Origin of the sequence: Ancrocorticia sp. (assembly GCF_052089425.1) — a bacterium.
Lineage (GTDB): Bacteria > Actinomycetota > Actinomycetes > Actinomycetales > Actinomycetaceae > Ancrocorticia.
Genome location: NZ_JBQCZW010000002.1, coordinates 44735 through 101370, shown reverse-complemented (window position 1 = coordinate 101370; position 56636 = coordinate 44735). Strand labels below are relative to the sequence as shown.

42 protein-coding genes are annotated in these 56636 nt (G+C 56.9%); 10 read left to right on the top strand and 32 right to left on the bottom strand.

Going from position 1 to position 56636, the window contains the following annotated elements:
• Positions 1 to 869, top strand: an 869-nt coding sequence (locus tag ACTHV6_RS01270) for an LCP family protein (protein WP_441385452.1), incomplete at its 5' end; no start/stop codon positions are given.
• Between the two features lies 1 nt (position 870).
• Here the strand turns inward: ACTHV6_RS01270 and purE are convergent.
• Positions 871 to 1359 carry a 5-(carboxyamino)imidazole ribonucleotide mutase gene (gene purE, locus ACTHV6_RS01265; RefSeq protein ID WP_441385451.1) on the bottom strand — a complete coding sequence of 163 codons (489 nt, stop codon included), beginning with the start codon at positions 1357 to 1359 and terminating at the stop codon, positions 871 to 873.
• On the bottom strand, positions 1356 to 2663 hold the full coding sequence (locus ACTHV6_RS01260) for a 5-(carboxyamino)imidazole ribonucleotide synthase (RefSeq protein ID WP_441385450.1): 1308 nt from the start codon (positions 2661 to 2663) through the stop codon (positions 1356 to 1358). Before ACTHV6_RS01260 ends, purE begins: the two co-directional genes overlap by 4 nt.
• Before the next feature lie 32 nt (positions 2664 to 2695).
• Here ACTHV6_RS01260 and ACTHV6_RS01255 point away from each other — a divergent pair, with 32 nt between their 5' ends.
• The gene (locus ACTHV6_RS01255; RefSeq protein ID WP_441385449.1) at positions 2696 to 3190 is read left to right on the top strand and encodes a GtrA family protein; all 495 of its coding nucleotides are present in this window, start codon (positions 2696 to 2698) and stop codon (positions 3188 to 3190) included.
• Between the two features lie 465 nt (positions 3191 to 3655).
• Positions 3656 to 3820, top strand: coding sequence for a hypothetical protein (locus ACTHV6_RS01250; RefSeq protein WP_441385448.1), 165 nt, complete (start codon positions 3656 to 3658; stop codon positions 3818 to 3820).
• Between the two features lie 7 nt (positions 3821 to 3827).
• Here ACTHV6_RS01250 and ACTHV6_RS01245 read toward each other — a convergent pair whose 3' ends face one another.
• From ACTHV6_RS01245 to ACTHV6_RS01225, 5 genes are all read right to left on the bottom strand, one after another.
• Complete coding sequence (locus tag ACTHV6_RS01245; protein WP_441385447.1) at positions 3828 to 4733, bottom strand: SDR family NAD(P)-dependent oxidoreductase; 906 nt, start codon at positions 4731 to 4733, stop codon at positions 3828 to 3830.
• Between the two features lie 92 nt (positions 4734 to 4825).
• Complete coding sequence (locus tag ACTHV6_RS01240) at positions 4826 to 5038, bottom strand: hypothetical protein (protein ID WP_441385446.1); 213 nt, start codon at positions 5036 to 5038, stop codon at positions 4826 to 4828.
• Positions 5039 to 5085: 47 nt separating this feature from the next.
• Positions 5086 to 6378, bottom strand: coding sequence for an ATP-binding protein (locus ACTHV6_RS01235; protein ID WP_441385445.1), 1293 nt, complete (start codon positions 6376 to 6378; stop codon positions 5086 to 5088).
• Positions 6379 to 6405: 27 nt separating this feature from the next.
• On the bottom strand, positions 6406 to 7083 hold the full coding sequence (locus ACTHV6_RS01230; protein WP_441385444.1) for a response regulator transcription factor: 678 nt from the start codon (positions 7081 to 7083) through the stop codon (positions 6406 to 6408).
• 76 nt (positions 7084 to 7159) lie between these two features.
• Positions 7160 to 8206 (bottom strand): adenylate/guanylate cyclase domain-containing protein, encoded by a 1047-nt coding sequence (locus ACTHV6_RS01225; protein WP_441385443.1) that lies wholly within the window; start codon positions 8204 to 8206, stop codon positions 7160 to 7162.
• 225 nt (positions 8207 to 8431) lie between these two features.
• Between ACTHV6_RS01225 and ACTHV6_RS01220 the strand changes: the two genes are divergently transcribed.
• The 3 genes from ACTHV6_RS01220 to dapD all read left to right on the top strand — a co-directional run bounded on the left by ACTHV6_RS01220 (position 8432) and on the right by dapD (position 12425).
• A complete protein-coding gene (locus tag ACTHV6_RS01220) occupies positions 8432 to 10099 on the top strand; it encodes a DUF885 domain-containing protein (protein ID WP_441385442.1) in 1668 nt (555 codons plus the stop codon).
• Positions 10096 to 11316: a Maf family nucleotide pyrophosphatase gene (locus ACTHV6_RS01215; RefSeq protein WP_441385441.1), complete on the top strand. Its 1221-nt coding sequence runs from the start codon at positions 10096 to 10098 to the stop codon at positions 11314 to 11316. Before ACTHV6_RS01220 ends, ACTHV6_RS01215 begins: the two co-directional genes overlap by 4 nt.
• Positions 11317 to 11411: 95 nt before the next feature.
• Positions 11412 to 12425: a 2,3,4,5-tetrahydropyridine-2,6-dicarboxylate N-succinyltransferase gene (gene dapD / locus ACTHV6_RS01210; protein WP_441385440.1), complete on the top strand. Its 1014-nt coding sequence runs from the start codon at positions 11412 to 11414 to the stop codon at positions 12423 to 12425.
• A 46-nt stretch (positions 12426 to 12471) separates the two neighbouring features.
• Here dapD and ACTHV6_RS01205 read toward each other — a convergent pair whose 3' ends face one another.
• The 14 genes from ACTHV6_RS01205 to ACTHV6_RS01140 all read right to left on the bottom strand — a co-directional run bounded on the left by ACTHV6_RS01205 (position 12472) and on the right by ACTHV6_RS01140 (position 36073).
• Positions 12472 to 12873 carry a putative toxin-antitoxin system toxin component, PIN family gene (locus ACTHV6_RS01205; RefSeq protein ID WP_441385439.1) on the bottom strand — a complete coding sequence of 134 codons (402 nt, stop codon included), beginning with the start codon at positions 12871 to 12873 and terminating at the stop codon, positions 12472 to 12474.
• Complete coding sequence (locus tag ACTHV6_RS01200) at positions 12870 to 13130, bottom strand: AbrB/MazE/SpoVT family DNA-binding domain-containing protein (RefSeq protein WP_441385438.1); 261 nt, start codon at positions 13128 to 13130, stop codon at positions 12870 to 12872. The genes ACTHV6_RS01205 and ACTHV6_RS01200 overlap by 4 nt, the downstream gene beginning before the upstream one ends.
• 243 nt (positions 13131 to 13373) lie before the next feature.
• The gene (locus ACTHV6_RS01195; protein ID WP_441385437.1) at positions 13374 to 15272 is read right to left on the bottom strand and encodes a glycosyltransferase family 2 protein; all 1899 of its coding nucleotides are present in this window, start codon (positions 15270 to 15272) and stop codon (positions 13374 to 13376) included.
• Positions 15273 to 15672: 400 nt separating this feature from the next.
• Positions 15673 to 18396: a CDP-glycerol glycerophosphotransferase family protein gene (locus ACTHV6_RS01190; RefSeq protein WP_441385436.1), complete on the bottom strand. Its 2724-nt coding sequence runs from the start codon at positions 18394 to 18396 to the stop codon at positions 15673 to 15675.
• 386 nt (positions 18397 to 18782) lie between these two features.
• Complete coding sequence (locus ACTHV6_RS01185; protein WP_441385435.1) at positions 18783 to 20438, bottom strand: Stealth CR1 domain-containing protein; 1656 nt, start codon at positions 20436 to 20438, stop codon at positions 18783 to 18785.
• 447 nt (positions 20439 to 20885) lie between these two features.
• Positions 20886 to 22223 carry a Gfo/Idh/MocA family oxidoreductase gene (locus tag ACTHV6_RS01180; RefSeq protein ID WP_441385434.1) on the bottom strand — a complete coding sequence of 446 codons (1338 nt, stop codon included), beginning with the start codon at positions 22221 to 22223 and terminating at the stop codon, positions 20886 to 20888.
• 137 nt (positions 22224 to 22360) lie between these two features.
• Positions 22361 to 23092, bottom strand: coding sequence for an SDR family NAD(P)-dependent oxidoreductase (locus ACTHV6_RS01175; RefSeq protein ID WP_441385433.1), 732 nt, complete (start codon positions 23090 to 23092; stop codon positions 22361 to 22363).
• 97 nt (positions 23093 to 23189) lie between these two features.
• Positions 23190 to 26168: a leucine-rich repeat protein gene (locus ACTHV6_RS01170; RefSeq protein ID WP_441385432.1), complete on the bottom strand. Its 2979-nt coding sequence runs from the start codon at positions 26166 to 26168 to the stop codon at positions 23190 to 23192.
• A gap of 55 nt (positions 26169 to 26223) precedes the next feature.
• Positions 26224 to 28044, bottom strand: coding sequence for a hypothetical protein (locus tag ACTHV6_RS01165; protein WP_441385431.1), 1821 nt, complete (start codon positions 28042 to 28044; stop codon positions 26224 to 26226).
• 60 nt (positions 28045 to 28104) lie between these two features.
• Entirely contained in the window at positions 28105 to 29580 is a 1476-nt protein-coding gene (locus tag ACTHV6_RS01160; protein WP_441385430.1) for an APC family permease, read from the bottom strand.
• Positions 29570 to 30256 (bottom strand): NTP transferase domain-containing protein, encoded by a 687-nt coding sequence (locus ACTHV6_RS01155; RefSeq protein WP_441385429.1) that lies wholly within the window; start codon positions 30254 to 30256, stop codon positions 29570 to 29572. The genes ACTHV6_RS01160 and ACTHV6_RS01155 overlap by 11 nt, the downstream gene beginning before the upstream one ends.
• Complete coding sequence (locus ACTHV6_RS01150; RefSeq protein ID WP_441385428.1) at positions 30256 to 31308, bottom strand: sugar-transfer associated ATP-grasp domain-containing protein; 1053 nt, start codon at positions 31306 to 31308, stop codon at positions 30256 to 30258. The genes ACTHV6_RS01155 and ACTHV6_RS01150 overlap by 1 nt, the downstream gene beginning before the upstream one ends.
• Positions 31299 to 32435 carry a CDP-glycerol glycerophosphotransferase family protein gene (locus ACTHV6_RS01145; protein ID WP_441385427.1) on the bottom strand — a complete coding sequence of 379 codons (1137 nt, stop codon included), beginning with the start codon at positions 32433 to 32435 and terminating at the stop codon, positions 31299 to 31301. Before ACTHV6_RS01145 ends, ACTHV6_RS01150 begins: the two co-directional genes overlap by 10 nt.
• Positions 32435 to 36073: a sugar-transfer associated ATP-grasp domain-containing protein gene (locus tag ACTHV6_RS01140; protein WP_441385426.1), complete on the bottom strand. Its 3639-nt coding sequence runs from the start codon at positions 36071 to 36073 to the stop codon at positions 32435 to 32437. The genes ACTHV6_RS01145 and ACTHV6_RS01140 overlap by 1 nt, the downstream gene beginning before the upstream one ends.
• Before the next feature lie 287 nt (positions 36074 to 36360).
• On the opposite strand from ACTHV6_RS01140, the gene ACTHV6_RS01135 reads away from it, so the two are divergent.
• The 4 genes from ACTHV6_RS01135 (at position 36361) to ACTHV6_RS01120 (ending at position 43304) form a co-directional block, all read left to right on the top strand.
• Complete coding sequence (locus tag ACTHV6_RS01135) at positions 36361 to 38805, top strand: polysaccharide pyruvyl transferase family protein (RefSeq protein ID WP_441385425.1); 2445 nt, start codon at positions 36361 to 36363, stop codon at positions 38803 to 38805.
• Positions 38806 to 39085: 280 nt separating this feature from the next.
• Positions 39086 to 40474 carry a polysaccharide pyruvyl transferase family protein gene (locus ACTHV6_RS01130; protein WP_441385424.1) on the top strand — a complete coding sequence of 463 codons (1389 nt, stop codon included), beginning with the start codon at positions 39086 to 39088 and terminating at the stop codon, positions 40472 to 40474.
• Positions 40475 to 40554: 80 nt separating this feature from the next.
• The gene (locus ACTHV6_RS01125) at positions 40555 to 41334 is read left to right on the top strand and encodes an acyltransferase (RefSeq protein WP_441385423.1); all 780 of its coding nucleotides are present in this window, start codon (positions 40555 to 40557) and stop codon (positions 41332 to 41334) included.
• 35 nt (positions 41335 to 41369) lie between these two features.
• On the top strand, positions 41370 to 43304 hold the full coding sequence (locus ACTHV6_RS01120; protein WP_441385422.1) for a CDP-glycerol glycerophosphotransferase family protein: 1935 nt from the start codon (positions 41370 to 41372) through the stop codon (positions 43302 to 43304).
• 105 nt (positions 43305 to 43409) lie between these two features.
• On the opposite strand, the gene ACTHV6_RS01115 is transcribed toward ACTHV6_RS01120, so the two are convergent.
• The 11 genes from ACTHV6_RS01115 to ACTHV6_RS01065 all read right to left on the bottom strand — a co-directional run.
• On the bottom strand, positions 43410 to 44465 hold the full coding sequence (locus ACTHV6_RS01115; protein WP_441385421.1) for an NAD-dependent epimerase/dehydratase family protein: 1056 nt from the start codon (positions 44463 to 44465) through the stop codon (positions 43410 to 43412).
• A 1-nt stretch (position 44466) separates the two neighbouring features.
• The gene (locus ACTHV6_RS01110; RefSeq protein ID WP_441385420.1) at positions 44467 to 45195 is read right to left on the bottom strand and encodes an IspD/TarI family cytidylyltransferase; all 729 of its coding nucleotides are present in this window, start codon (positions 45193 to 45195) and stop codon (positions 44467 to 44469) included.
• 3 nt (positions 45196 to 45198) lie between these two features.
• Complete coding sequence (locus tag ACTHV6_RS01105; RefSeq protein ID WP_441385419.1) at positions 45199 to 47073, bottom strand: CDP-glycerol glycerophosphotransferase family protein; 1875 nt, start codon at positions 47071 to 47073, stop codon at positions 45199 to 45201.
• A gap of 95 nt (positions 47074 to 47168) precedes the next feature.
• Positions 47169 to 47939 (bottom strand): ABC transporter ATP-binding protein, encoded by a 771-nt coding sequence (locus ACTHV6_RS01100; RefSeq protein WP_441385418.1) that lies wholly within the window; start codon positions 47937 to 47939, stop codon positions 47169 to 47171.
• Complete coding sequence (locus ACTHV6_RS01095; protein WP_441385417.1) at positions 47923 to 48798, bottom strand: ABC transporter permease; 876 nt, start codon at positions 48796 to 48798, stop codon at positions 47923 to 47925. Before ACTHV6_RS01095 ends, ACTHV6_RS01100 begins: the two co-directional genes overlap by 17 nt.
• A gap of 151 nt (positions 48799 to 48949) precedes the next feature.
• Complete coding sequence (locus tag ACTHV6_RS01090) at positions 48950 to 50212, bottom strand: CDP-glycerol glycerophosphotransferase family protein (RefSeq protein ID WP_441385416.1); 1263 nt, start codon at positions 50210 to 50212, stop codon at positions 48950 to 48952.
• Positions 50199 to 51359 carry a CDP-glycerol glycerophosphotransferase family protein gene (locus ACTHV6_RS01085; RefSeq protein ID WP_441385415.1) on the bottom strand — a complete coding sequence of 387 codons (1161 nt, stop codon included), beginning with the start codon at positions 51357 to 51359 and terminating at the stop codon, positions 50199 to 50201. Before ACTHV6_RS01085 ends, ACTHV6_RS01090 begins: the two co-directional genes overlap by 14 nt.
• A gap of 368 nt (positions 51360 to 51727) precedes the next feature.
• Entirely contained in the window at positions 51728 to 53065 is a 1338-nt protein-coding gene (locus ACTHV6_RS01080; RefSeq protein WP_441385541.1) for a citrate synthase, read from the bottom strand.
• Positions 53066 to 53252: 187 nt separating this feature from the next.
• On the bottom strand, positions 53253 to 54530 hold the full coding sequence (dapC, locus tag ACTHV6_RS01075; protein ID WP_441385414.1) for a succinyldiaminopimelate transaminase: 1278 nt from the start codon (positions 54528 to 54530) through the stop codon (positions 53253 to 53255).
• Between the two features lie 37 nt (positions 54531 to 54567).
• On the bottom strand, positions 54568 to 54894 hold the full coding sequence (gene fdxA, locus ACTHV6_RS01070) for a ferredoxin (RefSeq protein WP_441385413.1): 327 nt from the start codon (positions 54892 to 54894) through the stop codon (positions 54568 to 54570).
• A gap of 130 nt (positions 54895 to 55024) precedes the next feature.
• The coding region (locus tag ACTHV6_RS01065; protein WP_441385412.1) for a VanW family protein at positions 55025 to 56636 on the bottom strand (1612 nt) is incomplete at its 5' end.

Here is a 56636-nt window from a genome sequence, read left to right as displayed (position 1 = left end):
GTTTCCTGATTGTTCACGGAAACAACAAGATGGAACACATGGATGCGCTGTCCGGCGCTGCGGATACGCCGGGCACCACCTACCTCATCGTGGGCTCAGACAAGCGTGAAGAAGGTGGTATTGACGATGGCAACGAAGGCCAACGTGCAGACACCATCATGCTCATGCAGGTGCCCGAATCGGGCGATACCTCACTGGTGTCCATCCCGCGCGATGCCTACGTCGAGATATCGGAGTACGGCGCCAACAAGATCAACGCTGCCTATTCACTCGGCGGCCCTGAACTGCTGGTATCCACAGTCGAAAACCTGTCAGGGATGACGGTGGATCACTACGTTGAGGTCTCCATGTCAGGAGTTTCCTCACTGGTGGATGCCGTTGGCGGAGTCAACCTGTGCTTGGATTACGACGTCAGCGATAAGAAATCGAAACTCGAATGGACTGCCGGTTGCCACGATGTTGACGGGGAAACGGCACTCGCCTTCTCACGTATGCGTTACAGCGATCCCAAGGGAGACCTTGGCCGTGGCGAACGCCAACGCCAAGTAGTGTCCAAGGTGATCCAAGAAGCGGCCACGCCGGTCACGCTGATCAACCCGGTTCGCCAGTACAAGCTGGTTGACGCGGCAGCCACCACGCTGGCGATGGATAACGATAGCGGCATCACGAATCTGGCAGGCGCAGCCCTAGGGCTGCGCGGTGTGATGGGCGACGACGGGTTGATGGGTGCTCCACCTATCGAGTCCCTCAACTACCGGACGCCCTCCGGAGCTTCGGCCGTTCTATTGGATACCGAGACGATCGATTCCTTCTTCGAGAAGATGAAGAACGGCCAGCTTACTCTGGACGATTTCGCCCAGATCGGGTAACTCACAGCTCCTTGAGCCGCTCCCCCTTGGCCTTTGCCTGAGCTTTCAGATCCGCTTGGAATCCCTGCATCGCCTCAAGCACGGCAGGTTCCGCGCTCCCGATGATCCGCGCAGCCAGCAACCCAGCGTTGCGCGCGCCGCCAATGGACACGGTGGCCACCGGAACTCCAGCGGGCATCTGCACGATCGATAGCAGAGAATCCATGCCGTCGAGGTACTTGAGTGGAACCGGCACCCCGATCACTGGAAGCGGAGTCACGGCGGCCAACATCCCGGGCAGATGCGCGGCACCCCCGGCCCCGGCAATGATCACCCGGATGCCACGCCCCGCGGCCTCGCGCCCATAGGCGATCATTTCATCGGGCATGCGGTGGGCGGACACAACATCGGCCTCATAGCTGATCCCGAATTCATCCAGAGCGTCACCGGCGGCCTTCATGACCGGCCAGTCCGAATCCGAGCCCATAACGATTCCAACAGTTGCCATCATGCTTCTCCTCGTTCGTCGCTTCGTTCCTCGTCCAACACTTCTACACGCACCTCGCCCGATAGTCCCCCGGGTGCTTCCCCGCGCAGCATCGCCGCAGCCCCGTGCGCCTGCTGCAACGCCTCGTCCAGATCATCGCCCACCACGGTCACGTGACCGATCTTCCTGCGGGGCTTAACCTCTTTGCCGTACATGTGGATCTTCGCGCGTGGGTAGCGGGCCATCACGGTGGGATAGGCCTCGCGCGGGTCATCGAGTGCGCTCCCCAGAACGTTCACCATCACACTCCACGGCCGCACCGGCGCAGGGCTCCCCAGCGGCAGATCGAGCACGGCCCGCAGGTGCTGTTCAAACTGGCTGGTATCGGCGCCTTCGATCGTCCAGTGCCCTGAATTGTGCGGGCGCATCGCGAGCTCGTTGACGTACGGTACTAGCGGCCTGGGCACGCTGTGAGGGAGGTCACCGTCGTCGTCCCTCATCCCGGCTTCTCCCCCACTCCGTGCAACAAACAGCTCAACGGCCAGAATCCCCACAACGTCCAATTCCCCGGCAATCCGCTCGGCGATCTCTTGGATACGTGCCTGAAGATCGGCATCGATCCCGGGGGCGGGCGCCACAACCTCGAAGCACGCGCCCTCCTGCTGGACGGTGCGTACAACGGGCCAGCAGGCCACATCCCCCGAGGGGCGGCGCGCCAGCACAGCGGCCACCTCGAATTCGAAATCGACGGCCTCTTCCAACAGAAGTGGACCCCCGCCCTCAAGCCAATCGCGCCCCTGGCTCCCGGCGCTCACCACGCGAACACCCTTGCCGTCATAGCCATCGCGCGGGGTCTTCAGGATGGCGCGCCCACCAAGCTCATCAAGTGCGGCATCGATCTCCTGCTCGGAGCGAACCCGCCACCAGCGCGGAACCGGGATGCCCAGCTCCTCCATCTTCTCGCGCATGAGGAGCTTGTCCTGCGCGTAGACCAAAGCGTGGGCGCCGGGCCGAACGGGCGCGAACTCCCCCGCAGCCTCCAAGATCGCATCGGGCACGTGTTCGTGCTCCACGGTGAGGACGTCCGCATTGTCGGCCACGGCGCACACGGCGGCCTGATCATCAGCATCCCCGACCTGCGAGTGCGGAATTACTTGGCCGGACGCCCCGTCGGCCGCCTCAACCAGCGCGTGCAGCTGGATCCCCAACGGGATCGCAGCCTCCTGCAACATTCGTGCAAGCTGGCCGCCTCCTACCACGCCTACTCTGGGTGCGGCCGATTCCGCCCCGGTACCAACGACACGCTGAACATGAGCCTTAGCAGTCATATTCTCAGCCTACCCACCGTTAGACTAATCGGGTGCCAACGTCTCGCAATCTCATCCAGCGCCTCTTGAAAGGCCAGTCCTTCCGCGAATGGTTCGTGGAGTTTCTGCGGTTTTGTACCGTGGGGCTGGGTTCGTACATTGTGGATGTTGGTCTGTTCAACATTTTGGCCCACTCCGGCGTGATTCATCTGCCCGGGGATGCCTCGATGGTGGCGAAGGTGATCTCCGTGTCCGTGTCCGTCGTGTTTTCGTGGACGGTGAACCGCGCATGGACGTTCCGCAACATGGGGACGTATGGGCGCGGGCGCGAATTCGTCATGTTCGTTCTGGTGAACATCGGCGGGATGCTCATCGCCTTGGCCTGCCTGGCCGTGTCCCGCTACGGCCTGAGCCTGCGCAGCCAGTTCGCCGATAACATCTCCGCGAACGTTGTGGGCTTGGCGCTCGGGACCGCGTTCAGGTACGTGATGTATCGCTTTGTGGTGTTTTCGCCGAAGCGGCCGGAGGTTCCGGGGCCCACTCGCTGAGTCTTTTGACGACGGCGGCCTCCAACCAACCCACCCCGCAATCCGCGGCCGAGCTGTTGCCACGTTTCAGGGTTTCGGGGCTCTTCATAGTTGGGGTGTAGGAGGTGGTTTCTGAATTCGGCGGTTTCACTTCCGTATGCTGTAGGAGCCATGCGTATAGGGGTGGCTTACACCAGATACGGAGCTGTGGCGGGGGTGAGGCTTCGGCGTCAGCAGCTGATGGGGTGTTCACTTCCGCATGCTGTAGGAGCCGTGCATATAGAGCTGGCTTACACCACATACGGAGCTGTAGCGAGCAAACTACAGCGAGGCACCTACGGACGGCCACCTGTACCGCGGCAATATCCGGCTCTGTACCGCCCCTGTCGGCAGCCCCGCGAGCATCACGTGGTGTTTTCCTAGCCTTCCGATGACAAGTTACAAGTCTCCCAAATTTGTGTAGTTAGGCGAGCAATCGCGATCGAAGTGAAACTCGCCGCCGTGGATGCCCGCGACGTCCGCCATCTGAACTGGTTGCGCGATCACCTCGGTGAGCAGATCATTGACCGAGTGATCGTAACGACGGGCCGCACGGCATACCGCCGAAAGGACGGTGTTGCCGTCGTGCCGTTCGCACTACTCGGACCATAGGGCGCTGTCAACGCTGCCCGTGCCCCTCCAACAACCGTTCAGATTCCGTCCACAGACGCACGGCCGCGGCAGGATCGTCAAGAACATCGAACGGCTCCGTCGCACGTGGCGCCCCCGCGATCCCGCCCCAGTTCTTCGGTGCGAACATTGCTGGCGCTCCGTCTGATTCTGCAACGGAGGCAGCAAGCGCTGGCTCGGCCGCCGTGCGGGGAGGGTTCCCCAGATGCCGTTCTGCCCAGTGCACGATGGGCTGTGGGAACATGGCTCGCAGGCGTGGGGCAATACCCGATCCCGGAACTACCCCGGGGTGACACAGCTGGACCGTGACGCCCCAACATTCTTCGCGGCTGCGCCTGTCCAGCTCCATACCAAACAGGCCGAGGGCCACCTTCGATTGCCGATAGGCAGTGAACGAGTGATACTCCCGTTTAGCTTGGAGATCCTCCCAATTGATAGCGCCGTTGCGCGTAGCCAAGCTGATCTGCGGGACCACTCTGGCGGCCCCGCTGCGCAGGCACGGAAGCAGCCCCTGAACCAAGGCGAAATGCCCCAGATAGTTGGTTTGGAACGTGAGCTCAAATCCGTCTTTGGTCTCGCGGCGGCCACCATCAGCCAGCATGACGGAGCCTGCGTTGAGGATGCACAGATTGATGGCTTCTCTTTGCTCCACGAGCTGCGCTGCGAGCCGGTTGACGGACGCGAGGTCAGCTAAATCCATGTCCAGCACGTGGATATGGGCCTCGGGCGCAGAGGCGCGAATTACTCTCGCAGCCTTCTCACCGCGCTCGCGGTTTCGCACAGGCAACATCAATGAGCACCCGGCAAGTGCCAGCTTCCGTGCAATCTCTAGGCCGATTCCGCTGTTGCCGCCCGTGATAAGAGCGGTGCCGCCCCTCTGGCCATCGAAATCCATAAGTCAATAGTAGCGCCGGCAAGCACCCGGCCTACGACTGCCGAGGTGCGTGCTGGATCCGTCGAGCTGGTGGAAGCCGACGAGCACTACGCTCAGTTGCGTGCCTCCCTCACCACACGACTGTGCCCCAGCGAGAGCATCCCGAAGCCGCCGCCGAGTTCGATGCGGCCGTACGCTGGTACGAGGAACAACAATGCCCAGTAGCGCTTGATTCGCAGTTTTAGATCGGCATACAGCAGCAGCTCGGAAATATCCGGACCTACTCCCGTATTACGAGCTGGAGCGGCTAAAACGATCCGCCTCACGGCCCTGTGTCATCGCACGTGACTGGAACCCCGCCGATGCGTGCCCTCTAGCGCCGCTTGCGCCGCGCACCCACGCTGATGATCGAGCCCGCAGGCAAGATCCGGCTGGGATTGAGTGCCTGTGGCACGGCGTTGAGCGCAAGAGTGAAGATGGGCGGACTTGCCTGAGTGAGTTCGAGCCGCCCGCCATCGGCCTCGGCCAGATTCTTCGCCAGCGGCAGCCCGATTCCCGTTGAGCCTCCGGTGGAGAATCCCTTGGTGAAGATCGAATCAACGTTCTCGGGAGCAACTCCCTGTCCTTCATCGGCCACGTGGATCACCACACCGCGCCCGGACTTAGAGGCGCGAACACTGGTGGCTCCCTCCCCGTAGCGCAAGGAGTTCTCGATCAACGTGGCAACAATCTGCGCCAGAGACCCAGGATGCGTGAGGACAGCAACCTCGGATTCATCCTCGAAGGAGAGTAGACGCCCGGCACTTTGGAAGCTGCGCTCCCACTCCTCACGCTGCTGCTCAAACAGAGGCCCAAGCGGCACCGCCTCAGTGTTTCCGGCGCTATCGGATCGTGACACGGTCAGCAGATCCTCCACCACGCCCGCCAAGCGCTCCACCTGTTCTAGGCAGCGTCCGGCTTCCTCGCTCACCTCGGGATCATCGGTGAGAAACTGGATCTCTTCGATCCGCATGGAAAGGGCCGCCAGCGGGGTACGCAGCTGGTGGGATGCGTCTGCGGAGAATTGGCGTTCGGCCGATATGCGCCCGGCCATACGATCGGCAGTGCGCACAAGCTCCTCGTACACAAGATCGATTTCCTCGATCCCTGTTTTCTCCATCTGCGGCCGGGTTTGGCCGGAGCCCACCTGTTCGGCCGCCGCAGCTAGGTAGATGAGAGGCGCGGAGAGCTTTCGCGACTGGTTGAGCGCCACCATCACGCCGGCGCCAAAGGCCACAAGGATGACAGCCACCCCCACGCCTCCGGCCAGGGTCATCATCAGCACCACGTCATCGCGGGAAACCTCCACGCGAACCGTCGCATTGGGTGATTCCACGGTGTGGCTGATGGTCCTGCTCCCGCCAGGCCGCTGTCCCGCCGCCAGTTCACCTGCCTCGCTCTCAAGCACGATGCGGGCGGGAAACAGCCCGTCCTCATCGCCATAGCGCTCTAAGTACACTTGGGAAACCATGTTTCCCTCTTCAAAACGCTGCTCCACAAAGGTGGAGATCTCAGAGGCGCGGGATTCGACAGACCCGATAGCGTTGCGCCAGATGAGCGTGACACCGAGAGTCACTCCCGGGATTCCCAGAAGAAGAACGGCAACAAGGACGGCAATGGTTGTCATCCTAATGGCGCGCCTGCGCACTAGGCATTACCCCTTTTCGAACCGGAATCCCATGCCGCGAACAGTGGAGATGTAACGCGGGTGAGACACATCTTCGCCCAGCTTCCGGCGGAGCCACGAGATATGCATGTCCAGCTTCTTGGTGGAATCGTCATTGTTCATCGACCACACTTCCTGCATCAGTTCGTCGCGCGAAACAACGTTACCCGCGTGAGAAATGAGGATGGTGAGAAGATCGAATTCTTTACCCGTCAGCTGAAGCTCCGTGTTATCGATGAACGCGCGGTGAGCCGCGCGATCCACAGTGATGTTCTGTTCGGTGATGAGATCAGCGGCCTCGGTAGGTTCCGCACGGCGCAGGAGTGCACGCACACGGGCCATGAGTTCTGCCAAGCGGAACGGCTTGGTCACGTAATCGTCAGCACCGGCATCTAAGCCAACAACCATATCTACTTCTTCGGTGCGCGCCGTCAGGATCAGAATCGGGAACGTGAGGCCACGCGAACGCGCTTGACGCGCAACGTCCAGCCCATCCATATCGGGCAGCCCAAGATCAAGGATCACAAAGTCAGTCCCGCGCTCCATCGTGGTGAGGGCATCGCGGCCAAGTTCAGCCAACGTGACGGTGTAGCCCTCGCGCGATAGGGCACGTACGAGGGGTCCGGAGATAGCTGTATCGTCTTCAACAAGCAGTAGATTGGTCACACTTGAATCGTAGGCCAATAGTCAAGCATTCGTCGAGACATTTACCCAAGTCTCAACATTTTGCTCACTAGACCACCTACCGGGTAGCCATCCGACGCAGCTCAACGGCCTCAATCTTCCCAAGTCCCTTGAGATCAGGCGAACCGGCGGGAACCAGCGTGTAGCGCCCCAACTTGAGTTGCCGCAAAATCTGCGCCGTCCGCTTATCGGTCACCACGGAACCGCTTGCAGAAATATCAACCAGCCGCGAGGCAAGATTGACTGTCGGCCCAAAAACATCACCAAATCTGGACACAACGCCACCCCACACCATGGAAGCACGCACGGGAAGCATGCCGGGCTGGCCGCGTAGCCGCTCCACAATCTCGGTAGCGGTATCCGCACCGGTCACCAGATCGTCAGCGATGAACAGGAAGGCGTCCCCGATGGTTTTCACCACGCGCGCACCGTTGGCGGAGATGACGTCACGGCAGGTGTGCTCGAACACTTCGATCAGGTCCACAAGTTCGGCGCTCCCGATCTCATTTGATCGGTTGGTGAAGGCCACCATGTCAACGAAGCCCACGGCCCGCTGAAGTTGCTCTCCGGAATCGCGCCGCCGATCCATCTCCGTCACTTCGGTCTCCGAGCGCCGCAGAAGCGATGCCAGATGCCGCTGCCACGAATACTGCATCTGATCCTGCATGAAGGAATGGAAATCCTCGAAATGATCCAGCACCCAGTACCGGGCGGTGATGGAGTCCAACCCCAACACTCGTTCGGCATGCTCCACGAGCGATTCGTGCTGCCACAGAACAAGGCGATCGGACATGTGTGATTCGGCCCGAATCAGGGAGTTGAGGGAGTCAGGAGCAAGCAGGCTATCGTCCAAGATGTGCTGGTGCCTGGTCATGGCCGCGACGTCGTCGTCGGTAAAAACCCTATCGTTCTCCTCGTCGGCAATCGTGGGAAAACCCATCGATAGCCAGAATCTCCGGGCGTAATCCTTCCCCATTCCAGCCAAATCGGCGGCTTCCGTGAGGGTGTAGCGTTCTGGGCCGCCAAGGAGTCGATTGACGTACCGCTCAACCGTTGAAGGGACATTTTCACCGCTTGCGGCGGTATCGCCCGTGGTTATTGGCACGCCTCATCCTCCAGAGAAAACTGAACTGTGTAGTGGATCACACGCCAGTGTACTCCGTCACACACGTCCCGTCATCTACCAAGCTCAAGATGCTACACCGCCACCCGCCACCCGCCCAACGAATCCCGGCAAAAATCGACACTCTGGGAATAGGACCAACACTCACGCCGCCCCTGCAACGTCTCTCACAACCCCACGCCCGGCCCCCAAATGTAAGCTAGACCAATGACCACTGAAATCGATGAGCTCTCCAACTCATACTTCCACGCACTGTTGAACATGTTCCCCGATCTCGCAACGTCAGTGGGACTGGAGGGTGCGGATCAGGGCACGTTCCAGGACTATTCGCCGGCTGGCGTAGCCGCCTACAAGGCCCTGATGGAAGACACGCTGGCCAAGCTTTCTCGCTTCTCCCCCGCCCCCGAAAACGCCCGCGACGAAGTGAGCGCGGCGGCCCTGCGCGAACGCCTCACAGCCGAACTGGACCTCGCCAACGCCGGCGAACTCACCGGCCGCCTCAACGTGATTCACTGCCCGCTCACCGAGATCCGTGACATCTTCGATCTCATGCCCACCGATACTGCCGAGGATTGGAACACCATCGCCCGCCGCCTGCGTGCCGTGGAGCAGGCCCTCGCCGGCTACAAGGAATCACTCTTCGCCCGCCTCGCCAACGGCCCCGCCTTCCCGGCCCGCCAAGTGGCGCGTTGCGCCGAGCAGTGTGATGATCAGGCGGATGCAGATACCTCCAACTTTTCGAAGCTCGCCACCACCGGCGGCGAATCCTACCCAGAAATGGCGGAGGAACTTGAAGCAGCCGCCGCCGTTGCGCGCACGGGCTTCGGCGAATTAGCCACGTTCCTCCGGGAGAGGATCGCCCCGAGTGCCACGGAAACGGACGGCGTAGGCCGCGAGCGCTACGCCCGCTTCTCGCGCGATTTCCTCGGCGCCACCGTGGATCTGGACGAAACCTACGAATGGGGCAAGGCCGAACTGGCCGCCATCATTGCGGAGCAGGAACAGATCGCCGAACAGCTGTACGGCCCCGCCGTGAGCGTGGCCGAAGCAATGAACCGCCTGAACAACGATCCGGCCCGCCAGCTCCACTCCACAGATGAGCTCCGGGCGTGGATGCAGCGCACCGCAGACGGAGCGATGGAGGCAATCTCCGGCACCTACTTCGATGTTCCGGACGCCATGAAGGTCATGGAATGCATGGTGCTCGAAGATGGCACGGGCGGCATCTACTACACGAACCCCACGGATGATTTCTCCCGCCCTGGCCGCATGTGGTGGTCCGTCCCCACGGGCGTCACCGATTTCGTGACGTGGCAGGAGAAGACCACCGTGTTCCACGAGGGCGTTCCCGGCCATCACCTCCAGCTGGGCTTAGCCACCTACCTGCGCGATGAACTCAACCTGTGGCGCCGCCACTGCTGCTGGACCTCCGGGCACGGCGAGGGCTGGGCGCTGTACGCCGAACAGCTCATGGCCGAATTGGGCTTCCACGAGGATCCGGGCGATCGCATGGGCGTGCTCGATTCGATGCGCCTGCGCGCCGCCCGCGTGGTCGTGGATCTGGGCGTCCATCTGGGCAAGGATGCTGGCGAATACGGCGATGGCCCGTGGGATCACGATTCCGCGTGGGCGTTCCTGCGCGAAAACGTGGCGATGGAAGAATCTTTCCTTTCCTTCGAACTTGACCGGTATCTGGGCTGGCCCGGGCAGGCCCCGTCCTACAAGATCGGCCAGCGCATCTGGAACGAGTTGCGCGAAGAGGCCCGCGCCAGCGCCGAATCCGCCGGGGAAGAATTCGATCTCAAGGCGTGGCATATGAAGGCGCTGAGCCTGGGCGGGCTGGGCTTGGACGTGTTGGGCGAGGCGCTGCGTTGAAACACCTCTCCCTCATGCTCGCCAGCAAATCGCCGGCACGCCTCGCCACGCTTGAAGCCGCTGGGATCGAACCGTCCGTTCGCGTATCGCATGTGGATGAGCCGGCCGTCTTGGCCGAGGTTCGTGGAGGGCCCAGCCAGCAGGTGTTGGCTCTTGCTACGGCGAAGGCACGCGCCGTACTGGGCGAGTTGCGTTCGATGGAGGCGGAGCCGGGTGCGGATTTTTTGACGACGACGGCGGCCTCCCCCACACCGTCCCCCGCCACAACCACGTTGAACTCGGGACGCCCGGACCTGATCTTGGGCTGCGATTCGATGTTCGAGTTTGACGGGCAGGTGTTCGGCAAACCCCACACACCCGAGGTGGCTAAAGAGAGGCTGACGGCCATGGCCGGGCATTCCGGTGTTCTCCATACTGGGCACTGCCTCCTACAGGGAACCTCTGGCGAAGGCGTGAGCGCACTGTCCCACGCCACGGTGCATGTGGCTCCGATGAGCGAAGCAGAGATCGATGCTTACATCGCCTCCACCGAACCGCTGTGGGTGGCCGGGTCCTTCACCGTGGACGGGCTGGGCGGGCCGTTCATCACTGAGGTGGAGGGCGATTACCACGGGGTGGTGGGCCTGAGCCTGCCGCGCCTGCGGGAGATGCTGGCGTGCCGCGGGCTGTCCATCACTCAACTGTGGACCGAGGCTGCGCCTGCGGGCGGGCCGGAGAGCGAACTGGGGCGCGAGTATCTCTCCCGCACCCGGCCCTTCACTCCGCGCCACGGCGCTGACGGCTTCATCCTGTGCTCGTGTGGGCGCAGGCACTGGGGGCTGGCAGGAGCTGCCGGGGTGTGCGCCTTCCGCGATCACGAGGGCCGGCGCGAGGTGCTCATGCAGCTGCGCTCGCAGTGGTCGCATGGGGGCGGAACGTGGTCAATCCCCGGCGGTGCCATCGAATGGTACGAGGACCCGCTTGCCGGGGGTAGGCGCGAGTTCTCCGAAGAAACGGGAATCACCGATGTTGAAGTGGTAGCCAAGCACACCGTGGACCATGGGGATTGGGCGTACACCACGTATGTGGCCCGGTGCGCGGACGGCGTTGTACCCACGCCCGATGCAGAATCCATCGAGCTTCGGTGGATTGGCGTGGACGATCTGCCGGAAAACCTACACCCCTCCTTTGCTAAATCATGGCCGCAGGTCAGGGCTTTAGTCCTAGAAGCTGACTGAATCCTGACCAATTGAACCTTGATGCGGAGAGAGTGTTCTCTCACGCAATGGGTGCGTCATCTGCAAGAAATACGGCTGTGGGTAAGCTAGGTGCCATGTCGGATAACACTGCGTGGGGCTTCGGCCTCGCAACTTCGCGCCCTGACGGAAAGATCCTTGACGTGTGGTACCCACACCCTCGCCTTGGACTGCCTGATGATGGCGCTCAGCCCGATCCCGTGCTGAAATCTCTGGAACGCGATGATGATCTGCGCCGCGTACACCTTCGAATCGTCCAAACGGTGATCAACCTTGACGATGAACCCGATAGCGCGGCCTCGGCCTACCTGCGGCTGCACCTGCTCTCATGGCGGTTCGTCAAGCCTAATGAGATCAATTTGGATGGCATCTTCTCCGTACTGGAGAACGTGGCATGGACCAGCAAGGGCCCGTGCTTCCTCGAAGATTTCGAGGAGACTCGCATGCGCGTTCGCTCCCTCACCAACAACCCGGTCCGCATTCTGTCCGTGGATAAGTTCCCACGCATGGTCGATTACGTGATTCCTTCCGGCGTTCGCATTGCGGACGGCAACAATGTGCGCCTTGGTGCCTACCTGTCCGAAGGCACCACGGTGATGCATGCGGGATTCGTCAATTACAACGCCGGGTCACTCGGCCGCGCCATGATCGAAGGCCGCGTCTCTCAGGGTGTTGTGGTGGATGATGGTGCGGATATCGGCGGCGGTGCCTCCACCATGGGCACCCTCTCAGGTGGCGGCAGCCAGCGCGTACGCGTGGGCAAGCGCTCCCTGCTGGGCGCAAACGCCGGGCTAGGCATCCCCGTGGGTGACGATTGCATGGTCGAATCGGGCCTGTACGTCACGGCCGGCACCAAGGTAACACTCCTGCCCTCGGGCGGTGTATCCCCCGGCAAGGAAGGCTACATTCAGGAACCGGACGTGGTCCCGGCCCGCCTGCTCGGCGGCAAGGACAACGTCATGTACCGCCGCAACTCCCTCTCCGGCGCTGTGGAAGCACCCCCCCGGCCGGGTCCCATGGGCGTGCGGCTCAAGGATTCCCGGCACAACAACACCACCGCGAAAACCCAGCGGGGCGGCCCTGCGGGTTGAAAGCTGCGCCGCCCCTCCACAGAATTTCACTCAAAAAGAGAACCGGTTACGCCGTATCGAGATTCAAGAATCCGCGTGGCGTTACAATTCTCATCTGTGGTAGATCGAGCACCAAGAAGTGCTTGTCTCCAGTGACAATTACATCTACCTCCGCGTCTAGTGCGGCATCAAGGATAGGTTGATCCTTTTCATCAGCAATTGTCACGCTGGACCTGCTGTACGGCACCGGTCCTGCCATCTCATAGTTGATACGAGTCAAGAACGAATCGAGCGCAGGCAATAGATCGGAACGCTTACGAGAGACAACCTCAAAGAGCTCATCAATGATCCATTGGGTCAACACAAGTCGATGGGTGCTGAGTACCCGATCCAGAACTTCACTGGGTGCGGAGGTAGGAAAAAGCAACGCCGAAATAATGACGTTAGTGTCAACCAATACGCGCATCATGAAGCGTGACGCTGTCCGCGGACCTCATCAATCAGCTTCTGTACATCTTCCTGATCACGTACGCCAAAATCATCAGCTGCGCCAGCGAAAGACTCCTGAGCAGCACCTAACGCAGATAATGTCGCTTTGGATACGACAACTTCTCCGTCGGATCTCTCCACAAACAGTAGCTTGTCACCGGGCGCAACGTGTAACTTTTGACGCACTTCTGCAGGCACGGTGATTTGCCCATTTCTCGACAACTTTGCCAGATTCATATAACTACTCGATTCTTGAGATCTCAAGTTCTCTTGACAAAGAGAATACCGCATCTAAGATCCGGAATCACCTGTCTAGGAACCTTCTCGAAGCTGAAGAAGCTCTTACGCATAGGTCACCCGAGATTTCTCGCCGTGAATTGGCCGGGAGTCAGGGCGCAGAGTGTTCTCGAAGTTCATTGCTTCGAGGGCACCACTACTTCCAGCTGGCGCAAGAATCATGCGGCCACTAATGTAATGGCCCTAGCTGTCAACGTGCCATTCGATCTGGGCGTCACTATCAATAACAAGCGAGTGTCGTGTGCGTTGAAAGCCGTTCTCCCGCCGGGCGTAGATTCGGTAGCTTCCTGGCCCGGCGTTTAGTTGCCCCGTTAGGGCTGGACCCTCAGTGGCATTGCCAATTTCAGCCTGCAAGTCCAGTCCCACGCGTTCAACCGTGTCAGAATCCAACTTTGCTTCCTTCGCTTCTGGAACGATCTCGCTCACAGCGCGTAGGTCATCCGCTGCATAACGCGCTTCACCCACGATGGCGAGGTTCTTTAGCGGAACCTGGAATGAGGAGCTGATTCCAGCGTGTCCTGCCACTGGTTCCGCGTCACTCGCCAATGTACGCAACCGTCCGGCCAAATCAATCGATAGGGCGCCCGAGTTGTTTTTGTACGGAATCACTTGCCGGCCATCAACGAGGCCGGGCTTAGGCTTTCCCTTGTAGTGGACAGGCTTCAACCTCATCATCCCAAGCCAATCAATTTCCACGAAAAGATCCCAGATATTCTCTTCGATGGGATGCCCTACCGCTCCCGTCATAATGTCAAGTGACAGCTTCGACTGAACCCGAAGCGAAAGTCCTTTCTTGCTCGAGAAAAACTCCGAACTAACGACTTTGGAAGGGATCGCCCAAGTCACATGACCCTTCCGGCTTCGCACAATAAACTCTGTGGACATACTAGATACCTCGTCAGTTACGTCCAACAGTCGATTGGGTATCTTGGCCGCGATATCTGCGGGCGGCGCAAGCAGAGTGCGGTCACCAGTAGTACGCAAGATCGGGTGATCCGAACTCGCCGGCCCAAAAACTGTCTCCGCCTCCAACTCGAGTGCGCCTTGGACCCATTTCATGGATACTATTCTTACGGTGATCTCAGCCGCCAAGTCTTGCGCATGAAAACCCTTGAGCAGATCCCCATGCCCCTTTCGAAGAAAACGTGCTTGGATCTGATGCTTGCGTGGAAGCGCGGCTACTACCTCGCGAGATCCGAAGCGACGCATGAGCTTCCGTGCTCGCTGCAGTGCCACCTCTCCACGTCCCGAATCATCCCGAACCAGTAAACGCACCATGCGGTCGATGACGCGGACTCTCAAGTGCATCTCTAGCAAGGTAAGGCGCGCCTCACGATACTTGGACCCACAGAGCGCCTTATCTATATGAGACATCAGATCATCAAGTCGATCCCAGAAATCGTCGCGTGCGGGATCGAAGGTGTGAGAACTATTGGTATCGCTCGCATGCCACAAGTACACCGGTGTATCGGCCATGACCGCGACTACCTCGGAGTGGCGGTATGCATCCACGTTGATGAACTGGTCCTCCCACAGAACACGAGACCCTTCAGGGAATCTAATCCCATGTTCCAGCATCATCGTACGGCGGTATAGCTTATGCGGCACCAACGGCAATAAGTGTTGAATCCCGTCACCACAGAGGATATTCGGCAAGTTGCCGCGCCTGAGGCTCGACATTCCCCACCATTTGTCATTCGTCTTCGATTCCTTAGGGCTCAGAAGATCAGCCCCAGTCTCGACGGCGTACTCATAGGCGCGGCGCAGTCCATCAGGGAACAGCGAATCGTCGTGATCCATAAACATGAGGTATTCACCTCGTGCATTGTCGATCCCGATGTTCCGCGGCTTACTCGGCCAACCCGAATTGTCGATCCGGAACGCTCGGACGTTGTTCCGGTTTGATTCGAGCAGCTGTAGCTTCTCAAATGTATCATCAGGGGATCCATCATCAACGAAGATAACCTCGAACTCTTCTTGGGGCAGAGTCTGAGCGTCAAGTGAATCAATCACCCTTCGTAAGCCTTCCCCTGACTGATACGTCGCGATGATGATGCTTACTTTAGGATCTGAAACGGCCACCAGTTCTCCTTGAAGTATTTCTGGTTATGTTAGCTCTCGCAGTCCCACGAACCGCTCTGAACGGGGAGAGTCAGGAAAAGTTTATCCTATCAACTGGCCATTTATATGGGGCACGCGGCAAAAGGGCCACTTCGAAAACCGACCAGAATCCATTCCTGTCGGGCGTGATATGACCTCATCGGGAGTGGATGCTAGAGCCCCTTTCCGACGAATTCATGGCTTCTTCAAATGTTGCAGCCACTACTACAGTTCGCCACTCCCAAGCCAACGATTCCCGGCGCCAACAAGAGAACCACCCGCTGCACGGAATATGAGCAGGTCGAAGACATATCTCGAACTTCATCACTTCGAGAACACTCCCGACATACGGTGCACCGTCATCGGCTCCCAAGCAAACATTTCATCGGTTCGTTCGCACTTGTACATTCTTGGCACGATCTATCATTTCAGTGTAGACACGTTCCGAGTTCGAGTGGTCCGAGAACGCAAAGAAATGCTCAACTCGTTCTGCGTAGGGTCCGGCGAGCCCCTCAAAGCCAATCGCTTCGATCAGTCGATCAATCGTTTCATCGTACGTTGAAGTAACCGGACCGAACCCGTCATCATCGTACGAGAAATACCCTTGATTATAGAGGTGACTAGCGAAGAAGCTCTCGCGGTCCGTCTGAATGTAAACTATCGGCTTTCGCAGGTAAGCGAAGTCGAACGCGACGCTCGAGTAGTCAGTTGCAAGAACGTCCGATGTCCTGAAGAGATCTCTGTAGTTGTGCGGGTATGGAGAGATGTCAAATGCCGGTCCAGGCACGAATTTGCCCACCTCTTCAGCGTGGGATGGGTGCAATGCGAAGGTGCCCCGCATACCGTTCTTAGCCAATACCGCGTTAAGACGGCTATCCGAGATTACGGCTTGCCAGAACTTGAAGTACTCGCTGTCTGAGAACGCTTCCAACGGAAGATTTCGTCCTGTCTCAGGGTCCAGTTCCCCTACGAGTTGCCGTCGCCACGTGGGGGCGATTAGCAGCCTACCTTCAGGAGAACTCTCAAGGAGATCGAATCTCGGCATGCCGGTCAATACAACCTCGTTTGGATCATAGCCATAAGAATCCGATAGAATTGAGAGGCGCTCCCGTTCAGCGGACGTCACAAAAAGATCGAAACCCTTCGACCACTTGTTGAGCCATTGGCTCTGATCGTCTTTCGTTATTCCGTGCTGTAAGAATCCCTGATACGCAGGTCGCATATCGTTAACAAAGCGGAGATCAGATCCAAAAGGGTTGAGGACAAACTCGTCTGCAGCCGATGATGCAAACCACGTTGATCGCAGATAGGTGAGTTTGAACCGAAGAGAATTCGGTTTGACGACACGGCCGACTTTCTTGAGAGTGCGATAATCGGATGACTGAGGACTCAACCAGAAAACTGCATTGACACCATCATTCCTTGTGGATCGCCGGGCATATCTAAACAAAGCCTCGGCATTATCGCCTGCCTCTAACTTGCGGTCCCCCAGTAGCCATGTTTCCCGGTGCGGGAGTGCACGCCGTGCTGTGGCCAGTTGCCGAAGTCCCAGTACCTTCCATGAAGCTCCGTGAGAGCGTGCCCGTTTCATAAAGCCCAGCTCACGGCGCATGATTCCAAAAAAGCTCAGTTCTTCATGGATAATCTTGCTCTTACCGACCTGTCTAAAGATAGAACCTTTGTCACGTCGGTAATACCCTAAAGCTGAATCACCCGCAAACCGCGTATAGCGCCCCATACTGAGACCAATCCGGTAGATATTAGACTGCGCTCCATTCCTAACGCGAACTGCGGGTGTGATACTTTCCCCCTGTCCCAAAGAAACCCTTAGCTGAAACCTTTGCCCCGTCGCTACCTTAACTCCCAACATTTCTCGGACTAGTGGTGCCCGGGAATCCACCTCTGCAGGTATAAACTTTCCGCCGCTCACGAAGCCAAAGGTCACGCCACGAAAGCTCATACACTTATACACACCGCTCAACTGAACGTCCCGACCGTCCCAGGAGAATGCAGTGATGTGGCAGGAGGGTGCCCTATGCATGTTGCGAATCTGGCGTTTATAACGATAGATCGGTATCTGATTGAAATAATAGACATCTTGCCTATTCTCAGCAGCTTGAAGAATAGAAGTCTGATGCTTGAATCCCAAGATCTGAAGTCTTTCTTCTATAGCGATCTTCTGTGCGAGGATCACTTGATCATCAACGTATTTAAGGATCTCTTGAAGAATCTCAAGGTATTCAGCCTGGATGGAATCGGAAAGGACCGCAAAGTGTGCATCCCTAAAACGCCAGGAAAGGTCATAGGCGATCACTGACTGGATGTATCGAGGAACATGCCCATAACTCGCAAGGCTCTCATGGATGAGGTGCTGGTAGCTCCAACGCGGAACACCCGTATAGTATTCGTCGTTCAAGTTAGCACTGGACACAAGCGACCCACCCGCTTCGTGCCGCCGGTAGTAGTACGTCGTATTAGATACAACTCCATACCGCAGAGTTCGCAGAATGATCTGATTGATCAGGGTCAAATCTTCACTAATAAAGAGCCTAGGATCAAAAGCAATCGACTCAGACTTGAGAACGTCCGATTTTACGAATGTACCTCCAGCATGTAGATGCTGAGTATTCCATTGGTCCGTAACATCGATGACTCGAGACTTCCGAAAGCGCTGTCGATTGTTCCAGTGCGGCCCGGTCCGAGTTCCGAACAATTCAATGGGAATCGCCACTAGATCGCATTCGAGATCGTGCACTTCAAAAAAGTTGCACACACTCTCTACTGCATCTAGAGCCAGATAGTCATCTGAGTCTAGAAAACCGACATATCTCCCCTTGGCAGCACTGATCCCGGCGTTACGAGCCGCGCCCACTCCCTGATTTTCCTGATGGATCACCATTATGTTCGTTGGGTATCGCTCTGCATACTCATCCGCGATGCGTCCCGTGGAGTCTGTCGAACCATCGTCAACAATGATGATCTGCAGACTTTCTAATCCAATACTCTGATGTAGTAACGAATCCATCGCGACACCAACCCACTGCTCGGAGTTGTAGGCAGCAACGATGACACTTACTGCAAACAAGTATTCTTCTTCTTGATTCACGTATTTCCAATCAATTCTAATTGGTGACCTCATCAGGACATTCCATTATGATCCACAGGCATTGGGTTCTCCAGCCACACCGGATATGGTATATCGAAAATGCTAGGATGTGGTGAGAGCAAAGTGCACGATCAGGTCTGCGCAGCCTAGAGCACCCGGTCTCTCGGATCAGCTCTATGAGTAGACCCTGTGGTTTCAAAAGTTTTAATCGACCATTGTTTGTTTTCTCTTGTTCCTACCTCTCACACGTCTAAGGTGCCCAAAGGCGATAGGAGGAACGATGAAGCTCTCAAACAGTTCCACGGCGATAATCTTCCCGAAGCCCCTCCCACATGCCAACAATCCAATCGGACAGCCACCGGAAATTGGTCTTTCATAACAGAGAGCTATTTTTCGAAGGAGCTCTTGAACGGATAGCACTGGTCCATAGACTGCGTTATCTGCGATGCAAGACTTGCGAGCTGCTCGGGCGTTGAATCAGTATCGTTCAAACAAAACACGGCGTATGGGTTTCGTGCCACCACACGTGCCAAAAACAAGGGCAGATTCTCTTTAGAGATATCCTGATACCCATATGAAATCGAACCCGGTACCGAACGTCCTGTAGCAAACGCATAGAAGTGGTACAGGCCAGAAGCAATTGAGTAATCGCTTGGATGCCGGAACTTGGAAGCTGCCACTTCAGAGAATAGCTCCTCCATCTCATAAAGCACGTCGCGTTGCAATGCGATCGGAGTGTGTTTGAACTTGTTGGTGATCGTGACACCGAATTCGTCGGCAATTAGTTGGCGGGCGTTCTTTGCCGCGGAGAGAACTGGAAGGTCTCTAGAGGAGGCGGGTGCAACATCAAGGCATGCCTTTGAAGGAAAGTACTTTCCGATACGAGCAGAGTGGAAAAAATCCCCGGGTTGAACTAGGCGTCCGAAGAAGACATCGTCATTCAAGTAGAGGAACTTGTTACTTAACCCAGGAATGTGATGCAGCTGAGACTCGATAGCGTGCGAATTGAAGACAGGCAGTACACCCGCATCAGCGAATATATCCTCGTGATTTACCACCTTGATGCGAGGGTTCGATGTATCGAGCCACGAGGGAGTCTGATGGTCGGTCACGATGTAAATGTTGCGCACCCAGTTTGCATACAGTTCGATCGAGCGAAGTGAATACATCAGTTCATCGCGGGATACGTAACGCGACACATTAACCGAGGTACTGTTAAGTTCCGCCGTATCAGTATGTCCGAGCGCCTCATTCTTCCGGCGTTGCCATACCGGATCGTCGCCGTCTACCCATGTGTAAACGACATCGATGGGATCAGTGATCTGGTATATATGCGGGTGTGAGGCAGCCTGGGGCCACCGGGTGGAAGATGCCAGACAGTCGCGCCAACTCTCGGGCGTCAAATAGGCGCAGATACCATTCGGGCTAGGCGCCAAGACTGTGCCAATCTTGTATGTATACCCGTCCGGACGAGGAAGATCGTCCTCAAACACTGGTTGCCAGAATGACAATAAAACACCGAACGTGGGTTTTCCGAGAACCTGTCCGCCCGCCGATACCTTGCGACTGAACAGACGGAACTCGTGGCATTTGCGGACAGTCGCAACATCCTTCTTGCTGGGCTTTGCAACGGCCATCGCCCGTTCGATGCGAGGAGCTCCATCTCTCACGGGAGACAGCAGCCACGCTTGGTCGGCTGCGAGACCTTCGTAAAGCGCTTGAATAGCAGTTGTCTTATCCTGCTCTTTCAGCACGATAGTCTTTGTGCCGTACCTTTCGGGCATCAAAGCGTATTCAACCTGTGAACGATCAAGCGCATCTGTAGCGACCCGTAATGCCTCAGCGCGCTCAGCCCAGCCATCGAACGAATCGACCAACATCGATGGTTTTGGATGGAGCGTAGATCCGGCCGTACTCCGCTTAATCCTTCGAGAGCCCGATTCGGGCACCAGAAAACTAGCCGCTCTTGCGTTAACAAGAAAGACCTTCGCCCGAACCGGAAGCCGCTTAGCGATGCGGCGCTTCAGACTCTTGACACTCATCAATCTCAACTTCTTACCCAGTGTATTTTATAGATGACCCCACAGACCGCACCGTTGGATGGCACCCCTCTGGCTCCCAGCAGCATCTGCAGTGACCTCAAACTGCTAGGCCGATGGATGCTCGCAGAACTCCATGAACTTCTCAGGCCGTGGAGAACTAGCAAAAATTATCTTAGCAACGTATTCACACAAGTTTGTCGAGTGTCTCGAATGTAACTTGAGTAGAACGCAAGCCAACCCAGCGTTCCTATACATAGGATTGTGGAAACGCTTAATGCACCAATGGTCTGGCAGTTCGGCGCAGGGCCGTTACTTATTTTTCCACGAGTTCCAGCGCGCTTTCAGATCTCCGTATCAATGCCAACGACTGTTCCGCCTTGGGTGGCATTGTCCACCGTAGCGTCAGGACGCGCTCAAAATCTCGCGAGTAAGAGAGTGCCCCCGCACTTACGCTTTGATGGGCGTGGTTCCGTTGATCAGTTCAACGACCTCAGCGATACTTACAGAATCCTCTGCCCGTAGCTTGTAAGCGCTGCGGCCATTACCACGGATGCGAGAGGATAGTTCCGCTAATTCATAACGGAACTCGTCGCCTTCAAGGCGATCGTAAAACTCTTCGTTCTCATTGGCGTCCTCAAAACGGGTCTCATAATGCTGAGTCCGCCACCACGGTGCCGGCACATACAACGATCCTCTGGTACCCGCGATTTCTAGATCGTTCTCTGCACGCACGCCGATCCCTACTTTCACGGATGCCACAGCTCGCGGATACTCCAGATCGATCCGAGCAAACAGGTGCTTCTTCGTGGTTCCAGACTCGATGATTCGACACCGCACATCTGTGTACTCTCCGCCGAGCAGCTTGAGCACCGTCAGAAGAGGATACACCGCTAGTTCCGCTATCGCTCCTGCATCTGATGCACTCACCGGTTCCGTTCCTCGAACGCGCGTGAGAGTTGCCTCCACTGACCGAATAAACCCGATTGAACCAGAACGAGCATAGGCAACCATCCTCTGGAACCCTGGCGTATAGGCCGTCCGTATGCCTTCCACCAGAGCCAGATCCTTTCTCTCAGCAAGACCTGTCAGCTCCTCGGTTTCTTCCTTGGACAGCGTCAGAGGCGATTCAGACAGAACACGCACATCCGCCTGCAACGCCTGACGGATCATGTCCGGTCGCGAATCCACCGGAGTGGAGATGTAGACGGCATCAACGTTGCTCAGCAGGTCTGGATACGACTCATAAGCCCATCCCAACTCCATGTCTGAAGCGAACGAAGCAGCCTTCTCGGCGTTAGGATCCCAGACAGCCTCTACGCTGATCCCAGAGACGTACCTGGCTTCCTTGACCAGATTCTCTGCTTCGGCACCTGCGCCAACCAGTCCGATTCGGTGAATACCCATGCTCTCATTGCGTAGCTTGGTACTCGAAACGCCGCGAGTACGGTCCAGATACACAACGTCGCAGTAATCTTTCAAATAGTCGAACTTGCCTAGCCAATCGGATCCGATTGCGAAAACATCAACACCCCACTCTTGGATGTCGAGGATCTTCTGGCCGGCATACTCCTCAATGAGTACCTGATCAGCTAACCCCGTGTTGCGGACGTTCTCTACACGTTCAAGTGTGCTCTGTTGAACATTTAGCTTTCCACGGCTTAGATCATACGAGTCTGATGTAACTCCCACGATCAGCCAATCGCCCAACTCCCGCGCGCGTTCAAGGAGCCTACGATGCCCCTCGTGGAACATGTCGTACGTTCCATATGTGATGACTGTGCGCATGGCGTCGCTCCCTATCAAACGTTACGTGTGTGAAACGTAGAATCAGCTTGATACTACGCCACCGGACGTTCACCCTCTGGTAACTCCGGTACATCCCATGGCAAGCTCGCGCTGCACACGCACTGAGCTTTCCGGGATCAACGGTAGGAATAGCCGCCATCAATCGTGATGGTCTCGCCAGTAATGTAGGGATTATTCACCAGCATCGCATACGGATCGGTGACCTCTTCAGGGGTAGCGAACCGGCCGAGCGAAATCTTGGAATTGATGCTGTCTCGTACATGATCAGGCTTCGCCAACTGCCACTCAGTATCGATAAACCCCGGAGCTACCGCATTGACCCGAATGCCCCGAGGAGCCAGAAACTTCACCAGATTCTTCACCAGAGCGTGAACTGCGGATTTCGAGACTCCATAAGCAAGGGACATAGAATGTGGTTGCTCGCCCATCAAAGACCCCGTGAACACGATCGACGCGTTTGGCGCGAAGCGGTCCAGTAGGCGCTGGATGGTGAAGACAGGAATATCCACGTTGGCCCTGAAGACGCGATCCCATGTCTCGATATCAAGCTCCTCAAGACTCCCGCGTGCAGTCAGGCCTGCGTTCAGGATCAGAACATCCACCCGCCTGCCGTGCGATTCTAGAAAGCTCTCGATTGCATCAACAGAGTCCATCGAACTGGCATCAGCTTGGATGGTGAACACTTCCGACCCACTGAAGGTTTCCCGAAGTTCGGCCCCCACTGCCCTAGCCCTCTCATGGTCAGTGGCGAAAGACAACAGGACATCAAAACCTTCAGCCAACAGCCGTTCAGCCACCGCCCGGCCGAGGCCCTTGGTGCCACCCGTAATCACAGCCAACCTGTTCATGATCCATGCTCCCTTTGCTACAAGCTGCGGACCGTCTTACCCTAGCAGCCGTCCCTCAGCGAGCTTTAGATCGGTGAGAACAGTCCAGCCAGTTGAGTTAGTAGGTAGTGACCGATAGATCTGGCCATTCCTTCGCAAGGTGGCCCGCCACCCACGAGCCTTTTGGGCACCTGATCTCTAGCTGATCGCAGCCTTTGAAAGCGTCCGCACCGATCGTCTTCACCGTGGCTGGGAGATCGAGGTGGCGTAGGTTGCTACAACCGAAGAATGCCCGTTGCTCGATTGTAGCCACACCATCGGGAACCTCTAGATCCGCCAAGGAGATACATCCATTGAACGCACTACGGCCGATAAGCTGGAGCGTGCTGGGAAGTGACACATCCGTCAAGGCCGCGCAGCGGAAGAATGCACTCTGTGCGATCGTCCGTACGGGCTCGGGAATCTTGACTGAGGTGATTGGCCGCCCGGAGCAAGCGAGTTTACCGACCATAAGGACCGGTTCCCCATCCAATTCTGGTTCGATGTGAACGGTGTTTCCCGCAAACTCGGGAGTCATTCGCCTCATCTCGGTGCCGAACTCCCGGATGTGTCTATAGAGGAGCCCGTTCCGGTGGGTCTGGGTTCCGCGTTTTACCAGTACGTCGCCGTCAAGGAGCACAAACGAACTGCCGAACAGCGAATCGATCGTGATGGAAAGAGCCATCTGTTGCCCACCTTTGAAGGCAATGACGTCAGAAGGCTGGAGCTCTGCCCGGAGCTTTTCGGTGAGAGAATGCCGATCTACCGTGTGGTACACATGAGCCCCAGCCTTGCGAGCTTCCTCCGCAGACCACCCAGCATGTTCACCGAAACACACGAATAGGTCAATGTTTGGCATCGCAGCGATTGCGCGTCCAACCCTGCGGTGTACTTCCTCCGTCACGTCACCGAGCTTGTCATCAATATCCGCGAAGACGAGTATTCTCCTGCCGTTAGGTCCGACAGTGATCGTTCGTAATGCTTCTGCGGTACTCACGATGGCCGTTTCTGATGCGTTGTAACAATCGACCAGAACCCTCTGACCTCCGAGTTCGACCAGATTCTGCCTGAGTCCCTCACCGCGATATTTCCCTATAGCCGCAACAATCTTGCGCTCAGGAATCCCGAGCCACCGACCAACCGCAAATGCCACGACGGCATTTGACGCGTTATATCGCCCGAACGAATGAACGATGGTGGGGCTGCGAGACTCAGTCGATGACTCGACAATATCGAAATGAATCTCGCCATCAGATTCAGTAATTTCATCGGCATAGTAGGAGGTATCTCTGCTCTCGATGCCATACGATGTCACGGCATGATTCACAGAGTAAGCACGTAGTTTCTCATCGTCGTAATTGATGAAGGCCACGCCGTTCTCTGGCAAATGCTTGTCATGGCTCATCTTGTCGTTCAAGATGTTCTCCTGCTTGCCCCCGTAGTTTCCCACGTGGTTGAGCCCAATGTTCGTCACGACAAAAGCATCGGGATGTAGCATCCGCGCGTCTGATTCAATCAGACCGGGATGGGCCGCACCTGTTTCTTGCACAAGGACTTCGGTCGTCAGCGCTACCTTTTGAATGTATCGCCCTACCTGTGCGACCCCGTTTTGGTTGCCCTTGCTGTAGATGCTGCGAAAACCGGCAGAGCACACCAACTGGATCATTTCTTTCGTCGTCGTCTTCCCCACTGAACCTGTGATGGCGATGGTCTTTGCGAAGTTCTGACTAGCAATCCACGAACAGATCTCCAAGAATCCTTGCTCTGGGTTCGGGTGAATAAACGTTGGGAAAACGCGCCCATCTCTACTTCGAACGGGGGCACTAGCAACAAAAGCTGCGATACCTCGTTCGAGGAGCCTGTCCAATAGTTCTGGAGAGGGCAAAGTCCGGCAGAAGTACAAGCTGCCCCGGGAACTCGATAACTCACCGGCCGCCACTTCGCTGAACACGCTGTCACGTGGAACACCGGCATCTTCGGGTAGAGGAATCTCCAGCATCTGCGAAACCATCCGCGGCGTGAGGCGAATGTAATCAGCGTCCACATCGTGTTTGCCTTGAGGGCTCTTTCGTTGAGTGAAGCTCTCCAGCCCGGCTCGCATGCTCACTACCGAAACACGCAGGAGACCGTTGACGGCTTTGAGGCTCGGGCACTGCTGAAAAGCTTCCGCTCCGATGTACTGGAGAGCGCGTGGCAACGTGACCTCTTCCAGATTCATCAACCCGTAGCAGGCACGAGGGCCAATTCCAGTCACAGTTCGTTCCGCAGCCGTGCCAGGAATCGTCAGGCTAGCTACCTCATGATCAATGACTCCGCGCACCTCCGCGGTACCGGGGGCGACGGAGCGATACATTATTCCGTCTTCCACGAACTCCTTGGGCGCATTGGCGCTCGGCTCGTGGCCCTGCTCTGGGACGTCGTGGATCACGTTGATTCCGTGCCTGCGTGCCCATGAATCAGCGAAAGATCTTTGGACGCAATGAATGACAAGGTCAGGTGCGCAGCCCTCAAAAGCACCATCATCAATGGCCGCCACAGTCTCATAAATGGTCACGTGCCGCAACCGCTCGCAGCCGCGGAACGCACGCTTTCCGAGCGTTCTCAGTCCGGCAGGGAGCTCAACAGTCTCCAACTCGGTGCAATACGCAAACGCCGATCGCCCGATATATTCGATCGTGTCCGTGAACAGCACAGTTTTCAGATGTCGGCACTTGAAGAACGCCGCCCTACCAATGGAGTGGAGTGAGCCGGAGAAGAATACGGCCGCGATCCCCTTCGAAGAATATGCTGCACGGCCTACCCACAGGAGCGGCAGGCCTCCCACAGCCGGTGGGACTACCGCAGTTCCCGAATCTCTCGTCCCACTGGAGAGTATGGAACCCACGCCCGGAACCATAACGTAGCTGGCAGCCGGGTTAGTGACTGCGATCCTCTCAACGTCCTCTTCACTCGCAGTCAGTTGCGGTCCGATGGCCTTTGCGTCCAACGCCGCTAACGGATCATCCAAACCATGGGTTGGTGAGATTTCAGCTGACTTCTTCTTGCGACGAATCCGCATCAGTAACCCCTCTGCTCAAAGTTCCTCGTAGTGTCAACCTGACCGTTGCAGTGTTTCATTGAGAATCCACAGCGGACAATAAGAACTCGTAGAACTCATCGAGTTCTCCACAAACGAGCCGATGAACCCGTGACACTACAGGATCAGTGGATAAGCCTTCCACCCACGGTCGGGTCTCCCCACTGGAAGTCTTCGGGAGGACTACATCAACGGCTGCCCAGCGTAGCCCCGGGATGGCACGAACTGCTTGACTGGCGAGAGCTACTGACTCGTCGATCTGTTCCAGCGTATTCGTGTCCGTTTGAAGCACAGCGAAACACTTATCCGGCCCAGCTAGGATGCGCAGCCGGGTACCGGGCCGAACTGGTTGAACATAATAGCCATACTTCGTCGCTTGGTTCTCACGAATCGGAGCCTCCTCGGGAGTCAGGCATACGGACACCTCCGCTCCCTTCCATTTGCCAGAATGAGGTGTCACCGCAATCGGGCGATTCTGTTCAGCCAGATACTCTTTGAGCTTTTCTCCCGTCTTCATCACCTTGCCGTTTGTCCGTGGAACATTCGCCGCGTTCAACGCCCTCCGGACCAGAGCATGCTTCCTCATCACATTCTGTACAACGGCGAGGTCGCCTATGGAAAGACACCCGGCAAACCAGTGAACCTTACGCCCCTTGTGCGCCTTAACAACCGCTCGACCGATCCATTCCAGCTCATATCCTTGAGCCACAAGGTATCGATAGAAAAGGCGGTGAAGCAGTATATTGTCGGGACCGTCAGATTCAATAGGCGGTTGCTGGGCGCTACCGCTCGGTGGCGGTGTCTTGATCTTCGCTTGACGAAGGACTCGATTTCGTAACCTAGGTTTCTCGGCTTGCTTGAATCGCTCCTCGAGTAAGATCTTGGCAATTGGTATCGGCTGGCCGTAGGACGGGTACTCGATTCCATTCGTCTGTGAATTCGAGTTGATCTCAATCGCGTAGATCTTGCCCTCAGCAGTCTCAATAAGGTCCAATCCAGCCCAGTGAGCGCCGGGAATCACCTCCGCGGCCGTGACCGCCAGCTCCTTGAGCCCATCGCTCGCTTTATCTAGCACCCCGTAGAGGTCTCCGCCCTCCCCGAGAATCCTCATGTGGCTGAGCTGCTGAATTTCGCCGCTTGGCAGTACGGTCTCCACTGACTTGCCGCGCGCTGCAAGATAGGACTCTACACGCCCCTCAATTTCGATTGGTTCGTTTCGTGTACTCGGGATCGTTTCGCGCACGTGGTTACGGTCTTCAATGAGTTTTCCAATGGTCGAGGTGCCGTCACCTATAACGTGTGGAGGGAGCCGCTCCACGAGCGCATAAACCTCGCCAGCGCCTACGAAGCATCGGTATTCGGTTTGGATCTCAAGAAACTCCTCTGCAAGAACATCACGGTTATAGCGCTTAGCCAACGTGTATGCGTCACGAATCTCCTGCTCAGTGCTGAGTTCTACACTCACGCCTTTGGACGCAAAGCTAAACCGTGGCTTGACAACGATTGGTGCCCGAATCTCGCGCTGGAACGCGATCGCCTCGGCTGCAGAGGAAACTAGGCCGCCTTTGGGGGTAGCGACACCTGCCTTCTCCCAAACTTCTTTAGTGAATGCCTTATCTCCGTATAGAACGGCGGCCAGAGCAGACTCCGCACCGAAATACCGGTAAGCAAGAATTCTCTTGCCCTTGTGCTCCACAATTGCCGTTGAGTTGTTGATCCACGTATGCGTGGCGCCCTTCTTGTTCGCCGCATCGATTAACAGTTGGACGCCGGCATTGCGGCCCGAACTAACGGCTTCGATGTACTCCGCAATCTGATCCCGCGGGTACACGTTGAGTTGAGGGATATCAGCTAGCATGCTCGTTCTCTCCACTGTTGCGTCGTCGCACATGTCCTGTTCATCTGGTGTGCCCCACTTCTACCGCAGCCCCGCCCATTCGGGCCGGGCATGGCCCAGAACCGCCAGATCAACCTCTTCGTCGGATACTTCTTGGCTCCGCTTCCTTCGGCTCACATAGAACACTATCCCGATCAGTACCCACACTCCCATCGCAATGAACGATGGTGTAGACAGCTGGGCGGGAGATCCCGGGGCGAGCAAAAGGATCATGAAGGCTACGGCAACCACTACGCCAAGCCCAGCCAACAGCTTGCGAGTGGTGGAGGCTGAATCAGGCACGTGTTCCTCCCGGCCGGTCCAAGTGAACATCCGAAACGCGCACAAGCAGGTGTAGGTGAACGCAAAGGTGAAGCCGATCGAGGCCATATCCACGATCCAGTTCAGAGCCGTGCGTCCAAACCACGGAGCGATGAGGCACACGCCGAACACGAACCAGATCCCGGCACTCGGAGTCCCATACTTCGGATTCACCTTGGCGAACACCGCGGGGATCATCTTGGCGCGTCCCATCGCCAGAAGAACGCGGGAACTGGACATGTAGAAACCGTTCAGCCCCGTCGCGATCCCCATGAAAGCGGCGATGCACAGCACTACGAGGCCGGCGGTTCCCATCGCTCCCACCACAACATCGGCCGTCATCCACACCGAGTTCTTTGCAAGTTCCTCCTGCCACGGCGCGCCCACGGCGGTTGTCAGGATCATCGCCACATACAGGAGTGTGGCCACGATCAGCGACCAGAAGATCAGGCGGAATGCCTTGGATGCCGGAAAACTGAACTCTTCGGCGGCCTGCGGGATGTTATCAAACCCGATGAACGCCCACGGAGCGATCGCTACGATCGCCAGAATCCCCGCTATTGGAGTGTTATCCGGGCTGAACAGTGGTTCAACATGGGAAGGCTCACCCTGTGGGGAGGCCACCACTCCGATCAGCACAATTGCGATCGCACCAATCATCAACACGCACATCCAGAACTGAAGGCGTGCCGAGTTTCCTCCGCCGCGCACGTTCAGGAAGGCGAACGCAATGAGGGCGATCGTGGCCACCGCTACCTCGCCGAAATACACGTCCCAGCCCGCGATGGTGTACAGGTAACCGCGTTCGGCCACTTGGGGGACAACGTGACGCGCAAGCACGCCCAGTGCCGAGGCGTTCAAGGCAACGATCGAGGCATAGCCCAGCGTCATGAACCACGCACACACGTAGGCGTGGCGCCTACCAAAGCCCACGAGCGTGTAGGCGAAGGCTCCTCCAGAGACTGGGAAGACCCGCGCAAGGAAGCCGTAGCTCACGCCCACAACGATCATGAGGGCACCCCCGATGGCAAGCCCCAGCATCGCCCCGAGGGGTCCTGCGGTGCCTATCCAGTCCGAGGGAAGGATAAACGCGCCCCATCCGATTGCGGATCCGAGAGCGATTGCCCAGACCCAGTGTGGTTTAAGGGTTTTTTCGAGGCGTTGTGGACTGGCTTCGTACGATTCTTTAGCGGGCATAGTCATGTCTTTCGTCAAGATTTGGCGACGACGGCGAGGTGGCAAGAGACATCTGCGCCTCCTCATGCCCATCTTGTGTTCTGGCCGCCGCAAAACGTTGGAGATCTTCCGGACGGTTGAAATCGCCGGTCTCATCCTCGATCAAGATGAGACCTTCATCGGCCGCGCCAAGACCGTCAAGTGGCTGGCCCTTGTAGGAACGGTAAACCTGCCAACCTTTGCACCGCGTGATGCGCCCGGAGGTGTATTGGGTACGAACGTTTTCGAGGTGCTTTGACATGAGATCCGCATCTTCCGTCTTGACAGCAACGATGCTTCGCTGTGTGGCAAAGAACTGCATCGATTCGTCCATACCAGCCATGATGGTGTCCATGGCATCATCGGTATAGAACGTATCTCCGTACAAGAAGCACACGCCATCGCATAGGAGCTCAGGGACGAACCTGTCAAGCTCGATCTCTTTTCGTTGCGGCGCGTGGCGGATTGCCCCAGGCGTTTCGTACTGCGGGTTCTCGGCGGAAACATACACCTCCGCGCCGGGCTCACGCTCACGGATCTGACGCACTATCCGAGTCAGAAGAGTTTCTCCATCAATGGTCAGCAGGTGTTTGGGCGTACCAAGGTAACCCTTCCATCTGGTTCCGTTGCCGTTCGCCATGATGACGTAGCGTGACATCAGTGAATCACTCCATGAGCGCGGTAGAAGTCACCAAGTTCGTTTTGCCGCTGCGGGCCCCAGATCTGGATGATGTTCACTCCCGATGATGTGTTCGCCTCAATGATGTAAGGGCCTTCCTGCGCCAAGAGAATGTCCCATGCCACGAACTGAAGGAACGGGAACCGCTCAGCCAGTTCCACCATCTGTGCCTTCAGTTCCTCCCACTGAGGGATCTGGACCCCCTCGATCGGTGCGGCCGAGTTGGGATGTACTGGATGAACAGTCTGGGCCCACAATGAGCGGGCCTCGGATAACGTACCCGTGTCCAAGTCAATCTTGGCGACGAGGCCGCCAACGCTTCCGTTATCGATCGGGACAGTCTTCGCCGTCCCAATGCGCAGAACGGCAAAGAACACCTTGAATTTGCCGTTTTCCGGATCACGCAAAGTAATCAACCGGATCGTGTTGGATGTTTTGTCATAGATCTTTGCAAGGCCCGGATGCTGTTCGATGCAGCGGCAGAAGAACCAGCCATCTTGTTTGCGCAGCAGCGCCTTGATATCAGAAGGCGGCGTGGCCGTTTCGTCTAGATATGTCTGGCCATCGCGGAAATCTAACCGGTGGACTCCCTTGCCCTTGCCAGCTCCGATCGGCTTCATGAAAACGGACCCGGCTTCTTTCAGCGCATCCATCGCGCCGTCCACGTTGGACAAACGCTTGCGATCTGCGTAGGACACGTAGCGGCCCTTGTTCTTGATGAACAGGGTTTCGGGAACCAGAGCATCATCCTTCATCACCTCAGCGCACACAATCTTATTGTTGAGCATTGGGTTAAAGGGGTCATTAATGAAGCGTGAACGGTACCAATCAAACTCTGAGAGGTAGGCCGATTTTGGCCGATGCTTCAGATCATAGAGAACGTACTGGTCCGGTACGAATCCACCGACAATGGCCAGATGCAGCCGCCGCCAGAACGGCACGTTGAAGTGGTTTGATGCGAAGAGAATTCGGACAACCCACAGATAGGTCAACTTCAAGAACTTGACCGTCTTCTTCACCGCTACCGGCATAACTGCCCCTTCTCCTCCAGTATGTTCACAAGATCTGCAGTGGAATGCCCGGGATCTTCGAACAGGTATTTCTGCTGGTACCGCTCAAGTGCTTCGTATGGGTACGCGCTGGCCAGCTTGTCTTCAAGTTCTTCCTGAGTGAAGGCAACGAGCTCAGGAAACTCAGCCGGCAAGTCCAGATTAAGTCCGTTCTGTTGGCTGTACTCTTCGTAATCGAAGAGGTAATAGATGGTTTTCAACCCAATCAACGCAGCCTCAACGGCGATCGCCGAGTAATCGGTGATGAGCATATCCGCAACGGCCAGCAGCTCCATTCCAGTGAATTCCGAGCACTCGATAACGCTGGAGTGGGAAGCCAGAAGCGGCTGGTTCGCGTGCCCTTTCACAACAAGGTGGAACTCGGTGGTATCAATATCAGCAAGCACGTTCTTCGCCCCAGTGCTCGCCCCGCCTGTTCGCCTGAACGTTGGAGCGTATAAGACGATGGGCTTGCCATCGTTCAGCTCCGGGTAACTCTGGAAAACGGCCCGGCTGGCTCTTTCATGGTGGTTGATCAGATAATCCGCACGTGGCAATCCGATGTTGAGGATCTGGTGCTCAGCGATTCCAAAGGAGGCGCGGTACGCCGGGTTCCACGCTTCTGCGCCAGCAACCACGAAATCGTAGCCGTGATGCATCCGCAGTTCGTTGGCAACGCTTGCTGACCATCCCTGTTGCTGACCAACAGTTTGGCGGCCCGACTTCTTGATCTTGCCGAGGGAATGCCACAGCTGGAAAACCGTCAGTTCCTCCTTATGCTCTACGGCCGAAACGGCGGGCCAGTACGATTCGAGGAGCGCCACCTGCGCCGTTGCCAGATGGTACAGACTCGCGATCTGTGCCCAGAAGAATCCGAGAGCCGAGCGCCAACTCTTTTCAAGGCGTTTCGTGATCACGACCGTCTTGGCCTCGGGAAGGCGCGATGTGATTTCCTGTAGCGTCAGCTCGAAATCGATGGAGAGGTGGTCAGACTGCCTGCTGATCAATACAACCTTGCACGGATCGGTCCTGCAGAATCTCTTCATTGGCGCATATACGGCTCGCATCACTGCGCGAGTACCTGCCGCGACAACCGCTGGAATGCTCATCAGGCACCTCCACGTGGCGGCAAATCGATGATCGCCCGGCGCCGATGGTAATAGCCCGTGGCCCGTTTCTTCTGTTCCACCTTGTAGAGCAAATACTCGATGGTCTCCGGCGTCAGCTTCTGGATACGCGGGTAATCGGGAGAACGGTTGATCTCTGGCAGCTTGATCCCATCGGGCGTAATCGCCAGATCGAAGCCAAGAAACTCCAGCTGCTGCATTGATTCGGCGATCTGGAGAACCGTTGACTTCACGGACTGCCAATCCGGGATAACGCCCTCAATGAGGACTCCGCTATCTGGATGAACGGGGCACGGCTGCACATACCCATCCCTCAGAACCTGAGCGTTCCCGAATTCGCCTGTATCAATATCGATCTGCGCCAGCATGCCGCCCTGAGCCGTATTGTCCACAAACCCCGAGGCCTCGGTCCCGATCCGGAAGTAGGCGGTGCCAATCTGCGGGGTCACTCCATCGCGTTTGAACACGATCATTCGGATTGTGTTCACCGCCTTTGGATAGATCTGGGCAAGATCAGGGTGGGTTTGAATGAACTCGGTGATCAGGTACTGGTTGGACGGGTCGGCCAAGATAGCCACGACATCAGCCTGCGTTGCCGCTTCGCCATTGAGCGAGTATCCGTCGTCGTCAAAATCTAAACGATAAAAGCCATCCCCGTGGGAACCCTCGTCGGGCTTAAGCGCAAGCACCCCTCGTTCGCGCGCTAGCCGCAAAATCTCATCGAAACTTGCCCCGAAGCCCTCCGGGCAATCCATCATCGGGATGACCTTGTTCTCGCCGTCATGCAAGCTGGTGAAGTAGTAGTAGGCCGGGAAACACTCATTGAACTGGGAAGCCACGTACTTGATGGAGATCTTATCCTCCAGCCAGTACTTGTACTTCTTGTTGATGTGGCGCAACCAGCGATACTCGAGATCGGAGATGAACTCCTCCCGATTCTCCTTCGTGATGCCGTACTGCGTGATCCGGTAGGAAAGCAATCCGTTGCGGTAGGCCCACAGCTTCTTGCGCAGAGGAATCCCGTTCGGCTCCCGGACATCCCGCATGACATCACCAATCCATCGGACGGACTGGTAGGGAACGAGACCCTTGGGGTAGAGGGCCTGACCAAAGCTTCTGCGGATCCTGAGCTTGGCGTTGTGCAGCCACTTCCCCACGCGCTTCGCGGCGTCGCTCATCTCCGCCTTCTTGCGTCCCACCCTGTCCTGCAGGAACTCAACCGTGTGCGGCTGGAAAGGGAACACGTACCCGTAATCGGGCATCGCCGAAACCCGCGTGATAGCGAAGGAATCGCCTTGAGGCACCAATGTGAACTCCACGAATTCAAGCTGCGGAGCAAACCGGCACATCGCGGTGAGTTGCTGGGTGATGGCCTCCCACTGCCTGACCTTGCCAGCGAAAGCGTTGCCGCTGAGAGGATCAACATCAAACGAATACAGGCGCTGATCTATCACGGCCCGAGCGCCGCGGTATTCGCCGCTCTGAGTATCGATCCGGGACAGGAATGTGACACGAGAATCTTGTGCAGCTACACCTTCTTCGGCTATATCAGCCGCGATTTCCCGCCAGTCTTGAGACGTTGGACCGGAGAGCGCATCGTCATCATCAGCTTCTTGCTGCAGCGCGATCTCGGCTTCGAGAAGGCTGGGGTTGGTGGCCAGTTCGACAGCCGGGCCCGCGTGCGATGCGGCCGCTGCCACATCATTGATGTTCACATGCTGCGTCACGGCAACGAAGGCTTCGGCAACCTGCGGGGAGGCACCATCCGCGTTCATCATGACGATCCGGAGGTCACTCGTGGCTTCCGGGAACTGCTGGGACAGGGTTTCGTCCGGTGCCACCGGTTCGATGATGACCATGGGGCGGCGCCTCGCGCGAGCACGCATGAGTTCCTGGAACTCATCGCTGGTGTAGCGGCGATTATCAACAACGAAGTGGGAATCCGTGAAGCTGATGGCAAGGCGTGTTCTGCCCGTGTAGGCGGAGGATACGGCAGCAAGCTCGCGCCCTGTGCTTGCGAGGAAGGCGCCGATGCCATCTGCCGTGGCGGGGTATTCACGGGAATCTTCGGACAGCGGAAGGATCTGAAGTTCGCCATCGCGCCACAAGAACTGGTAGTGAGCCGATTCGAAGAACTCAGAGTACGGCTTGAAAATCTCACGCACCGATGCCCTATCCCGAACCCACTTTGCGTACTTGCCGTTCAGTGGCTGGACGTATCGGTAGTCTTTCTCCGAGATGTACTCATGGGCGTTAAGTTTCGAGATATTGAATCGCGCCAGCGTAGTGGGCATGTAGCCCATGCGATGCGCATCCCGGCGGAAGGCGCCCGAAAACTCGTCGTCCTTATGCCAATCCTGCTCAAGTTGCCTGACCCAAGATCGCGCCATGCGGCCGGTAAACCCGGTTGAGCGCAGCTGGAACGCAGTGAGCCTTCGGCCGAACCTTCCCGCCTTGTTGCCAACCTTCGCGGCGGCGCGGGCTGCGGTACTTGGCCGTTTTGCCAGTTCGGCGCGCTTCTCCTGACGTCGTGGGAGGAGAAACTCGGTGGCTTGCGCGGAGAAGGGCACCGTGCGCGGATACCTCGGCGCCCGCGCAACGTCCTCCACCCTGTACCCATCCGATGTGAGCGCAACATCCACGGAGATGAAGCGGAAGCGGAGATCCTCATCCGAGAGGGCCGTTTCAATGCCTGCAACAGCGTGATCGAGTCCAAGGAGCTTGGGATTCGTCTCTTCTTGAGGGGTCCGGCCCATGATCTCCGATGTAGCGAGATCCACCTGCAACTCAGCCGCAAACCGCGTGCCCGCCCAGTGATCATCATGTGCCAAGATCGCGCTATCTGAGCGGCGTAGTGAATCTCCCGCAAGGAGGAAAGCATCAACAACGCGAGCCTTCGATTCGTCCTTGGCAAGGTAGAAGCGAACAACTGCGTCCGAGTATCCTAGCTGGCTACCCATCTGTGCGGCGGGATCGTCGCCCTGTGACAGGACGAGCCGGCCCGCTTTGTGCGCCAGTTCGTCGATGAAAGCAACGATTTCTTTGGCGTTGGCCGGCTGGCCATCAATTCCGTACGTTCGCCCGTCGTGGGTCAGCCAATAGCCCGGGCCACGATCCCACGAATCCGGCCACAACCTCACGATTCTTCTGGATTCGATCAACGCCAGAACACCATCCATGCTCCGGGACAGCCCGTCCAGAACATGGCTCAGCCGCGTCACCTCAAGAGCGCCGTCACGGGAAGCGATGGAGCAGTACAGGGGCGGGAGGAGCTGGCTTGACCATGTCCTGTGCGCGCCGAGTCTGCTGGAGAGCCAGCGCTCTCTACCGTTAAGCGGGTCCAGTAGATAGAAGTCGTGGCGAGAGATCACGTTCCCCGCCGTGCTGCGAGCGCTCTTGTCGGGCTTCTCCCCCGCTACATCGCCGTCCAGCAAGTACTGGCAAGCCCCGCTCCTAGTAAAGCCCTGCCGAAGTAGGTTCGCCATCTTCGCGGCATGCACCACGTCATCGGCGTGAATACGGCGCAAGAGCGCAGTTGTCCCCATGTTTGCCTGTTGCGGTGCCTGCAAACCGATTCCCTCCAGAACTCGGCAACAATCTGACAGATTTTCGTGGTTCACGCTCGCCATCAAGCACGAGAGGAATGCCTTGTAGGGCAGCCTTTTCGTTTACCACAGGCGCATTGCACCATTGTGTTACCGCAATGTTACCGTACGATATCGAATCAATAACATCCAACGAGTGAACTGATGTTGAAGAAGGGTGAACTCTCGTTGAAGCCGGGTGAACTCGCGCTGAAGGGTTGACACACAATAGCTGCCGTGATCATTGGGCTAAGCGACACCTAGGCAATAACCTGTACAATCCTTTGGGTCGTAGGTACAACACCCACATCGAAAGGTGCCAGATGAAGATCGGGCTTATCGGCATCAACAAGTATGCGAAGTTCCTGAACTTCGCATGCGATCTGCACATCTATGCCTTCCAGCAATTCCTCAAGCAACACGGGTACGAGTCAACCATTCTTGACTACAAGCCCGCTTACTACGGCAATTTCGATATGCGGCATCCAGCTGAGGGCGCCAAACAGCAATACCTTGACGCTCTCCGCAATAAGAAGGACCCAGCAACGATTAGGAAGCGTGCGGAACTGGCTTTGGGCTACTGGACCGCGGAAGAGGAACGTGAGAGGCGGCTCGATAAGTTCGAGCATTTCGCTCAAGAGAACCTGATTTTCACCGAAGAAGTCTACGATTCTGACTTGTTGGAAACACGTGACCCTGGATTCGACTGTTACATCTGTGTGACCGACGTCATTTGGCAGACGATTCCGCGCCATACTTTCGATCGTGGATTCCTTTTGGGGAGCAAAGCATTCGATGGTAAGGCGAAGATCGCCTACGCTGCCAGCCGCGGCGCCTCTGGAGATTTGACAGATGACCAGCTTGCTCTCTTCAAACAGTACGTTGATCGATTCGATGCCGTGAGCATTAGAGAAGATGACTTTCGCAGTTACGTTGATGACAACACGAATACCTCCCCGGAACTAGTTCTCGATCCCGTACTCCTCCACGATCGGACCTTGTGGGATGAGCTCGCCGTGACTCCGCGTGAACAAGGTTATGTCCTTCTGTATTACGTCATGGAACAATCCAAGGACACCATTGCCAAGGCGGTCGAATACGCCAAGCTTCATAACCTGACCTTTGTCGAACTGTCCGATCGGCCATTTAAGTATGGCAAGGTTACGGACCCTGACGTAAAGCATATCGCTCGGTACGACGTAGGAATGGAAGAGTGGCTCGGCTATATCCGCAGTGCAGATGCCGTGTTCACCAACTCCTTCCATGGCTGCTGTTTTTCGATGCTCTTTGAAAAACTATTCTTCGTTGGAAGTAGGAACGGTCAGAAAGTACCCAGCTTTCTTCGCAGCTTTGGCTTAGAAGAGCAACAATTTGACATGGACGACGACGTCCGCGATTTTGCTTCAGCCATTGACTATACCTCTGCGCGTACTGCATTAGACCAAGGGCGCCAGCGGTCCTCCAACTTTATTCTCACGGCGCTTAGTGAAGCCGAAAGGAGGACTCAGGAAGAATCCGAACAAGATATCGAGCGGGCGAACCTCTACCGATACGGCTTGACTTATCCGATACTGTTCCATAGCGGCGCAGCACAATCGCCATCGGTCATCGTACAAACGACAGAGAATATGCCGCGCAGCAAACAGCTAGATAGCAATCGCTTGGAGTACACATGGAGAGGTACGACCGTCCAAAACGACGGCTCGTTCCAGATACCGAAGAGTCTTTTCCAAGCGAAGGACCGAAACTTCACCGGTTGGACACTCCGGTTCCGGATTGACAACCGATGGTTCTGGTACCTCGAAGATGGCTCTGTCGAGGCATCGGACGTGAATGGGAAGGAACTCGAGGCCCGAAAGGCTGTGCTGGAAGACGGTGCGGTCATCCCGCATCTCCCTGTCAACAGAATCGCTGCGGCGGTATTGGTTGCGCAGTGGGACGGTGGCAAGGGTCTTGGATCGGGGGACGGGCCTGACCAAGCCAAAAGTCGCACTCACGTTCGGGTACTCAAACGATACAAGGATCAAAAGGGAAACCGTATCGAATACGATGGGCCACCCATCTCGACTAACATCGACATCCAGTTCCAGGGCTCGAACAATGTGCTCAGAATTGCGAATCCGGTCATGATTGGCTCGCTATCGGCCATATTCACTGGAAACGAAGGCTTTGTCAGTATTGCCGAGACCACAAAAAAGCGTACGGGACTGCGTTTCGACTTAGTGATTAGAGAGAAATCCTCTATCAGGATCGGAGCAAACGTTGGTGCTGAAACCAAAGCACTTGTTCGGGCTTCTGGAGGAGCGTCAGTCATTATCGGCAACGATTGCATGCTCGCATCAAATGTGGAGATCGCGACTGATGAAGATCATGCCATTTACGACACGGTCACGGGATCGCGGACAAACCCTGCACGTGACATTACGATCGGCGAGCACGTGTGGCTGGGCAAACACGCGGCCGTATCAGGTGGCGTTACGATCGGCTCCGGCTCGATCGTTGGTTTTCGAAGCATCGTAACGAAGGACATCCCAAACAATGTGGTTGCTGCCGGCGCTCCCGCGCGGGTTGTCCGTGAGAACGTTGCTTGGGAACGCCCTACGTTGGCAAAGACTGAGCCAGGTACGAACACCGTTCCTTCGGGTCAACGGGCAAATGAGTCCTTCTGGAATCCAACCATGGATGATGAACCTCCAGTGATATCGCTACCGAGACCCAATGGGCTCGTCCGTGCTAGGCGCCGGATCGGTAGGTTTCTGGCGAAGTAGGCACCCTCCCAGTGCCGGCCAGTATGTACGTGCTTCTAGCGCGCCATTCATTCGAGTCATCGTTCTTCCGCACAGATTTCACCAGTACAATCTCACTGAGGTTACGTGCGGTTCGCAATGAATGATTGGGCCCGGCTTAACTTCGTGTTCAGGACGCACTGAGACGAATTGAGGCAGGATGTCGAACCAGAAGCAAATTTTGCTATTGACTAACCGAGATTCAGATAACGTCGGGGACCAAATCATTGAGGCTTCCGTTATCAGTATTCTTCATGCCGTCATGAAGAACCTTGGCTATGGCGAAGAAGAGTACAACATTAGCAGCAGGGCTGCAGGTATCATTACCCAGAGGTATCTGAGTACTGGAGACAGGGCACTCCTCGAATCAGCAGAGGAGTCAGTTTCTCAAGCCGACCTCATCATTTTCGGCGGCGCACCCCTGTTCAACTACAGGTACCAAGACTTCTACCGCAAGACGATTACTACGCTGGAACTCGCGCAAGAATACGAGGTACCCGTGCTCTTCTCGAGCATCGGCATCGAAGCCTTCGACGGTTCAAACCCGAAGTGCCTAGAGCTTAAGGATGCGCTCAATCTCCCATGCGTCCGGCAAATCACAACGCGAGACGATTACGAATCTGCCAAGAAGTACGTTGAAGGTACATCAATTCCTGTCGCCCAAGTGGCTGACCCGGCAGTACTGGCAGATATCGTGTTTCGGAAGGCCCCGGCTCCTCCGGTTAAAAGGCCGCCTGCCAGCACCCCGCGAAAGCTTGCCCGCAAAGCACGGAAGACCGTTGCCGCGATACTTTCTGGGAACGGCTCTGTTACACGCAAAATACAACGAAGAGGAGATACTGCGGCCCGTGCTGTGGGAGAGAGAAGCGCGCCGCGTCAAGAACGAGTACAAACCCCGATCTCTCAACCGAGTTCAGGGGCAGAACCTGTACAGCCCCTGACGAGCGAGCAGAGAACCCAGCCAAGGAAGCGCATTGGATTATTTGTAGCCCGTAGAGGTCTCTTTAAGGACAACAAGATCCCCTTCACTGCAAAGAAGCAGCACAAGCTCTGGACGGATGTCATTGCGTCACTCAGCCAGAAGGGATACGACTACAAATTATTGACCACCGGGCACTATGCTGACGAAGTGTTCCTAGATGATTTTGTGCGGAAGAACAACATCTCCCCCGACCATTTCAAGTGCCCGATCAATCGGCCGGAAGACCTCATCTCCGAGCTAAAAGCCTGCGACGGAATTATCGCCTATCGGCTTCATGCAAGCATCACCTCGTTTGCATTCGGCATTCCAAGCATCGGCCTGTCGTGGAATTTCAAAGTACCCTACTTCTACGAGACGGCTGGATATTCTCAGCGTGCTCTTGCGCCAGAACATTGGAAAGCTCCCGAACTTGTTGACGCCGTTGAGACCGCGATAGATGAAGGTGTCGAACGTGCCCCGGAAATGGCGATGTCCGTGTACAACTCTTTGTTTACTGGGGTTCGGACCGTGTTTCAACCAGATAGCGCCACACTCCCCCACACACTTGACGACCTTCGAGAAAGGATGCCACGCAGTCCAGTCACGTCCTACGCGCTGTATCGCGAACGTGTGGGAAGGAAGATGCGCAGAACCTATGAGAATTTCATTAAGGAGAAGCCCAGCGTTTAGAACTATTCTTCGGGCGATCAACGGCCTCCCTCTATGTGCATTCGCACCTAGGCCCAACCTACGAGGAGCAACTGATAATTATGTCCACCCTTACCACACTTGAGCCATATGAAGACGAACAAGGAAATCGCATCGAGTACAGCGGACCTCCAGTAACGAAGAACATTCGTATCGAGTTTGTCGGCTCTAACAACGTGCTGAAAGTGGGAGATCCAGTGAAGATCGCCTTCCTTTCGGTGAAGTTCACAGCTGATGAGAGCTTGGTAGAGATCGCCGCCGCCACAAAGAACCGAACAGGGCTACGCTTCGGACTGGTATTGGGACAGCAGTCACGTATCACGATCGGATCGAACGTTGGGGCTGCCTCAAAGGCTTTCGTTCGTGCCTCTGAGGGTGCTTCAGTCACACTTGGAGACGACTGCATGCTGGCGTCCAGTGTGGAGATTCGAACCGATGATACACATGCAATTTATGATATCGGGACTGGGCTTCGAACAAACCCGGCTCGCGACATAACAATCGGCGAGCATGTGTGGATTGGCAAATACGCCGCCATCTTCGGTGGAGTCACGATAGGATCTGGCTCCATTATCGGTTTCCGAAGCATCGTCACGAAGGACGTGCCTAACAACGCCGTGGCAGCAGGAGTACCAGCACGGGTCGTGCGAAAGAATGTCGCTTGGGAACGGCCAAATCTTGACAAGAACCCATTGGGAACGGAGACGATGCCATCCGGTCAGCGCAAAAGTGAGGCATTTTGGAATAAGACAGAAAACTCCGAGCCCGCTGTTGTATCGTTGCCAAAACCGGGAAGGTTCGTCCGAGTACGGCGACGGATCGGACGATTCTTGGCACGGTAAAACATACAAGACTGCACAGATCGAGGTAAGCACACATGCCAACGCCTAGGGAGATTGTCGAAGCAGCAGAGCAGGAAGCCCGCGAACGCGGAACAGAGGCTCTGACTACATTCTGGAACGGACCCCTCGGAGGCACTGATAAAACCCATCAAGTCTATGGGCGATACAGCCAGACTCTTCCGGTAAACCCATCCATCGTGTTCTACGAGACCATGTCAGGCTCCAGAATGGGCGACAATCCCTTCGCAATCTTCGACTATCTTGAGAAACACGAGGAGTACAAGGATTTCTTGCACGTATGGTCTGTCAACGATCAGGATAGTATTCCGCGGCAGTATCGCGGATCCGACAAGGTTGTGTTTGTGCATCGTCATTCGGATGCCTATGCTTACTTCCTCGCATGTGCAGGGCACATCATCGGAAATGCCAACCTTCCGGAGTATTTCACTAGGCGCAGCGAACAAAGGTACCTCAACACCTGGCACGGAATCCCTTACAAGGCACTGGGACGCGACACACCCAAAGCACGTTTTGGATCGTGGCAGGGGGCGGCATCGTTCCTCAAAGCAACCCACGTGGTAACGCCCTGTCAGTTCATGACCGACGCTGTCCTCTCCGCTTATTCGATGACAGGAACATCAACGGCATTAGTAGCGGAAACCGGATACCCCCGAGTGGACACTACTATTGATGCTTCCGCAGAAAAGACCTTTTCCCTACGCACAATTCTTGGTCTTGGCGAAGATCAGGATGATGTGGCTTCGGCTAAACCCGTTGTTCTGTATGCCCCTACATGGAGAGCCGAGGGAGGGAAAGACGTCGTCGATTCCGAGCAACTGCTGACGGATCTAACGGACCTCGCGAAGCTCGACATCCATCTCCTGTATCGCGGACACCACAGGATGGACAAGAAGGTCAAAGACCGGATAGTCGGCGAAAAGCTCGGCAATGTGACGATTCCACCCCACGAAATCAGTTCGAACGAACTGCTTGCTGTTGTGGACATCCTGATCACCGACTACTCCAGCATCTTCTTCGATTTCATCCCGACCGGGCGCCCGATCATTCACTATCTGTATGACCTTGACGAGTATGCCGCAACCCGCGGGCTCAACCTGACAACGGACGAACTGCCAGGAACCGTTGCAGGCTCGCGCACAGAACTCCTCAGCGCTGTTGAAGCATCCGCAGCTGCTCTGGCGGAGGTTCCCAATAAGGCTGATCTAGTAGCCGCGCCACTTCAAGGCGAACGCTACGCTCGCGCCCAACACCGGTTCTGTCCCCGCGAAGACGGCAGAGCCACCGAACGCGCTGTGAACTTCTTTTTCAAGGATTACACTGGCGAGACCCGAGTGCGCTCGGCCAGAGACTCCCGCCCAACAGTTGTGTACTGGGCTGGGCCTTCTGGGAAGGATCGGGAAGAGACGAAGTTCTTACGGCAAGCAATTGAATCAGGCAGATCAGCCAACGTGCAAACCACTGTTGTGATTGAAAAGAATGCAACGTTAAGACGTGACTCGCTTAAGGGCATCAAGGCTCTCAAACAGAACCTCTCGACAGTTTCCTACGTGAGGACCACGCCGTTGCTTCTTCCTGAAGAGCGATCTGCGTACAAGGCATTCGCTGAACGCGAGAACCTCACTCTCCGCAAAGTGCAGAGGTTACTTGCTCATGACCGAGTCCTCAACCAACTATTTTCGCGCGAGTACCGCCGCCGACTTGACGATGCCCATTTCGACAACCTTCTGCTTGGACCCGGACTATCGAACTTTGAACTGGCCGTTGCATCCTACGCATGCAGGCCGACGGCCATTGCCCCAGACCCCGCAGCAACGCCGGTGCCCAAACCCGCGCTAAAAGCCCGCCTCAAGCACCATTTCCCGCACGGTACGCGGCGCCATCAGGCTGCCTCTAAGGTATACCGCGCAATCGGCAAGCCCGCTAAGCGGGTCCTTAAAGGACTTCGCTAGATCCCACCACTTGACCGACCCTGCGGGAACCGACCCCGTGGGATCGGTTAAGCTTTGCCTGTCACAGCGCTCCGCAGGTGCGCGGAGGTATTTGTGGATGAGCCGTCAGCTCTCAACCTCTTCAAGGTGCCGAAGCCATCGGTCTACTCCATCAGCAAGGGCAACTTGCGGCTTCCAGCCAAGGCCCTCAAGCTTCGTCCCGGAGAGTCCCTGGAACGCCACCTTGTTCGTGGCGAAGGCATCGCTTTCCGTCTCGAACTTGAGCTCAAGGTGCTTTTCTGGGCGTGAGGCGAGGAAGGCTTCTGCCAGCTGCCGAATGGAGACTAGGCCAGAATTGTCGGACACGTTGTAGGCCCCGGCCTCCCCCTTGAGGATGGCCGTGAACATGCCGGCAACAGCGTCTCCAATGTAGGTGTAGGAACGTTGGGGAAGGCCAGCGGACTTCATGACGATGTTCTGGCCATTGAAGGTGTCGCGTGCGAAGTCTGCCTGAACGCGGCCATCATCCAGCGCGATTCCCGGCCCGTAGATGTGCCCGAACCGTGCCACGGTGTTCTTAATGCCGTACTGGTAGTTGTACACGGCGCTGAAGGTTTCCGAAGCCCGCTTGCCCTCGGTATAGCAGGCGCGAGGATTGAGGATGTCCACACCGCCGTACTGATCTTCCTCGATAAGCTTCACTTCGCCCGGCACGTTTCCGTAGATCTCCGCCGAGGACATGACGGTGAAAGACGTGGCACCCACCCGGCGGCAAAACTCGAGAAGATTGTAGGTTCCCAGAATGTTGGCCGAGATGGTTCCGGCGGGATCAGCAGAGTGCCGCTTGGGTTGGGCGGCGCTCGCTCCGTGGATAACGTGCGTCACGCCCTCAAGGCCTTCGATGGGACTGACAACGTCTTGCTGAATGAACTGCAGATCATCACGCTCCAGCAGATCCCCATACAGCGCGTGCATCTTGTCAGCGTTACGCGCCAAAGCGTAAACGGTGACGCCCAGATCATGAGCATCGTTGGCAGCAAGCAGGCTCAGAACACTGTAGGAAGGGATCATGCCCGAGGCACCCGTCACGAGGATCTTGGCACCGCGAAGATCGGCCCACGGCAGATCCAACGCCGCGATGTTCTGAACGTCCTCTGAAACAACTGAGCTGATCTGTGACACGCTATTCCCCGCCTGGCATTCCATAGAGCTGCTGGTTTTCGATGATGCTGAAGTATGTTCGCGCGATATATAGATCATCGGCAGTGGTGATCTTGATATTGCTCTTTGGCCCGGTAATCCGGTGGATTACCTTGCCGTACCGATGCATCAGTGAGCAGGAATCAATCGAATCGTTTTCGCCCTCACTGACGGCGCGATCGTACAGGTCCAGAATCTCCCCGAGCTTAAAGCTCTGCGGCGCCTGAGCAGCGTAAAGGTGATCGCGCGGAATAACATCGGTGAGGATATGCTCGTGGGATTCCACGATGGTTTCCGTGACCTTTGAGCACGTGATCGCGTTGCCCTCGCGCTTCACCAGATCAATGTTCTGAGAGATGATCTCATCGTTGATCAGTGGACGTACACCGTCATGGACAAGTACCACTGAATCCTCGGGGCAATCGGCGGCTACCGCTTTGAGTGCATTGTGACGAGACTCTTGACCAGTTGCTCCGCCATCCACCACCCAGCGAACCTTCTCAATATCGAAGCGGCGGATGAGCTTCTCCAGCTCCGCCCGTGCGGAGGGAAGAATAGCCACGGCAATGGCGTCAATCTCCGGGTGGTGTTCGAACAGCTCGAGAGTGTGCACAATGACAGGCTTGCCATGGATCTCCAAGAACTGCTTGGGTACGGTGCCCGCCTTCATACGCGAGCCAACTCCACCGGCGAACAGAACGGCTATATTCATCAGTTACTCCTGAGGTTGCTTCCCAAGTATGAGCCAATCGATAAAACGATCGGATGAATGAGTATCGATCCTGTCAAAGTTTTCTTGCCTGAAGGCCTCGGCCTTTTCCAGCTCGTAATCCTCGTTCTTCAACGATTCTAGGAGTTCATCGAAGGAAAGGCAGACCTTTCCGGGTGCCGTCTCGTCGTAATCACGATGGAATCCACGAGTGGCAGCGTACAAGTCCCTGTCATAGGCGAAGAACAGCATCGGGCGATTGAGTAGCGAGTACTCGTAGATGATGGACGAGTAATCAGAGATGAGGACGTCCGCCGAATGGAGCAGGCCCAGCCCATCGTGATAGTGCGTCAGATCGATGAACCGATCCTTCTGATCACTGCGAATCGGCACAGGCTCAGTGATGAAATGATGCATACGGAAGCCAAACACCGTATTCTCACCACACAGCTCATAGAGAGCGTCGAAATCGAGGCGCGAGTAATCGTAATAGGCATCGTTCATCCCGCGCCCACGGAACGTAGGCGCGAAAACGATGAGCTTCTTGCCCTCGGCCTGTGGGTAGGCGGCCTTAAACTCCTTGAGAGCCTTCTCCTTGCCCTCTTCGGACAAGAAGTGATCGATACGCGGGAGCCCCGTTGGCACGATGGCGGACTCCTCGATTCCGAACACATCCGCGTACACCGGTATAAGGTTCTTGGACCCAACGATCGCGTGGTCATAGAAACGGTGTGGGTTGCGCAGCACGGGAGACCCGTAGTTCCCGAACCGCGAGTATCCCACCGATTTAAAGCCGACGCCGGCATGCCACGCTTGGATGATCTCCGTCTTTGGATCCATCTTCAGTGTTTCCAACGAGGCAAAGTAATCGTCCACAATGAGGATGTCAGCATTCGCGATCATCTCCACTTGACGGATTCGCTGCTGAAGCGAACGGTCGCTAGGGAGCATGCAGTTCTCGGTAATCGTGAAGTCTTTATCCAAGCCACGTTCTAGAAGCCTGTCCCGAATAGCTTCGAGGTTTCCTCCGAGGGACGTGCGGGCTTCTGATGCTAGGAGGACCACCGGCTTTTCAGGCTTTCGCGAGCGGCGTGCGGTCCAGTAGACGGAGTTCAAAACCCGCTTACGAGAATCTTTGCCGAGGAGCTTGTTGGCTACTTTGCGAGGCAGTGAGGCCTTCGACTTCCCGCGGCCGCGCCCGAAGGCGTATGCCAGCGTGCGAAGCTCGGGCCGGACGTCATCCTCTGTGAAACGGAAGGTGACTGTGTAGGCAGAAAAGTTCTGGTTGTATACGTAGTTGCGCGAGTAGAGGAGCAGCTTGTCCGCTTCGGACAGCGGCATCCGGGCCGGAACACCTAGCTTGCCATTCAGAACAGGCACGATGGCCCAGGTACCGTTAGGGATCGCCTTGCGCTCGAAGAAGTTCGTGATGTTCATTTCCACGGCGTACACGCCGCGACCTAGCTGAGCCGCCTCCAAGAAGTACCCGGAGTGTCCGCCGAGGAACATAAACTGCAGGCCCTTCAGGTCATCACCGTCAGGCACATTATCCCATGTCAGCTCAAGTGCGGCAGGTTCAGGGGCCTCACCCACGGCTTTGGCGTCTGCACCCTTCTGGCGGGCTACAGCCTTCGCCAATCCGTTGGTGGCATCAGGGAAGAACTCGCAGTAGTGATCGGCTTCTACCGCTTCACCTGACAGTTCCCCGTGCGATTCACTGGCCACTGGCAGTGGCTGCGTAATGCGGCCCGATATATCCAACGTCAAACGCAAATGGATATTCTCGTGCCACTCGATGGAGGTGATCACGGCATCGAGATCTAGCAGGGTTCCCTTGACGGCCTGAGGCATGGCTCCAGATACTTCCTTGCTGTTGTTCACGGACGCCCGTTCCTCTCGATTCGTTCGGCTTACCATGGTGACTTCACTTGTTATAGATGCGATTGTGAATGCTTGGGCATCGGCTCGTAGAGCGATTACTTGGGGTTCCGGAACTCCCGGTATTCCCCGATAACTCCCTTGGGATCTCCATCAGCCATAAGGTCTCCCTTGTTGAGCCACAGCACGCGGGTACAGTTACTCACGATCTCCTTCATCGAGTGGCTGACGATGAACACGGTTCCGGCAGCTTCCTTGAGCTGTTGGATACGTGCCGCGCTCTTCGTCCGGAAATCAGCGTCACCCACTGCCAACGCTTCGTCAACGATCAGGATCTCGCGTGGCACCGCCGTGGTAATGGAGAAACGCAGCCGCGCAGACATGCCTGACGAATACGTACGCATCGGAAGCCCGATCGATTCGCCCAAACCAGAGAATTCAACAATCTTGGGATGAATCGCGCGCGCTTCATCCAAGCTCATCCCCATGGCCAAGCATCCGAGCAGGATGTTCTTGTCCCCAGAGAGCTCACGGATCAGGGAAGCTCCGATGCTCAGAAGCACCGGTTTAGCTGTCGCATACACGTTGCCCGATGTAGGCATTTCCAGCCCGGCAACCGCCCGCATGAGGGTGGACTTGCCAGAACCGTTGGTTCCGATGACGCCAACAACTTCGCCCTTTTCGGCTGAGAAGCTCACACCCTTCACAGCGTCAATCAGATAGTTCTCCTTCTTGGAGAACCCAAAGAGATTGGTTTTCTCTTGCTCTTTCGATTTCAGGTTGACCTTAAAGGAGATACTGACATCATCGACAAGAACGGATGTATTGGGCGAAACGGATCCAGCGAGGGACTCATTCAGAGCGGCCATAGATCTGCTCTCCTCTCCAGAAATACCAAACGCCCAGCGGCAACATAATCGCGGTGGCACCCAGAGCAACGAACCAATCTTGGGTCACAACGGGATACTCAGATAGGAAGGCGCCACGAGCCAGTGCGAGGAACGCGTGAATCGGGTTGAACTGCAAGATGTGGAGAGCCGTGGGGTAATCGCTCAGGAGGTTTTCCAAGGCGAAGATAACGCCCGAACCGTACATGAGCAATCGTCTGATAAAGGGCAGGAAGCTTGTGAAGTCCCTGAAGTGAACGGTGAGGCGCCCGCAGAACGCCGCAACTCCAAAACAGAAGAGCGTGTACAGCACCATGATCGGGACGATGAGCAACCAGCTCCACTGCACCGGGTTTGCCAGCTCCCACTGGCCGTCCACCTTCACGGGTATGACAACAAGCAGGATCACCATGACTAGTAACACAAAGGCGATGTTGATGAGCTCGCGAATCACGGCCGATACTGGAAGCGCTAGCCGAGGAAATGAGATGGTCTTAATCAGCGATTCATTATAGATAACGGAGTTTGAACCGCCACGCATGGTGGCAGAGAAAAATTCGTAGAGAAACACTCCAATAAGGAGGAAGGAGATGTAGTTCGGTGGCCGCGAGCTGCCCAGAAGGAGACCGAAGATCACGCCATACACGCCGGCGTTCAGAAGCGGGCGCAGAATGACCCATCCGAGGCCCACTTTGGTGCGTGCGTTAGCCGTAAAGACTTGGTACCACGCGAGATAGGCAGAGAATGGAAGCCGCTCCCACGTTTGGGCCAAGTACTTGAACAAGGGTGGCTTAGCTTGAATTGCCTTGAACTCGGGAGGCACCGATTCACCTTCAGTCATGTTCCCTAGCCAATTCTCCTCGATTCACGTACCTGAACACTTGCGACCCCCATAATGCCCTCTCTAGCCACACTTTCCAAAAAACGAGCATGGATTGTGGCGCAACCGGCTTGATTTTACCGCAGCACAGGCGCAAACACCGTGGCGCCACTCATGAAATATGGTTTCCAAAGAACGCTTGCACAACCTGACGCGTTGTTTCAGGACTATCCCACGATTCGTATTCGCCGGAAGGCAACTCTGCTTTACCGGACAACAACTCTGCACTCTCATGGGCGTCCAGTGCCGCGGTGAGTTTCGTGATCAGATCTTCTTCGTCCAGTACGACAGGGCCAGGAAGATCCTCTAGATCCATGTAGAAGCCTCGCAAGTGATCACGATAGTTCGCCAGATCCTTCATGAAGAACACCACGGGACGGCAAAGAGCCGCATAGTCAAAGAACACCGAGGAGTAATCAGTGATGAGCACATCGGCAACCGCATACAGATCGTTGATGTCAGCCACGGTGGAGGCATCAATGATCCGACCGGCAAACTCCTCAAAATCTGGGCGCTCGGTGATCATGTAGTGAGCCCGGAATAGCATCACGGCATCGCTGCCCAAGCCTTCTGCAAGTTTCGTGTAATCGATGGGCTCGCGGAACACGTACCCGTTCTTCTCATCAAGGGAATCATCGCGCCACGTGGGCGCGTAGAACACGATCTTTTTTCCCTCTGGCACACCCAACTCTGCGCGAATCCGCTGGATATCGGCTTGCCCGTATTCGAAGAGCTTGGTGTTGCGCGGTAGGCCGTACCGCAGCCGCTGAACGCCCCTACCGAAACGCTCCAGTTGGAAGGCCCCGGCGAGCGTCCGCTCACCGAACGCGGATTGAAAGGTAAAGGCGTCAAAACGCGGAACATCAAGGCGATTCTTACGGCGGTAATCGCGAGCGCCATTGATGTTCTTCTTTGTTCCCAGCACGTCTGCTCGGAGCCGCTTCAGAGAGGTCCCGTGCCAGCACTGCAGCATCTTTTGTCCCTTCCGCTTGCGGACTGCGGCAGGAAGCATCGCATTGGTGACCCAGTACTGGGCCGTACCGTAGGCACGGAAGTATTCAGGGGACTCGTAGCGGACAATCTTGGTGCGAGGGTTCTTCACAAGAGCGTCAGGGATCATCGCGGAATCGTCTAGGGCCCAGATGAACTTCCATTCGCTAAACTCGTTCGAGTCCGCCATGTACTCGTAAATCGCTCGGGGCGAGCACGAATAGTTTCTCCCAGCGTAGCTTTCAAACACGACGGTCTTGGGCTGGATCGGGCCCATCCTGTCGCGCTTGTGGAACACAAAGCCATCAAACCACAGTAGGTAATCACGAACTGACCGTGCCAGTGGCATTCCGCGGAATCGCCGAACGAAGTCACGAATTGTCATGGGCGTTCTCCCGCTCCCGAGTTAGTCCCAGCGCAGTGGCCAACCTCTGACAGTTGTTACCATCATTGGTCTCTATGTAGGTGGCAAGAAACCGTTCAAACTGTGCACTATCAATGGATCGCTTGCTCTCAAGAAACTCGATGGCCTCCGCAGGATCTGCCGTGATGATGTCCGAAAGCTCCTGATCGTAATCGAAGGTGAAGCCCGGCGAACAACGGTATTGTTCCTCGTCGTATGCCCACAATGCCAAGGGCGTTCCAAGAATTCCTACCTCAAAGATCGCTCCGGAGTAATCGCTGATTACCCCGTCCACTCCAGGCAGAAGATCCAGCAGCTCGGGTTCGCGGCTGAGAACCACGCCGGGCGTATCCTTAACGGACTTGGCATCGCGAGGATGTATCTGGAGCATCAGTTGTGCGTCAGTGTTCGCAAACGCAGCCACCAGTTCCTCAATGGGAACAGGGGCCGAATCGCGGAATGTTGGCGCATACAGGTAGATGGGGCGGGCAGGATCAAGGCGGTATTTTCTGGCCACTTCCTCGCGCGCCCGGGGCTTATCGGCCCCTACCAGAAAATCGATGCGCGGCGAACCGATGACCTTGACGGTATCGCGATCAACACCGAATGCCTGAGAGAAAACATCCGCGGTTGCCTCTGAAGGTGCCGCCACGACATCGTAGTTTTCATGCATCTTCATGGTGCTAGCAACCTGTTTGCTTGCACCATCGGCGAGCCCCACCGTGAGCTTGCCGAACTGCTTGACGGCTCCCAGGGCGTGCCAGATCTGGAGAACCCGGACTCCGGAACGGATCGGGAACATGCTGATGGAGATCTGATAACTATCAGTGATGATCCAGCGGGAGGTTGCTAGGTAGTACAGCTGCCGGGCAATTCTGAAAGCATAGAGCACCTTGTTGTGCATTGGGTGGTAGAGCGTGACAACGTCAACGTCCGGAAATGTTCGCGCGAGGTACTTCTCGATCTCCTGAAAATCCACAGAGGCTGCCACGTCCCTGCGGGTCATCATCACCACGCGGCTACGCAGCGGCAGCTTCTTGAGCAGTGAGTAGCCAGCCTGTCCCACGGCGCGAAGGGCAGGGACAAGCCGCAAGGCGAGCGAACCGACCGACAACCCAGATTCCGGCATCACACTTCCTCTTCTGTGGAACGCACAACGTATTCCTTACAGATTCATGACTGTAGTTCACGTTGTGTTGGCCCACAGTTTACTCAGGCAACCTGAGACGGAGATGTAGACGCCTTGAGAACTCCGTCACGTGAAACCCGCGAGAGTTCGAACATGACTCGAGAGTTCGAGTGCCGCGCTAACTATCGCCACACAAACAAACTCTCGCTGGTCCCCTACAAAAATCCGCGCTCGGGCACTCAAGACAACTCGCGCAGGGGCGCTCTTATCAAGACCCGCTAGGCAAAACGAAGGGCTCCCCGCGGGAGGAACAATACCGCGGGGAGCCCTTCAGGTTCAGTGAGTGAAATACTCGGTGAGCAAGCTGCCTAGAGGCGCTTGGTATCCAGATCTGGGGAGATGTTCACCATCTGGCGCTTGGCGCGCTCATTACGCGGTACCCACTGGCGCTCGTCATAGCCGGTGTAGACCTGACGCGGACGGCCGATCTTCTGCGCCGGATCAGCCACGAGCTCACGGTACTGCGCGATCCAGCCAGGCAGGCGGCCCAGCGTGAAGAGCGGTGTGAACATTTGCGTGGGGAAGCCCATCGCGCCGTAGATGAGGCCCGTGTAGAAATCTACGTTCGGGTAGAGCTTGCGCTCCACGAAGTAGTCATCCTTGAGCGCCGTATCCGCTAGCTCCTGAGCGATATCGAAGAGCTGGTTATCTCCGCCTAGGCGCTCAAGAATCTCATCTGCCAAGCACTTAACAACTTGGGCGCGCGGATCGAAGTTCTTGTAGACGCGGTGGCCGAAGCCCATAAGCTTGACCGAGTTCTTCTTGTCCTTGACCTGGCTGACGTATTCCTGAACGGAGACGCCCGAATCACGGACCTGAGTCAGCATGTTAATCACGGCTTCGTTGGCGCCACCGTGAAGCGGGCCAGAGAGCGCGCCAGCACCCGCGGATACCGCGGCGTACACGTTGGCCTGAGAAGAGCCCACAAGGCGCACAGTGGAGGTGGAGCAGTTCTGCTCATGATCCGCATGAAGGATGAACAGCTTGTCCAGAGCATTGACGATCGTGGGATCGATTTCCTGCATCTGGTAGGGCAACCCGAAGGTCATCCGGATGAAATCCTCCGTGAAGGAGCGGGAGGCATCCGGGTAGAGCAGCGGCAGGCCCGTGGCACGCTTGGCAATGTACGCGATCATGGTAGGAACCTTGGCCATGAGCAGCGTGGTGGCCAGATCCAGCTGCGCCGGATCCTGAGGATCAAGCGTGTGATCGTAATAGGTGGCCATTCCGGCAATACCGGACTGCAGGATGGACATGGGATGCCCACCAGCTGGGAAGGACGTGAAGAAGGACTTGAAATCCTCGTGCAGCAGCGTGTGGCGCTTGATCCGGCGGGTGAAGAGAGCCAAGGACTCCGGGTCCGGGAGCTCCCCGTAAATCAGAAGGTAGGAAACCTCAAGGAAGGAACAGTTAGCCGCCAGCTGTTCGATCGGGTAGCCGCGGTAGCGCAGGATTCCGGCATCGCCATCAATGTAGGTGATGTCCGATTCGCACGAGGCTGTATTGGTAAAACCCGGGTCAAGCGTGACAGTACCCGTGGATCCCAACATCTTGCTGATGTTGAAGCCGTCCATGCCGCTCGTTGCTTTGACCCGAGGCAGCTCAAGCACCTGGCCATCTACTTTGAGCTCAGCAGCTCCATTCATACCGTTGTCAGTCACTGAAACCTCTTTCTGCAGGCGGGTGCCCGGCGAGTTAGGCAGCGGAAATCTCCGCAGTGTTACCACTATCTATCGGACGCCACGTGAGCCCACGCACATGGGTACGAAGTCCTGTGACCTAAGATACGCCCGCATGGCGGCACTTGCCAATTGCAGACGTGCTCCGCAACGTTCACCGAGCGAGAATCTTCGCCAGCTCCGGCATCCGTTCGGCGGCCTGACGAACCTTATCATCAGTTGCCGTCAAGGAGATCCGTACGCGATCAGTGCCAGCCACCCCGTAGAAATCTCCGGGCGCCACGATGATCCCAAGTTCGGCAAACGCATGGACCAATCCCCATCCATCTGCGCGGCCGGACGGATCACGCACCCACAGATAGAGGCCCGCAACGGTGGCCGGATCGGCCTCCAACCCCGCTGCGGCAACCGCGCCTTGAAGGATCGTGCGGCGCCCGCGGTAGATCTCGCGCTGGACCGCCACATGCTCATCATCCCCGAGCGCCACGGCCATCGCGTGCTGGACCGGACTTGGCATGAGGAAACCCGCGTGCTTGCGAACCTCGCTCAACGCCGCGATTCGCGCCGGATCCCCCGCGATGAACGCCGCGCGATACCCTGCCAAGTTCGATTGCTTGGAGAGCGAGTATAAAGAGAAAAGCCCGGCGTAGTTGCCGGAGCACACGCGTGCATCAAGAATGGAGGGCGCCTCGGCCACGTCCCACGGGAGCGCGCCATAGCACTCATCGCTCGCCACGATCACGCCACGTTCCTGCGCCCACGCAACAATCGCGCGCAGCTGGTCAACCGACAGCACGTGCCCGTTGGGATTGCCCGGCGAATTCAGCCACACCATGGAGATGCCGCTGGGCCACGAGGCCGGATCCGCCTCCGTGTCCATCGGCATCGGCGTGGCACCAGCCAAGCGAGCCCCCACATCATAGGTGGGGTAAGCAACCTCCGGGAAGGCCACGACATCACCCTCGCCCAGCCCCACCAGAGCTGGCAGCAGCGCCACCATTTCCTTCGAGCCGAGCGTTGGCAGCACACCCGGAAGTTCGCTCACTGTGAGCGAGCCACCCAGCTCCAACGTGCCCGCCACTCCTCCAGCCGCACTTGCCGGATGCAGTCCGGGGCTAGCAGGGGGGTTGTGGGAGAGGATGGCTTCGCCGTCGTCGTCAAAAAACACACCCGAGCCAACCGGAGCAACCCCACGGCGGCGCACCAACCACTCCCTGATCGCACCGCGCAGCTCGGGCGTACCAATCGTGGGCGGATAGCCCGGTGTATCGCTCCGCTCGCGCAGAGCCTCCTGAAGAACGGCTGGCACCGGATCCACGGGCGTGCCGATCGTCAAATCCACGGCGCCACCCGGATACTCGGCGGCGCGCTCGCGCACGGGAATCAGCGAATCCCACGGAAAATCAGGAAGCTCACCAGAGTAGAGCGGCACAGGCTTCTCCTATCAGGGACGAATTACCGGGGGTGAATCAGGCGTCCGTATCCTGCGGAGGCAGGGCGGCAACGAGCGGGTGATCCTTACCGGTGGGGCCAACCATCGCGGCGCCGCCCGGGGACCCCAAATCCTTGAAGAAATCCACGTTCACGTCATAGAAGGCGCTCCACTGCTCAGGAACATCGTCCTCATAGTAGATGGCCTCAACGGGGCACACGGGTTCGCAGGCTCCGCAATCCACGCACTCATCGGGGTGGATGTAGAGTGTGCGCTCACCCTCATATATGCAATCGACCGGACACTCATCCACACATGCGCGATCCTTCACGTCCACACACGGCTGAGCGATGATGTAGGTCATGGTGTTTCCTTTCAAATCGTGAACGCCGCCCCCGCCTTGTACGCCGGGCCGGCCTCACTCGCAGTCTCGTGGCGCGCCCGTTGTTGCGGACGCCTCCATCTAGTTCCGTAGTCTAGTGACGCTGGGAGCGCTAGTCACACTTGACGGCATCCACCGGACTGTACGTCCAGTTATAACTACCACTATCTTCTTCATTCACAGTCCCATCATGGGACACCTCGCGGCTGACCGTGACCGTAAAGCCCGGTCCCCCTGCCCCTGACGGCACGCAATCGTGTGCCGGATTGGTCTTCGTGGTGGGCTGGACGTAGCTGTAAGGATCCGACGTGGATGTTGAGACATCCCAGTACTTCGTGGACCACAGCTGGCTGTGCACATAACCATCAGCCACCCACGTATCAATCACCACACCATAGGGAGTGTTGTTCTCCCACTTCATATCAATCGTGCCCTCCCACAAGGTGGCCTCACGGCCCATGGGATAGCGATCGAAGTACTTCGAATGCGGCTTGTGCTCCACATCCTTCATTCCGCCCAGATAGCCGATGTTGAACGTGTTGGTGGACAGCTGGGACAGGCCGCCACCCATCGCCTCCGAATTGAAGCCGTTGGCCACAACGCCTGAGGATACGAAGCCGTTATCCGCCGTGATGGGGCCCAAGCCCGCCTCCAGCGAGAACGTATCGCCCGGCTTCACCAACGTGTTCGTAATCTTCGCCGTGCCCACCTGGAGGTTCGTGGTGCGGACAGAATCATCGGTGAGCGGGGTCTTGATCTCCGAGATCACTTCCTTGACGCCCAACTCCTTGGCATCCTCCGTGGTGAAGTCCGCCGGGACCTTGGTGGGTTCCACGGTGACCGTGCGATCATCGGACTGCGTGGAATCCTTGACCTCGGCGGCCAGTTCATCCGCACCAATCCCGTAGCCATCCTCCGATTCAATGATCTTCGGGGTGGAGTGGTTCTCGATTTCAATCCGAGCATCCTTGCCGGGGGTCAGCACATCCGGGAGGGCTTCAGACACGACGTCCGCCAGCTCTTCCCCATCGATGCTCAGATCCAGCGTGCCTTCGTCCTCATTGACTTCGAACGAGGCCGCCGCCGCCAGCTGCTCCGGCGTGAGCTCCGTTGAATCATCGTTGACCGCCACCGTCAAGTTGCCATCAACCAGTGGCTTGGCAATATTCTCCAACGCTTCGTTGGCCGCCTCCGTTGTAATGGTGGGTTCGGCTTCCTCGGCCGTCAAGGTGATCGGGGTTGGGGCCGTCAACACGTCGTGCGTCAACGCATCGGACGCGGCCTCCTTGTCCAGCGTCAGGCCAATTTGGGCCTCCGTGACCACCGGTTCCGTGCCGTCGAATGCCAGAAGAGCGTTGGATGGCTCCCTGTTGGACTGCTGCGCGATCGAATCCACGGTATCGGCAAGCTGGTCCTCATCGTAGGTGTAGACCGGCTCCACGTTAGTGCCGCCGGCAACATGCGCCCACATGCGCGCTGGGCTTAGCGAGAAGCCCACCACTGAATCGATCGTGGCGTTTTCATCCACGCTCAGCGAATAGTCCGCCGGGGTGATTGCGATGGCGGCCGCTTCGGCCTCATCAGAATCAGCCGCAAGCACGATAGAGGGAGAGCGCGCCGATCCGGGCGCTGCCGCATCCGTTGCCTCACCCTCCGGGGTATCGGTGGTATCGCTCTCCGGGCTGCCGGTGGGTTCCTCCTCCGGGACAGGCGTTGGGCCGGAG

Bases quoted from the DNA above. Each gene is read 5' to 3' on its own strand.
- purE (WP_441385451.1), bottom strand. From the start codon at position 1,359: ATGATGGCAACTGTTGGAATCGTTATGGGCTCGGATTCGGACTGGCCG.
- ACTHV6_RS01260 (WP_441385450.1), bottom strand. From the start codon at position 2,663: ATGACTGCTAAGGCTCATGTTCAGCGTGTCGTTGGTACCGGGGCGGAA.
- ACTHV6_RS01245 (WP_441385447.1), bottom strand. From the start codon at position 4,733: ATGGATTTCGATGGCCAGAGGGGCGGCACCGCTCTTATCACGGGCGGC.
- ACTHV6_RS01235 (WP_441385445.1), bottom strand. From the start codon at position 6,378: ATGACAACCATTGCCGTCCTTGTTGCCGTTCTTCTTCTGGGAATCCCG.
- ACTHV6_RS01220 (WP_441385442.1), top strand. From the start codon at position 8,432: ATGACCACTGAAATCGATGAGCTCTCCAACTCATACTTCCACGCACTG.
- dapD (WP_441385440.1), top strand. From the start codon at position 11,412: ATGTCGGATAACACTGCGTGGGGCTTCGGCCTCGCAACTTCGCGCCCT.
- ACTHV6_RS01205 (WP_441385439.1), bottom strand. From the start codon at position 12,873: ATGATGCGCGTATTGGTTGACACTAACGTCATTATTTCGGCGTTGCTT.
- ACTHV6_RS01200 (WP_441385438.1), bottom strand. From the start codon at position 13,130: ATGAATCTGGCAAAGTTGTCGAGAAATGGGCAAATCACCGTGCCTGCA.
- ACTHV6_RS01185 (WP_441385435.1), bottom strand. From the start codon at position 20,438: ATGAGTGTCAAGAGTCTGAAGCGCCGCATCGCTAAGCGGCTTCCGGTT.
- ACTHV6_RS01180 (WP_441385434.1), bottom strand. From the start codon at position 22,223: ATGCGCACAGTCATCACATATGGAACGTACGACATGTTCCACGAGGGG.
- ACTHV6_RS01175 (WP_441385433.1), bottom strand. From the start codon at position 23,092: ATGAACAGGTTGGCTGTGATTACGGGTGGCACCAAGGGCCTCGGCCGG.
- ACTHV6_RS01170 (WP_441385432.1), bottom strand. From the start codon at position 26,168: ATGCGGATTCGTCGCAAGAAGAAGTCAGCTGAAATCTCACCAACCCAT.
- ACTHV6_RS01165 (WP_441385431.1), bottom strand. From the start codon at position 28,044: ATGCTAGCTGATATCCCTCAACTCAACGTGTACCCGCGGGATCAGATT.
- ACTHV6_RS01160 (WP_441385430.1), bottom strand. From the start codon at position 29,580: ATGCCCGCTAAAGAATCGTACGAAGCCAGTCCACAACGCCTCGAAAAA.
- ACTHV6_RS01155 (WP_441385429.1), bottom strand. From the start codon at position 30,256: ATGTCACGCTACGTCATCATGGCGAACGGCAACGGAACCAGATGGAAG.
- ACTHV6_RS01150 (WP_441385428.1), bottom strand. From the start codon at position 31,308: ATGCCGGTAGCGGTGAAGAAGACGGTCAAGTTCTTGAAGTTGACCTAT.
- ACTHV6_RS01145 (WP_441385427.1), bottom strand. From the start codon at position 32,435: ATGAGCATTCCAGCGGTTGTCGCGGCAGGTACTCGCGCAGTGATGCGA.
- ACTHV6_RS01135 (WP_441385425.1), top strand. From the start codon at position 36,361: ATGAAGATCGGGCTTATCGGCATCAACAAGTATGCGAAGTTCCTGAAC.
- ACTHV6_RS01130 (WP_441385424.1), top strand. From the start codon at position 39,086: ATGAAGAACCTTGGCTATGGCGAAGAAGAGTACAACATTAGCAGCAGG.
- ACTHV6_RS01125 (WP_441385423.1), top strand. From the start codon at position 40,555: ATGTCCACCCTTACCACACTTGAGCCATATGAAGACGAACAAGGAAAT.
- ACTHV6_RS01120 (WP_441385422.1), top strand. From the start codon at position 41,370: ATGCCAACGCCTAGGGAGATTGTCGAAGCAGCAGAGCAGGAAGCCCGC.
- ACTHV6_RS01110 (WP_441385420.1), bottom strand. From the start codon at position 45,195: ATGAATATAGCCGTTCTGTTCGCCGGTGGAGTTGGCTCGCGTATGAAG.
- ACTHV6_RS01100 (WP_441385418.1), bottom strand. From the start codon at position 47,939: ATGGCCGCTCTGAATGAGTCCCTCGCTGGATCCGTTTCGCCCAATACA.
- ACTHV6_RS01095 (WP_441385417.1), bottom strand. From the start codon at position 48,798: ATGACTGAAGGTGAATCGGTGCCTCCCGAGTTCAAGGCAATTCAAGCT.
- ACTHV6_RS01090 (WP_441385416.1), bottom strand. From the start codon at position 50,212: ATGACAATTCGTGACTTCGTTCGGCGATTCCGCGGAATGCCACTGGCA.
- ACTHV6_RS01085 (WP_441385415.1), bottom strand. From the start codon at position 51,359: ATGCCGGAATCTGGGTTGTCGGTCGGTTCGCTCGCCTTGCGGCTTGTC.
- ACTHV6_RS01080 (WP_441385541.1), bottom strand. From the start codon at position 53,065: ATGAATGGAGCTGCTGAGCTCAAAGTAGATGGCCAGGTGCTTGAGCTG.
- fdxA (WP_441385413.1), bottom strand. From the start codon at position 54,894: ATGACCTACATCATCGCTCAGCCGTGTGTGGACGTGAAGGATCGCGCA.